This window comes from Lysinibacillus sp. A1 (assembly GCF_000801965.1).
Lineage (GTDB): Bacteria > Bacillota > Bacilli > Bacillales_A > Planococcaceae > Lysinibacillus > Lysinibacillus fusiformis.
The window spans coordinates 112,421-170,091 of sequence record NZ_JSZM01000011.1; the positions used below are offsets into that span (position 1 = coordinate 112,421).

General features: G+C 38.3%; 54 protein-coding genes (2 of these 54 running past the window's edge). 14 read left to right on the forward strand and 40 right to left on the reverse strand.

Annotation, left to right across the window (positions count from 1 at the left end; genetic code table 11):
- The 8 genes from PI85_RS08330 to PI85_RS08365 all read right to left on the reverse strand — a co-directional run.
- Positions 1 to 113, reverse strand: partial view of an MFS transporter gene (locus tag PI85_RS08330; protein ID WP_036126670.1) — the 5' portion only. It extends 1,156 nt beyond the left edge of the window; only the first 113 of its 1,269 coding nucleotides appear in the window; its start codon is at positions 111 to 113; its stop codon lies beyond the left edge, outside the window.
- A gap of 59 nt (positions 114 to 172) precedes the next feature.
- Positions 173 to 823 (reverse strand): metalloregulator ArsR/SmtB family transcription factor, encoded by a 651-nt coding sequence (locus PI85_RS08335; RefSeq protein WP_036126672.1) that lies wholly within the window; start codon positions 821 to 823, stop codon positions 173 to 175.
- 154 nt (positions 824 to 977) lie between these two features.
- Positions 978 to 2,165 carry an MFS transporter gene (locus PI85_RS08340; RefSeq protein ID WP_036126674.1) on the reverse strand — a complete coding sequence of 396 codons (1,188 nt, stop codon included), beginning with the start codon at positions 2,163 to 2,165 and terminating at the stop codon, positions 978 to 980.
- Between the two features lie 226 nt (positions 2,166 to 2,391).
- A complete protein-coding gene (locus PI85_RS08345) occupies positions 2,392 to 3,261 on the reverse strand; it encodes a metal ABC transporter permease (protein WP_036126677.1) in 870 nt (289 codons plus the stop codon).
- Entirely contained in the window at positions 3,258 to 4,133 is an 876-nt protein-coding gene (locus PI85_RS08350) for a metal ABC transporter permease (RefSeq protein WP_225316146.1), read from the reverse strand. Before PI85_RS08350 ends, PI85_RS08345 begins: the two co-directional genes overlap by 4 nt.
- Before the next feature lie 9 nt (positions 4,134 to 4,142).
- Complete coding sequence (locus tag PI85_RS08355; RefSeq protein ID WP_025116239.1) at positions 4,143 to 4,871, reverse strand: metal ABC transporter ATP-binding protein; 729 nt, start codon at positions 4,869 to 4,871, stop codon at positions 4,143 to 4,145.
- A gap of 9 nt (positions 4,872 to 4,880) precedes the next feature.
- A complete protein-coding gene (locus PI85_RS08360) occupies positions 4,881 to 5,795 on the reverse strand; it encodes a metal ABC transporter solute-binding protein, Zn/Mn family (protein WP_039391594.1) in 915 nt (304 codons plus the stop codon).
- A gap of 518 nt (positions 5,796 to 6,313) precedes the next feature.
- Positions 6,314 to 6,946 carry a TetR/AcrR family transcriptional regulator gene (locus PI85_RS08365; RefSeq protein WP_042737450.1) on the reverse strand — a complete coding sequence of 211 codons (633 nt, stop codon included), beginning with the start codon at positions 6,944 to 6,946 and terminating at the stop codon, positions 6,314 to 6,316.
- A 136-nt stretch (positions 6,947 to 7,082) separates the two neighbouring features.
- Here PI85_RS08365 and PI85_RS08370 point away from each other — a divergent pair, with 136 nt between their 5' ends.
- Positions 7,083 to 7,820 carry an SDR family NAD(P)-dependent oxidoreductase gene (locus PI85_RS08370; protein WP_036126683.1) on the forward strand — a complete coding sequence of 246 codons (738 nt, stop codon included), beginning with the start codon at positions 7,083 to 7,085 and terminating at the stop codon, positions 7,818 to 7,820.
- Positions 7,821 to 7,946: 126 nt separating this feature from the next.
- On the forward strand, positions 7,947 to 8,975 hold the full coding sequence (locus tag PI85_RS08375; RefSeq protein WP_036126684.1) for an S-layer homology domain-containing protein: 1,029 nt from the start codon (positions 7,947 to 7,949) through the stop codon (positions 8,973 to 8,975).
- Positions 8,976 to 8,997: 22 nt separating this feature from the next.
- Here PI85_RS08375 and PI85_RS08380 read toward each other — a convergent pair whose 3' ends face one another.
- The 7 genes from PI85_RS08380 to PI85_RS08410 all read right to left on the reverse strand — a co-directional run bounded on the left by PI85_RS08380 (position 8,998) and on the right by PI85_RS08410 (position 16,580).
- Entirely contained in the window at positions 8,998 to 9,897 is a 900-nt protein-coding gene (locus PI85_RS08380; protein WP_036126685.1) for a LysR family transcriptional regulator, read from the reverse strand.
- 178 nt (positions 9,898 to 10,075) lie between these two features.
- A complete protein-coding gene (locus PI85_RS08385; protein ID WP_036126686.1) occupies positions 10,076 to 10,615 on the reverse strand; it encodes a flavodoxin family protein in 540 nt (179 codons plus the stop codon).
- 221 nt (positions 10,616 to 10,836) lie between these two features.
- A complete protein-coding gene (locus tag PI85_RS08390; protein WP_235318470.1) occupies positions 10,837 to 11,940 on the reverse strand; it encodes an alpha/beta hydrolase in 1,104 nt (367 codons plus the stop codon).
- Positions 11,941 to 12,048: 108 nt separating this feature from the next.
- A complete protein-coding gene (locus PI85_RS08395) occupies positions 12,049 to 13,446 on the reverse strand; it encodes a right-handed parallel beta-helix repeat-containing protein (RefSeq protein ID WP_036126687.1) in 1,398 nt (465 codons plus the stop codon).
- A gap of 48 nt (positions 13,447 to 13,494) precedes the next feature.
- A complete protein-coding gene (locus PI85_RS08400) occupies positions 13,495 to 14,112 on the reverse strand; it encodes a DUF2306 domain-containing protein (protein WP_036126688.1) in 618 nt (205 codons plus the stop codon).
- Positions 14,113 to 14,316: 204 nt separating this feature from the next.
- Complete coding sequence (ade, locus tag PI85_RS08405; RefSeq protein WP_036126689.1) at positions 14,317 to 16,062, reverse strand: adenine deaminase; 1,746 nt, start codon at positions 16,060 to 16,062, stop codon at positions 14,317 to 14,319.
- Positions 16,063 to 16,157: 95 nt separating this feature from the next.
- Positions 16,158 to 16,580, reverse strand: a complete 423-nt coding sequence (locus PI85_RS08410) for a pyridoxamine 5'-phosphate oxidase family protein (RefSeq protein ID WP_036126690.1) — start codon at positions 16,578 to 16,580, stop codon at positions 16,158 to 16,160.
- A 162-nt stretch (positions 16,581 to 16,742) separates the two neighbouring features.
- Between PI85_RS08410 and PI85_RS08415 the strand changes: the two genes are divergently transcribed.
- A complete protein-coding gene (locus PI85_RS08415) occupies positions 16,743 to 17,369 on the forward strand; it encodes a YitT family protein (protein ID WP_025116225.1) in 627 nt (208 codons plus the stop codon).
- 84 nt (positions 17,370 to 17,453) lie between these two features.
- Here PI85_RS08415 and PI85_RS08420 read toward each other — a convergent pair whose 3' ends face one another.
- Together PI85_RS08420 and PI85_RS08425 are read right to left on the reverse strand one after the other, a co-directional pair.
- Positions 17,454 to 18,089 (reverse strand): 50S ribosomal protein L25/general stress protein Ctc, encoded by a 636-nt coding sequence (locus PI85_RS08420; RefSeq protein ID WP_036126691.1) that lies wholly within the window; start codon positions 18,087 to 18,089, stop codon positions 17,454 to 17,456.
- Between the two features lie 145 nt (positions 18,090 to 18,234).
- Entirely contained in the window at positions 18,235 to 18,936 is a 702-nt protein-coding gene (locus PI85_RS08425) for a YjjG family noncanonical pyrimidine nucleotidase (RefSeq protein WP_036126693.1), read from the reverse strand.
- 274 nt (positions 18,937 to 19,210) lie between these two features.
- Here PI85_RS08425 and yfkAB point away from each other — a divergent pair, with 274 nt between their 5' ends.
- Positions 19,211 to 20,323, forward strand: coding sequence for a radical SAM/CxCxxxxC motif protein YfkAB (gene yfkAB, locus PI85_RS08430; RefSeq protein ID WP_036126695.1), 1,113 nt, complete (start codon positions 19,211 to 19,213; stop codon positions 20,321 to 20,323).
- Between the two features lie 393 nt (positions 20,324 to 20,716).
- Here the strand turns inward: yfkAB and PI85_RS08435 are convergent, their stop codons facing one another.
- Complete coding sequence (locus PI85_RS08435) at positions 20,717 to 21,709, reverse strand: LLM class flavin-dependent oxidoreductase (protein ID WP_036126696.1); 993 nt, start codon at positions 21,707 to 21,709, stop codon at positions 20,717 to 20,719.
- Between the two features lie 76 nt (positions 21,710 to 21,785).
- A complete protein-coding gene (locus PI85_RS08440) occupies positions 21,786 to 22,211 on the reverse strand; it encodes a hypothetical protein (RefSeq protein WP_036126697.1) in 426 nt (141 codons plus the stop codon).
- A gap of 204 nt (positions 22,212 to 22,415) precedes the next feature.
- Here PI85_RS08440 and PI85_RS08445 point away from each other — a divergent pair, with 204 nt between their 5' ends.
- The 5 genes from PI85_RS08445 to PI85_RS08465 all read left to right on the forward strand — a co-directional run bounded on the left by PI85_RS08445 (position 22,416) and on the right by PI85_RS08465 (position 27,494).
- Entirely contained in the window at positions 22,416 to 23,183 is a 768-nt protein-coding gene (locus tag PI85_RS08445) for a TSUP family transporter (RefSeq protein WP_036126699.1), read from the forward strand.
- Positions 23,184 to 23,339: 156 nt separating this feature from the next.
- Positions 23,340 to 23,858, forward strand: coding sequence for a sigma-70 family RNA polymerase sigma factor (locus PI85_RS08450; RefSeq protein WP_036126701.1), 519 nt, complete (start codon positions 23,340 to 23,342; stop codon positions 23,856 to 23,858).
- Positions 23,851 to 24,744 (forward strand): RsiV family protein, encoded by an 894-nt coding sequence (locus PI85_RS08455; protein WP_036126703.1) that lies wholly within the window; start codon positions 23,851 to 23,853, stop codon positions 24,742 to 24,744. Before PI85_RS08450 ends, PI85_RS08455 begins: the two co-directional genes overlap by 8 nt.
- 144 nt (positions 24,745 to 24,888) lie before the next feature.
- Entirely contained in the window at positions 24,889 to 26,013 is a 1,125-nt protein-coding gene (locus PI85_RS08460; protein ID WP_036126704.1) for an endospore germination permease, read from the forward strand.
- Positions 26,013 to 27,494, forward strand: a complete 1,482-nt coding sequence (locus tag PI85_RS08465) for a spore germination protein (protein ID WP_042737449.1) — start codon at positions 26,013 to 26,015, stop codon at positions 27,492 to 27,494. The genes PI85_RS08460 and PI85_RS08465 overlap by 1 nt, the downstream gene beginning before the upstream one ends.
- Before the next feature lie 39 nt (positions 27,495 to 27,533).
- On the opposite strand, the gene PI85_RS08470 is transcribed toward PI85_RS08465, so the two are convergent.
- Both PI85_RS08470 and PI85_RS08475 read right to left on the reverse strand, forming a co-directional pair.
- Positions 27,534 to 27,953, reverse strand: a complete 420-nt coding sequence (locus PI85_RS08470) for an SRPBCC domain-containing protein (RefSeq protein WP_036126706.1) — start codon at positions 27,951 to 27,953, stop codon at positions 27,534 to 27,536.
- Positions 27,954 to 28,113: 160 nt separating this feature from the next.
- A complete protein-coding gene (locus PI85_RS08475) occupies positions 28,114 to 29,874 on the reverse strand; it encodes an ABC transporter ATP-binding protein (RefSeq protein WP_036126707.1) in 1,761 nt (586 codons plus the stop codon).
- A 415-nt stretch (positions 29,875 to 30,289) separates the two neighbouring features.
- Here PI85_RS08475 and PI85_RS08480 point away from each other — a divergent pair, with 415 nt between their 5' ends.
- A complete protein-coding gene (locus PI85_RS08480) occupies positions 30,290 to 31,051 on the forward strand; it encodes a TerC family protein (protein WP_036126708.1) in 762 nt (253 codons plus the stop codon).
- A 337-nt stretch (positions 31,052 to 31,388) separates the two neighbouring features.
- Positions 31,389 to 31,898 (forward strand): ferritin, encoded by a 510-nt coding sequence (locus tag PI85_RS08485; protein WP_036126710.1) that lies wholly within the window; start codon positions 31,389 to 31,391, stop codon positions 31,896 to 31,898.
- 149 nt (positions 31,899 to 32,047) lie between these two features.
- Here PI85_RS08485 and PI85_RS08490 read toward each other — a convergent pair whose 3' ends face one another.
- The 18 genes from PI85_RS08490 to PI85_RS08570 form a co-directional block, all read right to left on the reverse strand.
- Positions 32,048 to 33,229: an iron-containing alcohol dehydrogenase gene (locus PI85_RS08490; protein ID WP_036126712.1), complete on the reverse strand. Its 1,182-nt coding sequence runs from the start codon at positions 33,227 to 33,229 to the stop codon at positions 32,048 to 32,050.
- 17 nt (positions 33,230 to 33,246) lie between these two features.
- Positions 33,247 to 34,092, reverse strand: coding sequence for an N-acyl homoserine lactonase family protein (locus PI85_RS08495; RefSeq protein WP_369794242.1), 846 nt, complete (start codon positions 34,090 to 34,092; stop codon positions 33,247 to 33,249).
- A 21-nt stretch (positions 34,093 to 34,113) separates the two neighbouring features.
- On the reverse strand, positions 34,114 to 35,535 hold the full coding sequence (locus PI85_RS08500; protein WP_036126714.1) for an aldehyde dehydrogenase family protein: 1,422 nt from the start codon (positions 35,533 to 35,535) through the stop codon (positions 34,114 to 34,116).
- A gap of 95 nt (positions 35,536 to 35,630) precedes the next feature.
- Positions 35,631 to 36,629, reverse strand: a complete 999-nt coding sequence (locus PI85_RS08505) for a LacI family DNA-binding transcriptional regulator (protein WP_036126716.1) — start codon at positions 36,627 to 36,629, stop codon at positions 35,631 to 35,633.
- A gap of 76 nt (positions 36,630 to 36,705) precedes the next feature.
- Entirely contained in the window at positions 36,706 to 37,923 is a 1,218-nt protein-coding gene (locus PI85_RS08510; RefSeq protein ID WP_036126719.1) for an RNA-splicing ligase RtcB, read from the reverse strand.
- A gap of 101 nt (positions 37,924 to 38,024) precedes the next feature.
- Positions 38,025 to 39,875, reverse strand: coding sequence for a dynamin family protein (locus PI85_RS08515; RefSeq protein ID WP_036126721.1), 1,851 nt, complete (start codon positions 39,873 to 39,875; stop codon positions 38,025 to 38,027).
- Positions 39,876 to 40,153: 278 nt separating this feature from the next.
- On the reverse strand, positions 40,154 to 41,038 hold the full coding sequence (rbsK, locus tag PI85_RS08520; protein ID WP_036126723.1) for a ribokinase: 885 nt from the start codon (positions 41,036 to 41,038) through the stop codon (positions 40,154 to 40,156).
- A gap of 75 nt (positions 41,039 to 41,113) precedes the next feature.
- A complete protein-coding gene (locus PI85_RS24660; protein ID WP_008180501.1) occupies positions 41,114 to 41,284 on the reverse strand; it encodes a hypothetical protein in 171 nt (56 codons plus the stop codon).
- Between the two features lie 196 nt (positions 41,285 to 41,480).
- Entirely contained in the window at positions 41,481 to 42,071 is a 591-nt protein-coding gene (gene leuD, locus PI85_RS08525) for a 3-isopropylmalate dehydratase small subunit (RefSeq protein ID WP_036126725.1), read from the reverse strand.
- 31 nt (positions 42,072 to 42,102) lie between these two features.
- Entirely contained in the window at positions 42,103 to 43,512 is a 1,410-nt protein-coding gene (gene leuC / locus PI85_RS08530; RefSeq protein WP_036126727.1) for a 3-isopropylmalate dehydratase large subunit, read from the reverse strand.
- Between the two features lie 17 nt (positions 43,513 to 43,529).
- Positions 43,530 to 44,630, reverse strand: coding sequence for a 3-isopropylmalate dehydrogenase (gene leuB / locus PI85_RS08535; protein ID WP_036128076.1), 1,101 nt, complete (start codon positions 44,628 to 44,630; stop codon positions 43,530 to 43,532).
- Positions 44,631 to 44,805: 175 nt separating this feature from the next.
- Entirely contained in the window at positions 44,806 to 46,341 is a 1,536-nt protein-coding gene (locus PI85_RS08540) for a 2-isopropylmalate synthase (protein ID WP_036126731.1), read from the reverse strand.
- Complete coding sequence (gene ilvC, locus PI85_RS08545) at positions 46,328 to 47,362, reverse strand: ketol-acid reductoisomerase (RefSeq protein ID WP_008180491.1); 1,035 nt, start codon at positions 47,360 to 47,362, stop codon at positions 46,328 to 46,330. The genes PI85_RS08540 and ilvC overlap by 14 nt, the downstream gene beginning before the upstream one ends.
- Before the next feature lie 96 nt (positions 47,363 to 47,458).
- A complete protein-coding gene (gene ilvN / locus PI85_RS08550; protein WP_036126735.1) occupies positions 47,459 to 47,974 on the reverse strand; it encodes an acetolactate synthase small subunit in 516 nt (171 codons plus the stop codon).
- A complete protein-coding gene (gene ilvB / locus PI85_RS08555; protein WP_036126738.1) occupies positions 47,971 to 49,737 on the reverse strand; it encodes a biosynthetic-type acetolactate synthase large subunit in 1,767 nt (588 codons plus the stop codon). The genes ilvN and ilvB overlap by 4 nt, the downstream gene beginning before the upstream one ends.
- Positions 49,738 to 50,217: 480 nt before the next feature.
- On the reverse strand, positions 50,218 to 51,888 hold the full coding sequence (gene ilvD / locus PI85_RS08560) for a dihydroxy-acid dehydratase (protein ID WP_036126739.1): 1,671 nt from the start codon (positions 51,886 to 51,888) through the stop codon (positions 50,218 to 50,220).
- 369 nt (positions 51,889 to 52,257) lie between these two features.
- Positions 52,258 to 53,580, reverse strand: coding sequence for a D-arabinono-1,4-lactone oxidase (locus tag PI85_RS08565; protein ID WP_036126741.1), 1,323 nt, complete (start codon positions 53,578 to 53,580; stop codon positions 52,258 to 52,260).
- The gene (locus PI85_RS08570) at positions 53,568 to 54,743 is read right to left on the reverse strand and encodes an amino acid deaminase/aldolase (protein ID WP_036126743.1); all 1,176 of its coding nucleotides are present in this window, start codon (positions 54,741 to 54,743) and stop codon (positions 53,568 to 53,570) included. Before PI85_RS08570 ends, PI85_RS08565 begins: the two co-directional genes overlap by 13 nt.
- A gap of 756 nt (positions 54,744 to 55,499) precedes the next feature.
- On the opposite strand from PI85_RS08570, the gene PI85_RS08575 reads away from it, so the two are divergent.
- Positions 55,500 to 55,757 (forward strand): GlsB/YeaQ/YmgE family stress response membrane protein, encoded by a 258-nt coding sequence (locus tag PI85_RS08575; RefSeq protein WP_004231402.1) that lies wholly within the window; start codon positions 55,500 to 55,502, stop codon positions 55,755 to 55,757.
- A 35-nt stretch (positions 55,758 to 55,792) separates the two neighbouring features.
- Here PI85_RS08575 and PI85_RS08580 read toward each other — a convergent pair whose 3' ends face one another.
- Entirely contained in the window at positions 55,793 to 56,491 is a 699-nt protein-coding gene (locus PI85_RS08580; RefSeq protein ID WP_036126745.1) for a lytic transglycosylase domain-containing protein, read from the reverse strand.
- 192 nt (positions 56,492 to 56,683) lie between these two features.
- Between PI85_RS08580 and mscL the strand changes: the two genes are divergently transcribed.
- Positions 56,684 to 57,073, forward strand: a complete 390-nt coding sequence (gene mscL, locus PI85_RS08585) for a large conductance mechanosensitive channel protein MscL (RefSeq protein WP_008180473.1) — start codon at positions 56,684 to 56,686, stop codon at positions 57,071 to 57,073.
- A gap of 343 nt (positions 57,074 to 57,416) precedes the next feature.
- On the forward strand, positions 57,417 to 57,671 hold the start of the coding sequence (locus tag PI85_RS08595) for a methionine biosynthesis PLP-dependent protein (protein ID WP_008180469.1). It continues 861 nt past the right edge of the window; only the first 255 of its 1,116 coding nucleotides appear in the window; its start codon is at positions 57,417 to 57,419; its stop codon lies beyond the right edge, outside the window.

Sequence of the window (57,671 nt, forward strand, 5' to 3'; positions counted from 1 at the left end):
CCCCCAAATATTTGAGAAAGGCTCACTACTAGTAGTACACGCCTATATAAGCTTTTTAGTTTTTCTGGTGACTCTATATATGATTCTATCGTAACTTCCACTTTTCCAGACATCCTTTACCCCCTCTTTCTAATTTACACACGATTTTATTTGCCACCATATTTGCTCTCCGTTATTCTCCAGCCAACCTCTGCCAATCTAAAACACCCTCTTCTAGCCGGAAAGCTTTAATCCCTTTTGCTGTTAACATTTTTACAGCTTCGGCTGACATTAAGCAATAAGGGCCTCTGCAGTAAGCTACAATGTCAACATGAGTTGGTAATGTAGCTAATTGATCCTCTAACTCTTCAATAGGCATAGAAACGGCTCCTGGAATATGTGCTTGTTCAAACTCTTCTTTTGGTCGAACATCGAGTAATAGCACTTCACCCTTCTCCATCCGTGTTACGAGATCGGCAAGCGTTACTCCCTCGATGCCAAGATGCTCATTAAAAAATTCTTCTTTTATTTGTTGAACCTGAATCAATTGCTTTTCAGATAGTGCATGTAATGTCGTTAAAAATTTAGCAATCACTTCATCTGCTAATTCGTAAATGACAAAATTACCTTCCTTTGAAAACTTTACTAATCTGGCATTAAATAGTGTCTTTAAATGCTGAGACACATTAGCAACGGACATATCTGTACTTTTGGCTAATGCATCAACAGACTTTGGACCTTGAGAGAGAATATCAAGTATTTCTAATCGTTTAGGACTTGATAAACTTTTGCCAATTCTAGCGAACTCTTGATATAACAAGTCCTTTAAATGTCGTTCATGCAATTTCGAGTACCACCTTTCAACTGTTCAATTAATTTATTGAATAGTTGAATCTTAATTCTTTATTTTACCATTGTCAATTACTTAATGTTACGAAGAAAACGATTGTTTAAGCACAAAAAAGAACATGTTTTAAAAACATGTTCTTTCAATAGGACTAGAGGGCATGCATAACGACTTTCTTCTTTTTAGAATACAATAAAAATGTCGTCGTTAAGCTTAAACTAATAATGCCGAACACAAGCCCCATCCCACTTAAGCCGATTAAATCTAGCATCATACCTGTAGATAATAGGACGACCTGAAAGACGACCGAATCGATCATATTTCGGAACGAGAAAAAACGTCCATGGAATTGTTTTGGGACCTGTTTTTGAAAGATAACCATAGTCGTTGGGAAGAAACAGCCTACTGTAAAGCCAAATACCCCAAAAGCGACTAAAGCAAAAAGTTTGATATCTGCTAGTAACAGCAAGAGCTCCATAGATCCAATAATAAATGCCAATGTAAAGAGGAGTGTGCCCATTTGCACTCGATCAGCAATTATTTTTAATCCTGCTGCACCTAGCATAAAGCCGATACCTTCCACTGTATACAACAAACCTGATATCGTTGTAGATTGATGCATTTCCGAGATTTTCATAATGACTAAATTAAAAGAGCCTAAAAATAACGTTGGAATTAACATAAGAACCAATGTCATTAGCACCATTGGATGCTCTTTCACCATCGGTAATACCTCTTTAAAGTTTCCTTTTTCTTTATTCGTTACTGTTTCATTCGTCGTTTCATCTAATTGTAATAAACTAGTAATCACAAACATGACGATATAAACGATCAATGAAATGATATATAACCACTTTAAATCAAAAAAGCTTAGCATAAATCCTGCTGCGGCTGTGCCGATGATTCTAGAAATAGTTCTAGCGTTCATTTGCCAAGCATTCAGCGTAATTAAGTCTTGCTCCTTTGCAATCATTGGAATAATCGATTGCAGTGCAGGCATATAAAAGGCAGCTGCTATTTGCAATGTAATTAAAAATAAAATCATCCATACGACCGAATTGGTATAAAGCGCGATAAACATAAATAAAACACTCACTATTCGCCCAATACTTGCCATTTGTACAACCGTTTTTTTCTTCGATTGATCAATAATACGACCAGCCATAGGCCCTACGACCAAGCCCGCTAAAATCCCACAAGAAATAATTAATGATTTGTGAAAGTCTGAAGGGACAACCTCTTGCATAAAGGCGAGATTTCCAATAATACCAGCCCACAAGCCGAGACCTACGACAAATTCACCTAATAAAATAATCCATACATTTCGATTTCGCCACATGCTGTTCTCCTCGTTGTTCTTACAATGTCATAAAACCTATCGTAACAAAATTTTAAATATTCGTACATAGCGATATAAAAAAATATTACTAGCGTCTATGCCATTCCACCCAATTCAATCTTTTTTTTAGAGTATACTATTTTTCCTATAAAGAATACTCATCCAAAAGTTTGAATTATTCAAGCAAAAAACACCGTTTGATGAAAATATCAAACGATGTTTTTTATTAGGATAGTTCTAGTTTATGCACAAGCGCTTTTCTTCTGCGCTCGATTATTTTTTGACTAATTAATGTAATAATAAATAATAAGCCTACGGTTGTGGCCATCATCCCTGCTATAGAGGTATCCCATAGCTTCGCTAAATAATAGCCAATGACAGAAGCACCAGCACCAAAGAGCATGCTGTAGGTAAACATTTGCTTAATCGTCTTACTAATTAAATAAGAAGTTGCGGCCGGTCCAATTAGCATGGCAACGACTAAAATGGCTCCTACGCTATCAAATGCTGCAACCGTTGTAAATGAAATCGAGGTCATAAATCCATAGTGGAGAAAGACAACGGGTATACCAATTGTTGCGGCATAGACAGGGTCAAAGGTTGCAAGCTTCATTTCCTTAAAGAATAGTAGCAAAAATACAATATTGATCACTAATACGAGTAAAAGCATCCATACAGCCTTAGGCATGGCTAAACCTAAAACCGTCCATCGATCCCATGGAACGAAAGCAATTTCTCCCATCAAGACATGCTCTACATCCAAATGGACATTACTTGCAAATAATGTAATGAGCAGGACACCCGCCGCGAATAAGGATGTAAATACCACCCCTATCGCTGCATCCTCTTGAATACCAGAAGAATGTAATAATTGAACGAGATAAGCAGTTAAAATACCCGCAACTGCTGCACCTATTAGCATCCAAAAGCCATTCAATGATTGGGTAATAATATAGGCCATCACAATACCGAAGAGTACAGTATGGCTAATGGCATCGGCTATCATAGACATTTTACGCAAAATAAGAAAAACGCCTGCAATCCCACATGTTACACCCACTAATAAGCCAGTTAATACAACCCAAAACTCTATCATCCTATATCACCCTGCTTTCGAAATTGCATTTTTCTACGATATTTATTAATTTGACCAGCAGGACTTATAAAATAGGAGATAAAGAATATACCTGCCGCCACTAGAACGATAATTGGACCGGTTGATAATCCTGTTCGAATCGCGCTAATAAAAGTACCTGTAACACCTGAGATACCTCCAATCGCTGCACTCAACAGGAGCATCGTACTCAGTTTTTTCGTCCATAGTTTGGCGCTTGCCGCAGGAATAATTAATAAAGCTGACATTAATATTACACCTACAGCTTGGATACCTGTAACAATCGTCATGACAATTAATACGGTTAGCGTAGCCTTTAAGGCCTCAATCGGTAAGCCAATTCCTTTTGCATAAACAGGATCAAAGATGAGTAATTTCCATTCCTTATAAAAGAACAGACTAACTAAAATAATTATGGCTGCACTGATGAACAGCCACATTAAATCAGCCTTTGTCATCGTTGCGGCTTTCCCAAAAATAAAGTTATTAAGACCACTTTGGTTTCCAATGGGACTTCTGTTAACAATAGTTAAAAACACAACACCGATGCCAAAAAATACGGTCAGTACTAACCCAATAGCTGCATCCGCCTTCAACTTTGAAAAAGATACAATCCATTGTATACAATACACAGATAAAGCAGATGTAATACCCGCTCCGAGCATTAAAATTGGTAATTCCTTTTGTCCTGTCAGGAGGAATGCAAGCGCGATGCCTGGTAATGCTGCATGTGCCGCAGCATCGCCCACTAAGCTTTGTTTTTGCAAGAAGGAGAAGGTACCTGTTATGCCTGCAGCTATACCGAGTAACATAGTGCCACTAAGTACCCACAATAAGTTACCACTTATCATCATGAACCCTCCTTACGCATGCTGCATCATGAAAAGTTTACCACCATATGTTTTTTGCAATTGTTCTGGTGTAAAAACATCTTCTGTTGCACCTGATGCTAGTATCGTTTTGTTTAATAGAATTGTATAATCAAAATATTCTTTGACCGTTTGAAGGTCGTGATGCACAACAAAAATACTTTTTCCCTGAGCCTTTAATTCTTTTAAAATATCAATGATCGTTTTTTCTGTTGCAGCATCGACCCCAGCAAATGGTTCATCTAAGAAATATATATCTGCATTTTGTGCTAAAGCTCTTGCTAGGAATACACGCTGTTGCTGTCCACCCGAAAGCTGACCTATAGAACGCTCTGCAAAGTCCAGCATCCCTACACTTGCTAATGCTTGCCGAGCAACTAGTTTATCCTGTTTCGTCGGTCTTTTAAATAAACCTGTATGGCCATATCTCCCCATTAACACAACATCGAGAGCATTTGTCGGGAAATCCCAATCAACGGCATTTCGCTGTGGTACATACCCAACTACTAAACTTTTTGGCTCAAAGATTTTGCCTAAAATTTCTACTTTTCCAACTTTATTAGGAAGTTGGTTTAATATAGCCTTTAAAAACGTTGATTTCCCGGCACCATTGGGCCCTATAATTGCAGCTAGATGACCTTTAGGAACCGTCACACAGGCATTTTCCAATACTGTTTTCTTATCATAAGCTACTGAAAGATTTTCCACTGTTAATGCATCCATTTTATCCACCTACTTTAATGCATCGACAATTGTGTCGATGTTATATTGATACATCCCTATATACGTACCTTCTGTTGTGCCTTCCGCACCCATTGCATCCGAAAATAGTTCTCCGCCGATCACAATGTCATGTCCCTTTTCTTTAGCCCCTTCTATAACCGCCTTCATCGCTTTATCAGATACACTAGACTCGATAAAAATGGCCTTGATTTTATGAGCGACTAAGAAATCAACCATTTCCTGAACGTCTTTGACTCCATACTCTGAATCTGTACTTAAGCCTTGTAAGCCACGCACTTCAAAGCCTTGACTTCGACCGAAATAATTAAAAGCATCATGGGCAGTTACTAAAATCCTTTGCGGCTCTGGAATTTCTTCGACACGTTTTTTTGCATAGCTTTGTAATTCATCTAGCTTTTTTAAGTAAGACATTTCATTCTGTTGAAAATCCTCTTTGAATTCTGGGTATTCTTCTTGGAGTTGCAAACTGATTGCTTGGACAACTCCCTTCCAAAGCTCAATATCGAACCATATATGAGGATCATGTAGCATGGCATCACTATCACTAGCAAGTAATTGCTTAGTATCTAATGTTTCCCCAACAGCTAGCACGGTTTTATCTTTTGCCATTTGTTCAAAAATGTCGAGCATCTGTCCTTCCAAATGTAAACCATTGTAAAAAATAACTTCGGCCTTATCCAATTTCGATAAATCGCTTTGGGTAGCCTTGTATAAATGGGGGTCAACCCCTGGTCCCATTAATGCCGATACTTGTAAATGATCACCACTAATTTCTTTTATAGCATCTGCAATTTGTCCTGTTGTGGCGACAACAATTCCTTTTTTTTCTCCATCTGCTTCAGTTGAACAACCGAATAACAGAAGTGAGAGTGATAGTACGAATACACCTAACCATTGTTTCATTAACTTACCTCTACTTTCATTTTATTAGCCATTGCTTGAAAAAAAGCAGTCATGCTGCACCTATAAAGGGGGTGGCGGACATGCCTTATTAAATCTTTTGGCTACGCCCGCCTTGTCAGACTAGCATCATTACATGCATCGCTCTTTCTCATACAGCCACTTTATTTATATAATTTTCCGAATAAACTGGCGCCAGCTCATCCAGAAAAGGATTAATATTATGCCTGCTCCTACAGACTCTGTAAGTTTCCAAAGAATCGTAAGAAGTAATAAAACAACCATTGGAAGAATCGTCAGCTTGAATTCACCTAACTCTTTCATTCACGCACTCTTCTTTCTTTAGAGATATTTTGTTTCCCTTAGGAAAAATATATGCTTAAAACAAAAATAATTCAACTACTTTATGAAAATTTCTTTAAAAAAATTTTTTTCTAGAGGAAAATTTACTTTCGCCCAAACAAAAAATCTCTAATGCTATGATTAGAGATTTTTTATAAAATAGTGCTATTAAATACGGGTCAATCGTTGATTCCTAGCGGTTTTCCTATATATTCAAATGCATAAATATGGGTTCTAGTCAATTCAATGACGTCTGTTATTAAAGCTTCTTCTGATTTTTCATAGCCGCTTGCAATCCATTGCATCATTAATCCGTAGAAGCCATAAGAGGTATAATGTTTGAACATATCCATATTCACCGGTTGATGGTTTATGGTCTCAAAGTTAAATTGCTCTTGATAAATTTTCGTAATTGTCAAAGGCATGCGCGTATGCAATCCAGGAATCGTATCTTCAAAATTTAATAGCTCAAAAAATGTACGATTCTGATAAATGTAATGAATAATATTAAATGAAGGAGCTTTGAGCTTCGTTGTGTACACTTTTTCCCCAAATAGATAGGGTTCCCCCACTGCTTGTTCTAGTCCATTCAACATCTGCTCTAGCAAATTTTCTGCTAGCTCAAATTTATCCTGAAAATGCACATAAAAAGTACTACGATTATAGCCTGCTTGTTCTACAATATCCTTTACTGTAATTGCCTGAAATCCTTGTTTTTTAATTAAATCAACTAAAGTGCTATAAAAATGACGACGGGTTCTTTCCTGTCTTTGTGTCCATTTTGTCACTATTTCTTCCTCCCTTTTAGACATTTTATATAGATATGTCTACTAGTTAGACACTTGCCATCACATTAATGATTGTTTCTGTTTTATAGAGTTTTACAATAAAAGTACACCGTGATTGACACAGTGTGCAAGAAAATTTACTTTTATGGGAGTGTCATATATGGGGAAATTACAAGATAAAGTCGCAATTATTACAGGTGGTGCTTCAGGAATTGGAGCAGCAACTGCTGAATTATTTGTAGCAGAAGGTGCTAAAGTAGTACTTGTAGATCTTAATGAAGAAAAAGGCCAAGCGTTTGCAGCCCAACTGCAAGCAGGCGGAGCAGAGGCTCTCTTTATGAAAGCGAATGTAACAGATGAAAATGAAGTGGCCGCTATTTATCAAACAACACTAGAGACATTTGGCAAAGTCGATGTTCTATTTAATAATGCAGGAATTGGACGAGTAACGCCAACTGAGGAATTACCTTATGCAGAATGGCGTCAAACAGTGAACGTGGATTTAGATGGTGTATTTTTAATGGCACAGGCTGCCATTAAGGAAATGCTAAAAGCCCAAGGCGGGACAATTGTCAATACTGCCTCCATGTATGGATGGGTTGGTTCACCAGGTTCTGCAGCCTACAATGCAGCGAAAGGTGGCGTTATCAACTTAACACGTTCACTAGCACTAGAGTTTGCTACGCGCGGCATTCGTGTCAATGCCCTTTGCCCTGGTTTTATTGATACACCGATTATTCCTGAAGAAAGCAAAGAGCCATTACGTCAAGTAACACCTATGCAACGTTTAGGTCAACCAGAGGAAATGGCAAAAGCCGTTTTATTCATGGCCTGCGATGATTCAACATTTATGACAGGCAACACATTAACGGTGGATGGTGGCTATACTGCCCAATAAATAACACTAAATAATCGCTTCCCCTGTAGTGGGTAGCGATTATTTTTTTATTAAGAAAAATTTGCAGTTTTTATCCATTTCCTGCAAACTATTAACATATCGAGCAGGAAAGGATGAAGATGACAAATGAAAAAATTAATAGGTATATTATTATTTTCCATTCTTATCGTAGGCAGTGCGAGCAATGTACAAGCTGCTGGTTTTAAAGATGTGTCAGAGGATCATTATGCCTATGAAGCTATCTTATGGGCAGAAGAATATGATATTGTGAATGGTTTTGCAGATGGTACATTTAAACCGAATGCTACTATTACCGAGCAGCAATTAGCTAAACTTTTAGCTATTTTTTACGAGCTTGAATCTCCCATTGATGAATTAAAAAAACAGACCCCTTCTGCCATCTGGTCCGATGAATTTTATAACCAGCTTGCTAGCTATGGTGTCCCCTTAAACGGCTATTTCGATAATCGACTACGAGCTGCTACCGTGAAACGTGGTGTCGTGGCACAGGCTATTACTCATTTAGCTAGTGGCAAAAAAGGATTAGATTCATCTATCCAATTTTTACTTGATTACTATATTTCTTCTGGACAAAATCCACAGTATGAAGACCGTAATTTACAAAAGTTTTATGGTGTGACCAACAATATGACACGAGCACAGGTTGTGACAATGCTGTATCGCATGGATGAACGAAATTTTTATGAAATTTCTGGGGATGCACAAGCCATTCATGACAATGCCAACAAATTATCGTTAAACACTCGTGCAAAAAATGCCCAAAATCAGCTGGATAAATCAATGCAACAAACTACACCTAGCAAGAGTGCTTGGGAAGGCGTTTATACGTATTATTATAAATGGGGTAAAGGAACAAATGACTTTAACCGTCGAGATGCAATCATTTCAAACGCCACAAGCAATAGCTTTTCCATTGCTTTAACTGCGAATGATGGGACAGCTACAGGGAAAGTCAACGGTACTGCCACGATAACAAGTTCGAATAAGGCATTAATGAATAAGTCCTCAAACGGCAATCGTTGTGTCGTTGAGCTAGAGCGATTAACGAATAATGCGCTGAAAGTTACAGAAGTGGATTGTCGTGCAGAACGTAGTGAAGGCACCAATTATTCTGGTACGCTAAAACAACAATAGTACACAAGAGAGTCTGATTCGTTCAGGCTCTTTTTTGAACACCAAAAATTTTATATTGCTCCTTGGCTATGGTAATAAAATCTACAAGGCACGGCTGCATATGTTTATCTTTATGCCAAGCAATGTCTGTAAAGATTGGTGCTAAGTTGATTGTCGAGTGAATCTCCTCTAATTGTCCATTTGCTAATTCCTTTTCTACGACCATTCTCGGTAAAAATGTAATACCTAAACCAGCCATCACACATTGCTTAATCGCTTCTATACTCGCAAACTCTATCATTTGTAGAGGCAAAATATTTTCCTGCTGTAGCTGTGCTTCTAAATGATTGCGATAGGAGCACCCCGTTTCCGTTAGTAGCATGGTTTCTGTTGAAAGATGAGAAGCGACGAGAGGCTCCCTGCTAGCTTTCGAGGCACTCACAAAAATAAGCTGTTCTTCGAGTAAACGTTCTCGATGTAGCATCGCTGTTTCCTGATATGTATCTGTAATAAAGGCCACATCTAACTTACCTGATTGCAATAACTCCTTGGCAATGTCAGTCGTATGCACAGGCTTAAATATAATTTTCACATGGGGTTGCGCCTGTTGAAATTGCTGCAAAATGCTTGGTAGTCGATAAACACATTGACTTTCCTGTGCCCCTACTTTTAACACTACTTGTTCTTGTTCATTGGACATCGCCTTTTTCATTTCACGATCTAGCTCTAGCATTTTTTCAGCATACTGTTGGAAACGCTTGCCTTCCTCTGTTAAAATGATCCGCTTCCCAAGCCTCTCAAAAAGTATAACCCCTAACTCTTGTTCCAATGTTTTAATTTGCGCAGTAATACTTGATTGAGCGTAGTCTAGTCGCTGTGCCGTTTGTGTAAAGCTTAATGTGTCTGCTGCTGTTAAAAATGTTTGAAGCTGCTTTATATCCATTTCCGCACCCCTCTTAATCATTTTTTTCGATATATCTTTATAAATCATTCACTTTTATCGATAGTAAATCCAGTTTACACTAGCTCAGCAAAAGTGAACAACTTTTCAACCAAAGGAGGTTCAATAAACAGAAAAGGATTTGGAAACGTTATCGTCCAAATCCCTTTTTCATCTCACGCTATTGTAGTTCTTTTCTAAGACATTCAGCAGCTGACATCGCTTTTAAATCTCGGACTATATCTCCTGGTTTATTTCCTTCTCCTAAAATATATCCTTCAAATGATGTCCCCATAAAGTCAAAGATGTGTTGAAACTGCTGGATCATTGGTAACCCTTTTATATAGGGCATATCACCACCAACTGCAATGACATACGCTTTTTTAGAAGACATGTTTTCCTTGAAATGCGGGTAATTTGAATCTCTTAAAGTTTGTGACCATCGATCAATAAAGTTTTTCATCGGCCCTGTCATGCTATACCAATAAATAGGTGTAGAAAATAGTAGAATATCATGCGGAAGTATACGTTCAATGATGGAATTATAATCATCATTGACTGTAGAAAAACCTTCCTCTGTATGGCGTTTATCTATTATAGGTTGAATTGAATAATCCTTAAGATAAATTTCTTCAACTTTTAAATCTTGAGTGACTAATTTTGTTAACGTTTCTGTATTGCCATTCGGACGATTTCCACCATAAATAACGGCTATTGACATGTTGGTGATCCCTTCTTCCTTAAAGTTTTTTAGTATTGTTCCCGAATAGTTATATCTTATTATGATTTCACAAATCGATAAAGATGATTATTTCGATAAAATGAATCGAAAAAACCGATTATAGAGAAGTGACTAGCATGGGAATTACATCATGGAAACCTTCAGAAAAAGGATTTTTTAAATGGGTTAAGAACTACCTTCCTAATGAACAAACCATCACATTATAATGAATCAAAAATTTTCTTTACCCATTCAAGATACTCACGCATATAGTATTGCTGCTTAAAGCCATGATTCTGACCTTCTGCTACAATTACAGTGACATCCGCATCTGCAGTTCGTGCGGACTGAATATATTCCTGAGGTCCTTTTACCCCTACAGCTGAATCCTTCGTTCCATAAGCAATAAATTGGGGGATATGAGCCGTTCTGAAATGCTTGGATAGATCAGTCTTATGCAAAAGCTCTTCTCGTTCTTCTGGATCTCTAACCACTTGATCATCAAAAGATGCAAAGAGCATCGGGACATTATAGCGGTACGTCAATGCTGGGTAAATCATAGCTGCAGTTGTTACTTGGTCATCAACTGCATCGATAGCATCAAGCTGATAATTTTTTGGAAGCCGTTTTTCTCCCTGAATGAGATTGATAAAACTTCCTGTTTGAAAACCACCTGCACTAAAGCCTATCAACCCAATTTTATTAGGGTGTATACCATAATCATTTGCATGGTAGCGTAGATAACGGACAGCACGCTGCACATCTAATTGGGGAATGGGCCATTCATAGGGATTAGAACGATAGTGTAGAACGAACGCGTTGATACCTGCCTTATTTAATGAATCAGCGATATCTTTTCCTTCAGTAGTGCCGCCATCCATTTCCTTAAAGCCATAGCCACCACCTGGAATCACAATGACCGCACTATCACTGTTTGACACCGTATATGGAATCAAATAGGGCTCATCCTCATAGGTAGACTTTTCATAGCCTCCCTCTATTTCATGGACATATGTAAACGTATCAATGGCAGCCTCATTATCTTGATAGTCTTCTCCTACAATATGACGGATAAATTTAAATGTAGCTAGCAGTCTATTAGGATTGCCTTTAATATTCATATCGTCTAGCTTGCTTCCAGAATGATTACCTGCAACTTCTTCTCCCCAAATTTCGACCTTTCGTTCAATATCGGCAACTGGCTTACCTGGTTTATTGCCAAATGGATTGATCTCAAGAAAAGCATAACCAAACCCTATGATCAAAACCAATATAGCTAGCAATATTCCCACAAACTTGGCTGTTTTCTTCATTATTTTCATCATCATTAACCTCCGTAAGTAGAGAAAAAAGTTAGACGAGCTTCTACGAATTACCTAAAGATGATTTTCTTGACAACTCAAGCATCTTTTTAGCCTTAGCCTTCGTATTTTTTACTTCACTATATGTTCCGCAGGTGAATCTTTTTCAAGTCTAAAATCAAATTTGTCCATGTTTTTATATTGAGGATCTAGATAACTAGTTGTCGCATCACTATTGGAAGCGATTTTAAACTTTTTAAACGAATCATACTCGGTATCCTTCCATATCCAAATACCATCCTGCCCTTTTTCTTGATGAAACACATTCCTCGCCAATTTATTATTTTTATTACTAGTAAAATAGTTGGCTATAAATATTCGAGAAGATCCAGCTGTTAGTATATTTTTTTCGATAACATTATTCTGAGTATCATGCTGTAATAAAAGCTGACCTCCATTTAATTCCATCGTATCATTACGGTAAATAATATTGTGAGAGATAATTGAATTTTTCGTCCCTCCTCTCTCTTTATCATACCCACCAATCGATATTCCAGTGAAAAAATTATTATATACTGTATTATTTAGTACTTTTATATTATCTGCATACTTATTTGCATGTTCGGATGTTACTTCAATTCCGATATCATTCTTATAAAGAGTATTGTTCTCAATCGTTATATTCTTTCCACCATCGACATATATTCCCCCAGCAGAATAATTCTCGCCATATGCTGGATTACCATAGGAGGAAATTTCATAAACTTGATTATTTTTTACAACACCGTTTCGTACATAGTCCAATTTTTTATCATTTGAAATTCCTTCAAACCCAATCAGATCAATTCCGATATTATTGCTTCGACGAACTACATTATTTTCTATTGTAAATCCATCAATGTTCCCATTCATGACCATCGATTCACTTGCACCTACTATTAAATCTTCCACTGTATTACCTACAATATTTATATCTCTCATTGAACCTGTTCCATAGACAGCGATACCATGGCCATTTCCATCCTCGGCAAAGGTTTTTATCCTTTTCACATGATTATTCGCTACGGTAATATGGCTACTGGAGCCTGTTACATAGATTCCCATCACTGTTTCATCTAGTTGTTCCGTCGTTAAATCCTGGATCGTGAATCCACTAATGGTAATGTAATTTTTATTCTTTATCGTTACAAGAGTTGCATCATCGTCAGTATTTTCCATCGACTCTCCACTAAGAATAACTTCTTCATTTTCATACGCCTTGAAAATAACGGGGTTTAATTTTGTACCACTATGTATAACAGCAAGCTTTTCCTTATAAATGCCTTTCCGTATCAATACGGTTGTCCCTGCTTCCGCTTCTAATGCCGCCTTTTTTAGTGTTCGGTATGGGCTTAATTTTGTACCATTATTGGTATCATCTCCATTGCTGTCTACAAATATTGTCCTATCCTGTTTTGTTTCTGTATCAATCGTCGTTAAAATGATCATCACAGCAGCTATAATCAAAAAAAATAAAATCCATTTTTTCATATCTTCTCCCTTTTCACGATAATTTCTAAAATTTTTTTTGAAACGACGTTAAATGGTCGATTTTCTAATCACAATCTCTGCTAATACTAAATTAATGATAAAGGCTAACCACACTCCTAATGAATACGAAAATCCATATGGAAGACCCGCTACATAATGCAATATCGTCACAAGTATGTAAATAGTTAGATTAGCAAACGTTAAGAAAAAGCTTCTTAGCATCCAGCTCCGATGACGATGAACTTGTCCTTTTCTTATAAAGCGATAACCGTTTATCGTCGTATGCAACCAGAGTGTATTTAAAATGAAGAAACCAATCGTACTCCATATACCCCCATTTGCGTAGAGCGCTACATAATAGCCTGGAAGTATATTAAATACAATCACCATTACGTAGATTCGACCATTCCAGCGGTGTAGGTGAGGGTTTTTCATTCTCAACGCTCTCGAAAGACCTAATGGCCCAGTCATTAAAGCAATAATGGCTAAAGCAATATGTAGTTGGATCATGACAATCCATAATTTTGCATTCGGAAGTTCTATTTCCTTGTTCGAAAGAAATGTCGAAAATGTCGGATCGACCATAAAATTTTTAGACGTTGTATGTAAAATCCACATTACAGCTATCACCGATAAACTAATGACTAAGCCTTTTCTACTTCTCATGTCCTGCTTCCTCTCTGTTTGTAAAGTGCCCTTCGATAGATGCACTAGTGTCTGATCAAAATGGTACAGCTGTCTATCTCAAAGTATCTATAAACAGTCTATCATTAAGGACTCTTCTTCCGATACTAATCATTAACCTTTGTTACTAGACAATTTTAAGCGAAAAAAAAAGACCTAATCGCTCTGCAACTAGGTCGTTTTTTTCTATGCTTCCACTGCTATATGCTGGAAGGTTGTTACATCAAATAACCCTGTATCTGTTAATTTTAAAGCAGGAATTACTGGTAATGCTACAAAAGAGAATGTCAGTAGAAAATGAAAATCTAAAGTTGGGTTGAGCTTCTTTAAAGCACCGTGTAAGCCAGCTAGCTGTTCCTTCGCCTGCTGTGCTGGTACATCTGTCATTAAGCCCCCAATTGTTAAAGGCATCTCCGCGAGAATTTCACCGTCGGCTACAATAACGAAGCCACCTTGGATTTCCTGAATGCGGGAAAGTGCCAGAACCATATCCTCATCATTTGTGCCTACGACAAGAGCATTATGTGAATCATGGGCTACTGTAGTAGCTACTGCGCCTTTTTGTAACCCAAATCCTTTCACAATGCCTAAGCCTGTCGTATGCAATTGATGATGGCGTTCGATAACCGCTAATTTCAATAAATCCTCCTCTACCGATGGGACAAATACGCCGTCTTTCACAGGTACATCTATGACTAAATGATTGGTAATTAGCTGATTCGGCACAATTTCCATCACATTCGCCTTCGTTCCCTTGGTGAATGATAGTTGTAGTCTATCCTTTGTGATGCTAGGTAAATGAACAGAGTGATGAATATGGGCAGGAACTATTGTCTCCTGACGATTTGTCAGCATGTTGCCATTTTCAGCAACTTTATGACCATTCTTCCAAACTGCTTTTGCCTGCATCGTCGATAAATCATCTATACGCACAAAATCAGCTTTATAGCCTGGTGCCAGTACCCCTCGATCAAATAAACGATAGCATTCTGCTGTGTTCACGGTTGCTAGCTGGATTGCCTGCAATGGTGTCATCCCTTCCTCTATTGCCATCGCAACATCGTAATTGATGCTACCTTCATCAATCAGCTCATCCACATATTTATCATCCGTACAAAAACCAAAGCGACGTGCAGTGTGTGGCTGAACAGCCGGTAATAAATCACGTAAATTCTTCGCTGCTGATCCCTCTCGAATCAGGACATACATCCCCTGCTCTACACGGTCAATGGCTTCTTCAGCTGTCACACATTCATGATCCGTCTGAATACCTGCAGCCCGATAGCCTGTAATTTGCTCACTTTGTAAGCCCGCACAATGCCCATCAATAACTAGATTTGCTTCCTTTGATAATAAAATTTTTTGAAGCATTCCCTCTTTTCCATTTAACACGGCTGGGAAATCCATAACCTCCGCTAAGCCACGAACTTGTTCATGGTGCAGAAATGGCTCCAAATCTTGGGCTGTTAATGTTGCGCCAGCGTTTTCAAACTGTGTCCCTGGTACACTTGAAGGAAGCATCACAAAAATATCCATATCAGCTTTTTGAGCATCATCCAGCATAAATTGGATTCCTTCTGCTCCTGCTACGTTTGCGATCTCATGTGGATCTGTAATCACGGTTGTAATACCATGAGGAATTAAGACACGACTGAACTCCCCCGGTGTTAGCATGGAAGATTCAATATGTATATGGCCATCTATTAATCCAGGAATGACGTAGCTCCCCGCTGCATCCTCTACCACTTTTGCATGAAATCTGTTGTTAGTATCAAGTGCCACAATCATGCCATTCTTCACAACAATGTCCGCTTTCTTCCACGTTAATGTAAAGACATCGGCAACTTGTGCATTTTTAAGAATAAAATCTGCCTCTAATTTACCTTGAGATGATAAAATATTTTGCGTTAATTGTTGTAATTTTGTCGTCATAGCCTATACTCCTTTTTCTTTTAAGAACTATCATGCCTGAAAGTTGTCTATCATTGCAACTATTAATCGTCAAGTCAGTAAAAAACGACCATTGTTTAATGGTCGCTCGAAAATTCTAGCTCTTTTGGTGGTTGTCCTTTTTTATTCATCAAACGCATACGAATAGGTTCAATTTTTAAGGTCACCATTTCATCCTGATTGCCAATAAAAATACTCGTAAAAATTTCTGCAATTTTATTTTTAATTCCTTCTTCGTGTACTTCAGTGAGCTTGCCCTCTATCTCCACATAGGAATCACCAAAGCCCCCATTTTCATAGCCATATAAAATATGGGTATATGGATTTTTACGGAGCTCCTCCATTTTCTCAGAATGCTTATTTGTCACAGTATATAAAACAAAATCCTCATGTTGGAACGTCATATAGCGCGAATAAGGTTTCCCGTTTTCTACAGTAGCCATCGTTCCAATTTTTTCACGGTTCAAAACTTCTAAAATTTCTTCGCGTACAGAAGTCATTCATCTCATCCTTTCTTCTATACCTATATTTTGCCCTTTCCACCTAAAGCTAAACTGTTTTTTTTGAAAAATGTGAAATGACAAACTTCGGGCAAATTACAAATCTCTTGTTATAATAATGGGATGGACAACAGGAATTTACGGATGAATGAGGGTTAAAAAATGAAACAAGCTTTTTTTACGCGCTGTTTATTTTTCATAACAGGCATTATCGTGCTATCTTTTGGCATCACATTAACCATTAAAGGGCAGCTTTTTGGCGTAGGCTCTTGGGATGTTTTACATATTGGCTTAACTAACACACTCGGGCTAACAATCGGTTCATGGTCCATCATTTTAGGACTGGCTATTTTAGCGTTTGATATGCTAATAACAAAAAAATTCCCATTGCCAGGAACTTTTATCGATATGTTTTTAGCTGGCATCTTCATTGATATTTTTAATTATTGGCTACCTGATATCGATGGCTTTTGGATGCAACTGGTTTCTTACCTAACAGGGTTAGTATTACTAGGCTGGGGCTGTGGTATGTATATGGTGGCTAATTTAGGAATTGGTCCTCGCGATACCTTAATGCTAATGATGGTTCATAAACTTGGCTGGAGCGTCACACGTTCCCGTACAACCATGGAAGTTACGGTCGCTGTACTTGGCTTCTTACTTGGTGGTCCTATCGGCATTGGTACGGTGATTATGGCCTTTGGACTTGGACCAATTGTACAATTTGCCTTAACTTATAACGAAAAATTATTTATGAGATGGACGGGCGTGAAAAGCGCCGTCATTTAAGCTTTCTGACAATGCAAAGAATGCATTGTCTTTTTTTAGAGAAATAACAAGGAGCCATGTTTGGAAATGGCTCCTTGTTTCACGCTATGCTTCTGGCTCAGACGTATTTTGACCTGTCGCTTCAATCACTTCAGGCGTATCGTCCACTGTGTCATCTTCTTGAACATTTTCAGCAGATGGTGGTGTAATCGTCACCAGTGTATAGTCATCTTCTTGTAAAATTTCAAATGAAAATTGTTGACGTATATCTCCCACGTATAGGGACGTCCCAATTGCTACATTCGTGACATCGATTTCGATTGTTTCGGGAATTTCTGTTGGCTTCACTTTAATACGAACCTCACGATTAGGCTGTAAGAGGAAGCCTCCATCTGCTACTCCGATGGCATCACCGATTACGGTTACTGGAATTTCTACTTCCAGCTCTTCTGACATATTGATCGATTTAAAATCAACATGTTTAATATTCCCCTTTAAAGCACAACGCTGAACTTCTGATAAAACAGCATTAATACGCTTTCCATCAACATCTAATTGAAAAACACTTTTTGTACCATGCACTGCAAGCAATTTCGCAAATACTCTTGCGTCTAATGTAATGGCTGTTGATTCCATTTGAAAGCCATAGACAACACCTGGAATGGCACCGTTTTGTCGAAGCTGTGTTAATGAGGATTGACGCCCTTTTTGGCGTTTATTGGCTGTTAAAACCGTATTCATCGAATATTTCCCCTTTCATGGAAACTAGTCTCATAAATGGTTTTGCCCTTTCCTCGGTTTTTTATACCTGCATGACCTGTTCAAAAAAATGAGCAAAAAAAAGCACCTCTCTGTCTAAAAAACGATGAAGGTGCATGATGATTACTTATAGTGCTACTTTTTGATTCAGTAAGTCATGTAAATCCTGCAATTTCTTAATTTCATAATGCGGTTCAATGCCACTTGTGTTTTCAACGTTGCGGATATTAAACCAACAAGTATCGATACCGGACTGTATACCACCCTTTATATCGGATGTCAAAGAATCACCAATAATTAACGCTTTTTCTTTATCAAAATTATCAATTCGTTCAAACACATAATCGAAAAAGTCCGGCATAGGCTTTTGATAGCCCGTTTGCTCCGAAATAAAAATGCCTTTAAAATATTGCGCTAAATTCGCATCCACAAGACGTTTATTTTGTGTAACGGTTACCCCATTCGATACTACATATAAATGATAATGATTGGCTAGCTGAGCGATTACCTCATAAGCACCATCAACATAATGGTGGGCCTCACGCAAATATTTTTGGAAAAGTGATTCAAAATAGGTGCCATCAACTTCTATGCCAAATTCCTTTAAAGCAATCGAAAAACGGGTATTATGTAATGTATTTTTCGTTACCTCTCCACGCTCAAAAGCTCGCCACATCGACTCATTAATTTCTTTGTAACGTGCAATCATCTCGGAAGTAACTACTATGTTTTCTTCTTTAAACATGCGATCAAGTGCAGCATTTTCAGCCAAATCAAAATCTAGTAACGTATCATCCACATCAAATAATAATATTTCATATTTCGTCATGTCCGTACCTACTTTCTATGATGCATTGTGCTATTTTCTCTATCCATGATAACGTTTTTTTAGAAAAATAACAGTAAAACGACCTTTTTCAGAATAGTAGGACTTGTAGGCGCTTTATCTTCATCCACTTCAGTGTTAATGGATTAGAGAGCATTTTCCTTTATTGGATAAAAAATGTTCGTCTAATCCTAAAATAGCCCTTTCAGTAATTTCATATTTGAAATTATCGATGAATATGAGACAATAGAATGCTAGAAAGGAAGATGTACGAAAGATGACGACCTTACAAAAAATAACGCCTGTCTTTGATCCATGGGAAGCGTATTTAGATGTTGAACAACATGGACAAATGACTCTATCTAATATTGAATTTACAACAACTAACCTTTGTAATATGCGTTGTGCACACTGTGCTGTCGGCTATACATTACAAAATAAAGACCCTGAGGCATTGCCAATAGATTTAATTTTACGTCGCTTAGACGAAATACCTCATTTAAAAACACTTAGTATTACAGGTGGCGAACCGATGATGAGTAAAAAGTCGGTACAAAATTATGTGTTGCCACTTTTGAAATATGCTCATGAACGAGGGGTACGCACACAAATTAACTCTAATTTAACATTGGAGCCAGCACGATACTTATTAATCGCCCCTTTTTTAGATGTACTGCATATTTCACATAACTGGGGTACTATCGATGAATTCGTTGAAACAGGCTTTGCCATGATGGAGCGCAAGCCTACTTATGACCAACGTGCAGCTCTGTTCCAACGCATGATTGATAACTCAAAGATGCTTGCGGAACACGGTGTCATGGTTTCAGCAGAAACCATGCTAAACAAAAAAACTTTACCATACTTAGATCATATTCATAACCAAATCATCCATGAAATGAAATGTGCACGTCATGAGGTACATCCAATGTACCCATCAGATTTTGCTAGTGCCCTCACATCCCTCTCACTAGAGGAAACACGTGAAGCGATCCATCATCTACTAGATATACGTGATGACAATACATGGATGTTATTCGGAACACTTCCATTTTACCCTTGTAGTGCGAATGAAGAAGATCAACGATTACTTCAACGTCTTCGTACAGCGAAAAACGTCACAATGCGTAACGATCCAGATGGCCGTTCACGTTTGAATATCAATATTTTTACGGGCGATGTCATCGTTACTGATTTCGGTGATACACCAGCTCTAGGTAATATTGTACATGACGAGCTTCCAGCAGTATTTGATAAATGGATGGCAACCGATTTAGCTAAATCACTCAATTGCCATTGTCCAGCTGTTAAATGCCTTGGTCCTAACGTTTTAGTAAAAAATATGTATTATCAAGATCAAGCATTTGTTAGTGGCTCTGGCCGCGTTTAAGCGACTCATCACTAAAGAAAGTCCCTCTTGAAGAATCTGTCTCAAAAAGGAGTTTCTTTTTATTGTTTTTAAAAAATTTCTCAACTATGTATAAAAAATATGTCGTGGTCTATACTATTAAAGATTTCACTTCAAATCCTATGACTAGGAGGGTTAACCCGATGAGTGCGATTGATCGATAACTCAAAAGGACCATCAAAGCTGAGTAAAGTACAGTTCTTAGGAATATCTTAAGATTCTATGCGGAAGCGAGGCAGTGTGTCATGGAGTATTTAATGTAAGTGGTAATCGAACCCGGAAATTTATTTCCGGGTTTTTCTATTTTAGGTATGGTTAAAAGCAGTCAAGTCCAATAAAAATCACCTCGAAGCGTAGCAACGAGGTGATTTTGTTCTATAATAATTCCTTCGCTAGGAATTTATAGGTATTTAAACGACTTGCTAATTCATATTGATTACAGTTCAGCATGACTTCATCAAAGCCATAGTGTTCTTTTTCTTTCACTAAAAATGCAGCAATATCCTTTGGTGTGCCGACAAGATTTGCTTTGCGATTATTGGCGATTGTCATTTTATCCATTTCTGTTAATGGATAATCCTTTGCTTCTTCAGGTGATATAGTTTGAATAATTTGCCCCTTCATCAGCTGAAGACGAGAAATATCGATTGGTTTTGCCAAGTATTCCGCTTCCTCTAAAGTAGGTGCCACCGTCGCCGCATAGGTCACAATAATTTGTGGTTTTTCCATATAATAAGAAGGCGTAAAATAGGCTTTATAGGCATCAAAAATATCCTTCGACATATTGCCTGTGAAAAATTGGGCATAGGAATAACCTACACCTAGCTGTCCTGCCTGCATCGCACTTTGACCACTTGAACCTAGTAGCCACGCCTCAGGTAATGAAATATGAACGGGTGCCGCAACGACTTGATCATAGACATGTTCACCCGTTTTTTGGTTATTCATCAGCTTTAAAATAATTTCAAGCTTATCATATTGCTCGGTGAAACGTTGTCTTCTTCCTTCTGCAAGCGCATAAATCGAGGCATGATCACCACCTGGTGCTCTCCCTACTCCGAAATCGATTCGATGAGGTGCTAATCCTGCCAATGTTTTAAAAACCTCTGCAATCTTATATGGTGAATAATGCATCATCATGACGCCACCTGTCCCAATACGAAGTCGCTGTGTTTTTGCAGCTAAAAAAGCAGCGGTTACTTCGGGAGCTGAACTTGCCAGCGACTGACTATTATGGTGTTCAGCTAGCCACATACGATGATAACCGAGTTCTTCCCCTAATAAAGCTAGTTGTTCTGTACGTTGGAAGGCTTCCTCTGCCGAATGACCTTTTGGTATAGGCATTTGATCTAAAATACTTAACTTCATTCAAAACATCCTCTCTGTCTGTAAGCTCCCCCTTTTAACTGTAATATAGTTCTGCTTATTTACAAAGCAAAAAACCTTACTCATAAGCTAGTTGTTTCATTTCCCACGTTTGATAGACCATGCCGACGAGTTTTTGTTTTTGTTCAGCATTTAAAACATTTTCATTAAATTTCATCGCACGAAGGGAAAATTGCGTTGTTTGTTCGTCAACGACGAATTGTAAAATAGCATGTCCTTTTTCATCTTGAAACGTAATATCCCCTGATAATTCTACAACTTGCTCCCCTGTTTTCGCTTGATAATACCGCCAATATGGTTCAAAGAATGCGTAGTTAAATGCATTACGAACCGTGACATCAGAAAAATTCTCCAAATAACCTTCTTTGACGATATCAATATACTCATGATCTGTTATATCTTTTTTTGCATTGAAGACATATCCAACAAGCATCCCCATAAACACGACACAGAGAAATACACGTATATGATTTCCTAAACTCATGTCATCACGTCCCCTTTACGTAAAAACACTATCATTTACATAATACATCAAATTTCCAACTCCAAGTAGAAAATATTTGATTATTGTAGAATTTTTACGAAAACTCTCATTGTTCAAGCTCCGCAAAATTATAGAAAGAGTATTTACAGCCCAACCTCAGTTCGCTACTATCAGATTATTATGATAGAAAAGAGATGACCTGTTGTGCCATTTGATTTAGATGTAAATATTTTAGTCATTCTTATCGTTTTTGGTTTTTTAGCCGCATTCATTGATTCAGTTGTTGGCGGTGGTGGACTTATTTCTTTACCTGCCCTTATGTTTGTAGGTCTCCCACCTTCAAGTGCTGTAGCAACCAATAAATTAGCAGGTACAATGGGATCACTTACAAGTACTTTGACATTTTATCGCTCTGGCAAGCTTGATATTAAAGCAGTCTATAAGCTATTTCCATTTGTCTTTTTCGGATCTATGCTTGGAGCATGGATTGTCCACTTAATGGATCCTAGTGTCCTAAAGCCGCTCATGCTGATTATGCTGGCTGCCGTAGCGATCTATACGATCTTTAAAAAAGATTGGGGAAGCATCACTACCTATAAAAAGCTAACACCAAAACGTTATTTTTTTTTTGTAGTAGTAATTACTGTCATTGGTTTTTATGATGGTTTTTTAGGTCCGGGTACAGGTTCATTCTTATTATTTGCTTTTCTCATGGTAGGTTTTGATTTTTTACAATCAGCAGGTAATGCGAAATTTTTAAATTTCGGTAGTAATGTTGCAGCCCTTCTTATGTTTATATACTTAGGGCAAATCAATTATGCCTATGGTTTACCAATGGGACTTGCGCAAATTGCTGGGGCCATTGTGGGCTCCAAATTTGCAATTAAACGTGGCAGCGGGTATGTACGTAAGCTATTTATTGTTGTGACCATTCTATTACTATTAAAAAATACATATGACTATTTCTCATAATCATCTGTTATGCTGACGTATGCCAACAGTATAGAAGGCTAAAACTTATCTCATATTGGGGTAAGTTTTTTTTATGGCTTTCAACTTTTTCCCTCATTTCGTACGTCTAGTACATGTATACAATTTGACAATGTTAAAAAAGGAGCTTCTTTGGACATGAAAACAAGAAATGCATTTCAACATGAAGAGGTGTTTGTCCAATTCATTCGTGAACAAAAAGAGCGTTTTTATTTGCTCGCGTATAGCTATACAAAAAATGAACAGGACGCACTAGATGTTGTACAGGACAGTGTTCAAAAAGCCATGCTGTCATTAGATCGACTTGAAAATGTTGATTATATGAAAAGCTGGTTTTATAAAATAGTCGTTCGTACAGCCATTGATTTTTTACGAAAGCATAAACGCTTACAAGTAACTGATGATGATACTTTGCAATATTTAACCCCCGCTCAAGAGGATGTCTATGAAAACGTCGATTTAGAGCATGCGTTAGAGGAGCTACCGCAAATGTATCGAGAGGTTGTGATTCTCCATTATTTCGAGGATTTAAAGCTCGCAGACGTTGCGAACATCCTCGATATTAAGTTAAGTACAGCCAAATCGCGTCTTTATAAAGCATTAAAACTATTGAAAATACAATTGGAAGATGTGAAGGGAGAAACTGCACATGGATAAAAAATTAAAAAATTTAGAAAAACAATATACAGATGTTTCTATTCCTAAGGAATTAGATTTGGTGGTTGAACGAGCATTAAAGCAAGGACGAAAAAAGAAAAAGAACCGTACTCCTCAATGGTTGCTTGGCTCGGCAGCGGCAGCTATGCTATTTACTGCTAGTTTAAATGTAAGTCCAGCAATGGCTCGAACACTTTCAGACATACCTGTTGTAGGAAGTGTTGTTAAAGTATTAACTTGGACAGAATATGAGGTGGCAGAAGATAATTTTGATGCCAATATTAAAGTACCTGCTATTGAAAATTTAGACAATCAAGATCTTGCCAATACATTAAATGAAAAGTATCGTGCAGAAGGAAAAGCTCTTTACGATGAATTTATCACTGAAGTGGGTGATTTAAAAGCCAGTGGTAGTGGTGGTCATTTAGGCGTTGATAGTGGCTTTGAAATTAAAACTGATAATGACCAAATTTTATCGATTGGTCGCTATGTGGTAAATACTGTCGGCTCTTCTTCCACTGTGATGGAATACGATACGATCGACAAAGAAAACGAAATTTTAATTACTTTACCTATGCTTTTTAAAGATAAAAATTATATTGAAGCTATTAGTGAAAATATTAAGGAACAAATGCGTACACAATTCGCTGAATCCAATCAGGATAAAGTTTATTGGGTGAAGGGTGCTGGCATGGCCGATGAAGATTTGATGGAGGAATTTACAGCCATTCAACCTGATCAGCAATTCTATATTTCAGATAAAGGTAAGCTTGTGATTTCCTTTGATAAATATGAAGTGGCACCAGGCTTTATGGGCGTAGTGGAATTTGAAATCCCAACAGACGTCTTAAGGGATGATCTTGTGAGCGCAACATACATCCATTAATTATATAGGACTTAACGAGGTATTTGACGATTACATCATCAAATACCTCGTTTTTTTCATGGAGAAGAACCCATTTTCTGCTTATAAAGCTACTGCTTTTTGTCTAAGCTAATATGTATCAATCAATGTTAGAGGGTTTTCATCATGAAAAGTGTAGGATCCATCAGTATTTTACATGTAATCTTCCTATCAATGACCGTTATTGGCTTAAAAAATCATGTAACTATTATTCCTCCACTGCTAGATGCCGCCAAAAGAGATGGCTGGCTATCTGTACTATTTGCGGGGGGTGTTATTTTCTTTTGGTTATTTTTATTAGTTTACATCCAAAAAAAATCGAAACAGGAACCCATTCGAGACTGGCTCAGCGAAAAAATTGGAAAAGTCGCTTCTACTACCATCATCTATATTGTCGCCATTTTTCTATTGATTATCGCAGCTTTTACAATGGTGGAAACATTACAGTGGGTAAATAGCACATTTTTACCTCAAACACCTGTCCTTATATTATTGTTTGTTTATACTATCCTTTGCATTTTACTAGTGACAACTAGCTTACAAACGATTGTTATTGTCAATGTCTTTGTATTATTTGGAGTTGTAATCCTAGGTTTCTTTGTCGCCTTTACCAATATACAAGTAAAAGATTATAGTTTGTTGCGTCCCTTTTTCGAGCATGGTTTTCAGCCTATCATACACGGTATGATTTTTCCTGCTTCAGGGTTTATAGAGCTATTATTACTATTATTTTTGCAGCACCAATTCAAAGAACGTCTTCGTTGGTACCATTTCACTATTATACTGGCTATCTTAATTGGCCTTACATTAGGTCCGCTAATTGGAGCTATTACTGAATTCGGACCAAGTGAAGCATCGAAACAACGTTATCCTGCTTATGAAGAATGGGGATTAGTGACCATCGGACGCTATATTGAGCATCTAGACTTTTTCTCTATTTACCAATGGTTAACAGGGACTTTCATTCGTGTTAGCTTTCTTCTTTATATTGTCGCAGACTTATTAAAAATGACGGGTGATCCGAAGCGAATTTGGCAAATGCTCGCACCCCCCTTTTTCATCATTTGTTTACCGTTAATTATGTTAAATGAAAGCTTATTTTTAAAAGTAAAGGGACATTATATTTTAAGTGCTACATTTATTTTCTTATTTGCATTATCTATTTTTTTCATTGTCGTGGCTTTCTTATCGGATAAATCTTCTAAAAAGGGGAAAACTGAAGAACAAGACATGAAAAGTGGTGAATCATAATGTCTCAACAGGAGCATGAGTTTGATTTAAATACAATAAAAAAACTATTTCAAAAATCTGCAGATATACAATTTCAGGAATATAGCTTTAATGAACAAAAGGTACAATTTATCACTTGTGATGCCATGATTGATCAGCAAATGCTAAACGGTGTCATTATTCAGCGGATCCAGTATTTATATGATCAATTGGATGACGTATCTTTTGAGGAAAATATAGCGAGGCATCTCCATGTTCCAAGCCTTCAGAAAATCCAAGATAAGGAACAGCTTATTTCATCCGTTTATAGCGGCTTCCTGTTGATGTATTTTGAGCAGGATAATCTTTTATACGCAAGTAATATCGCTAAAAAGCCTAATCGTAAGCCGGAAGAAACGCGTATGGAGGTTCTTATTAAAGGGCCTAGGGATAACTTTATTGAAGATATCCGCATCAATATCGCTTTAATTCGCAAACGATTACCGACCAATTCATTTTGTGTCGAAAAAGTGGAACTCGGAAAACGCTCAAAAACAACAGTGGCGATCCTGTATTTTGAAGATATAGTGGATATGGACATTCTGCATGGTATTAAGAAACAGCTAGCAGCAGTCGATACAGATATTGTTTTTAGTGGCGATTTATTAATGGAACGCGTTAATAAAAATTCGAAATTATTTCCAAAGTTTGATTATACAGGTCGACCCGACTATGCCGTCCAAGCATTAGCAAGGGGACGCTTTGTTATTTTCGTAGATGGGGTCGCTTATGGCATTGTCACACCTGTAAATCTTTTCTTATTATTGAAATCTGCCGAGGATAATGAATATCCGATCATTTTCAGTTCAATAGAACGTGTACTACGGATAATCGGCATTCTTATAGGATTGCTACTGCCTGCCTTTTGGCTCGCTTTAACAACCTACCATCAAAATCAATTGCCATTACAGTTACTGGCAACTGTTGTACAAGCCAAGGCCGGATTACCCCTTCCTTCTTCACTTGAGATGCTCCTCATGCTTCTAATGTTTGAACTGTTCCGTGAAGCAGGGCTACGGCTTCCTTCAGTAATTGGGGGAACCATCAGTGTTGTAGGTGGAATTATTATCGGAGATGCTGCAATTCGAGCAGGTGTTACAAGCCCAGAAATGATTGTTGTTATCGCCATTTCTACTATCGCTTCATTTACGTTGGTCAATCAATCACTTGTGACCTCAGTCAGTATATTACGAATTGCCTTCATCCTAGCTAGCGCCTTTTTAGGATTATTTGGCTTTTTTGTTTCTTTATATTTGACACTTCTTTACTTAAGCAATATTCGCATTTACGGTTACTCTTACATGAACCTTGCAACAGATTTAAACTGGTCCACCATCAAAAAATCTATTTTTCGTCTATCACCAAAAGGTTACACGGAGCGCAATAAAGCACTTGCTCCTCAGGATGCAACCCGTTCAGCTAATGCTCATATAGAAGACAAAAAAGACCAAGAAAATAACTAGCATCCCCTCACATATTGAGGAGATGCTAGTTATTTTTGGCTACATCTTTTGTATGCTCTCTTCGATGGATGCTAACCTCGATTCCCAATATCGCTTCATTTCTTCTCTTATTTGCTGATTAGCAAGATGTTCCTGATGAAAACTAATGGTCGTTTTATTATTTTCTTTGGATAGGATACGAATTTGTATGGTAGAAGGTCGATGCCATCCCTCCTTTTGCCAAGTAAGACGGAGTTGCAAAAGTGGTTTGACAATCCGAATTTCTCCGGTTCCCACTATTGTACGATACTGATGACCAGGTTTAAGAATTATATTTCCCCCTCCTCCTAACCATGCATTCAAACCTTCCTCCCCTGTAATAAAAGACCATGCTTGCTGTTGCGAGATTGGAAACGTTTTTCTAACCCCTACTTGATAACCAACTGTTTTGGTTAGTCCAATATTCTTGTGGCTGTCCATGTCTTAACCTCCATCTATTAATCTGTCATTTTCTATTCACTACTAATAATTCCTCACCTCTTCTAAAATACCTTGTCCTATTAGTCCTTATCCTTTGAATAGGAAAAGACAGAAATGCTCTCACACATTTCTGCCTTTTAATCATCGGGCCGACATGATATTACGTCAGCTCTACATAATCATTTTGTATGCTTTGTTCGTTTTGTCCCTTACGGAATTGAATGTGATGGAGCTTCGCAAAGATACCATTGTGAGCCACTAACTCATCATAAGTACCATCTTCCTCAATACCTTTTGACGTCACGACCATTACCCGATCTGCATTTCTAATAGTTGCCAGGCGATGAGCAATAACTAACGTAGTACGGTTTTCAGCTAGCTCTGATAAAGATTGCTGAATAATCATCTCTGTTTCGGTATCTAATGCAGAGGTCGCTTCATCTAAAATTAAAATTGGTGGGTTTTTCAAGAACATACGCGCAATGGCTAATCGTTGTTTTTGTCCACCGGATAATTTCAATCCTCGTTCCCCAATTTGCGTATCATAACCATCAGGTAGCTCAGCGATGAATGCCTCTAAATGGGCCTTTTTCGCTGCTTCACGAATTTCTTCTTCACTGGCGTTTAGCTTTCCATAGGCAATGTTTTCACGAATTGTCCCTGTAAACAAGAAGACATCCTGCTGTACGATACCAATTTGAGATCGTAAGGAAGCCTGGGTCATATTGCGAATATCGATACCGTCAATCGAAATAGCACCTTTTGAAACCTCATAGAAGCGAGGAATTAACGAGCAAATAGTCGTTTTACCGGCACCCGAAGGGCCAACAAAAGCAATAGTTTGTCCAGCCTTTACGTCGAATGAAATATCTTTTAAAACCTGTTTTGAAGTATCGTAATTAAAGTGAACATTATGGAAGGAAATATTACCATCTAAATGGTTAATGACCTTCGCATTCTCACGATCTTGAATTTCTGGTTCCTGCTCAATTAATTCACGGAATCGCTTAAAACCAGCCATTCCCTTCGGATAAAGCTCTAATAACGCACTAATCTTATCAATTGGTTTAATGAGGACATTTGTATATAAAACAAAGCTCACTAGCTCCCCATAAGTTAATTTTCCATTAAAGCTTAGCCAAGCGCCGACTACTAACACCATTAATGTAAGGAGGCGTGTCATCATATAAATGCTCGAGTGAGTACCTGCCATTATCTTATAGGCATATAATTTAGCCGTACGGAAAAATCCATTCTGCTCCTTAAAGCGTTTAATTTCAAAATCTTCATTTGTAAAAGATTTAACAACACGGACCCCGGACACACTATCCTCTACTCGTCCGTTCACATCAGCAATTTTGCCATACATCGTTTTCCAAGCATTATTCATTTTTATATTACTAAATGTCACAAGCCATGTTAAAAATGGCACCATGATCGCTGCAATTAAAGCGAGTGTTGGGTTCACATTAAACATAATGGCAAAGGCACCAACAAAGGTCATAATGGCAATGAATAAATCCTCAGGTCCATGATGGGCAAATTCCCCAATATCAAATAAATCATTGGTAATACGGCTCATGATATGACCTGTTTTCGTATTATCAAAGAATCGGAATGATTGCCTTTGTACATGCGTAAATAATTCCTGACGCATATCTGTCTCAATATTAATCCCCAATTTATGCCCTAAATAGTTCACGATAAAGTTTAAAAACGTACTTATTGCGTACACTAGCAGCAATAATACACTTATTTTTACAATCATTCCCCAATCGCCTGTTGGTAATAGCTCATCAATAAACCACTGAACGGCTAATGGAAAGGCGAGCTCTAAAATGGCTACAATGATTGCACTTGAAAAATCGATGACAAACAATCGTTTATGCGGCTTATAATAGGAAAAAAATTTTCTATACATGTTTGTCTCCTTTCTAAGTTGTAAAAATTTCGCCTATCTTTTAATAGTACCATTTGTGCAAACGTAACGGAAAAGTATTTTTTCTCCATAGCAGTATATTTTTATTTACTTTCAGTTTTTCGCATGCTATGATTGGTGTAAGAATTGAATAGCTTTTGACTTAATTGTCAAAGGGGAGTAGCTAGCGGATGCGATCGAAGCATCTGATTCACATTCGTCATTACATGGTTCCTACCATCGGGTGTGATGGCATAAATTGTCTCACAGAATAATTTCTGTGCAACGAACAGTAAATTGCTTAGCAAGACCTTTGCCTATTTTTTAGGCAGGGGTCTTTTTCTTTTGCTTAAAATTGGGAAGAATATGTTAGAAGCAACCATTCATTTCTGTTCAATAATTAAAGGAGGAAACAAATTTGGAGGCAATTATTTTAGAATACGCATGGGTACTCGTCGTATTAATTGTATTAGAAGGATTGTTGGCAGCTGACAACGCAGTGGTAATGGCAGTTATGGTTAAGCATTTACCAAAAGCACAACAACAAAAAGCTTTATTATATGGATTGGTGGGGGCGTTTGTTTTCCGCTTCGCCGCATTATTCCTGATTACAACACTCGTTAATTTCTGGCAAATTCAAGCAATAGGTGCAGCTTATCTATTGTTTATGTCTATTAAGCATATTTATGATTCACGGAAAGCATCGCAAAGCTCCGAGGAGATCCAAGAGCCGAAAAAGCAATCCGGCTTCTGGATGACGGTTGTAAAAGTAGAACTTGCTGATATCGCGTTCGCGGTAGATTCTATTCTAGCTGCGGTTGCTATTGCTGTAACATTACCACATATCGGTGATTTTGATATTGGTGGTATTAATGCAGGACAGTTCGCCGTTATGTTCTTAGGTGGTCTTATCGGGGTTATCATGATGCGATTCGCGGCTCGTTGGTTCGTGAAAGTTCTTGATAAATTCCCTTCACTAGAAACGGCTGCCTTCCTAATCGTTGGTTGGGTTGGTGTGAAATTAGCTGTTTTAACATTAGCACATGAAAAATTAGGTATTATTCCACATGAGTTCCCACATTCTACAATTTGGAAAGCTATTTTCTGGATTGTCCTAGTAGCAATTGCCCTAGGTGGTTACTTAATTGGGGTCAAAAACCAAAAAACTCAAGCACAATAATGATTAAAAAAAATCGCCACGACCTATGTCGAGGCGATTTTCTATTTTAGTATGTAATATTTTTAAACAGCGCCATGCTAAATAAATTTTCATGTCATTGTAACCTTTCTAAGTCACCCTATCCAACTCCCCCGACTAATACTTGACTTTACAAACGACACAATAGCCTTTCCCTGGCGTTGTATCGAAAAATAAAGAAGTGTAAATTTTCTAATTGAGAACTAATATCAATTAAGTTTTGCACATATTTCCATGAAATTTAAAATTTTTGTATGAAGAACCGCTAACATTGTATACTAGTGAAGAAGGCATTTACTGCAAAAGGAGGAAAACTTTTATGTTATCTGAAAAACTACACACAGCACTTAACGAACAAATGAATTTTGAATTTTACTCGGCCCATGCTTACATGGCAATGGCGGCTTATTGCACAGACCAGGATTACGATGGTTTCGCTAACTTCTTTTTAGTACAAGCCGAAGAAGAACGCTTCCATGCGATGAAATTTTACAATTTCTTAAGTGATATGGGCTACCGTGCAACCATTCAAGGCTTTGAAAGCCCAGGCAATCATTTCGAATCGATTTTAGATGCCTTTAAAACAGCTCTTTCTCACGAAAAAGAAGTGACGCGCCGTATTTATCATTTATCAGATATCGCTTTAGATGAACGTGAGCATGCGACAATGGCCTTTTTAAAATGGTTCATCGATGAGCAAGTAGAGGAAGAATCTACATTTGATACATTAATTCGTAAAATCGAACGTATCGAAAACGATTCCAACGCTATCTTTATGCTAGATGCAGAATTAGCTACGCGTACATTTACGCCTGATGCAGAAGCATAACATACTTATTAAATTAGCTAACCCATGACAAAGGCTACGAAGTTTCATCAAAGAAGCTTCGTAGCCTGATTTTTAGGCTTTATATATTATAAAACTATAGCTATTTTTTTATAAAAAAACGTCAACAATCAACGTTTCTCTTTTCTTCTTTATGATTCAGCTGGCTCTCGAACTTCTCCATCAAATGCAGCGCGATAAATAGCATAAATATCTTCTCGTTCTAATGGCATCGGACTTCGAGCTAAAATTCTTGTTTGCTTTGTTGCATCGTCCGTTAATTGTTCTAGGGATTCTTCTGGTATATTAAATCCTTTTAATGTGGAAGGAATTTTTACATCTTGAACGAGCTGTTGTAAGGCATCCACACAATTATAGGAAGCCTCTTCTTGCGATAAGTAGGCAGATGATAAACCCATGGCATCTAAAATATCTTTCATTCGTTTTTCACAGCTTTGACGAATATACCCCATGACATATGGTAATAGTACGGCGTTGGAATCACCATGGGCTATATGAAATTGACCTCCCAAAGGATAAGCTAAAGCATGAACACCAGCTACTCCTGCATTGAAAAATGCCAAGCCAGCTAAATAACTACCATAGCTCATATCTGAACGTGCCTGTTTATTTTCCCCTTCCAGCACAGCTGTACGAATAGAGCCACTAATTAGGCGAATAGCTTGTAGTGCAAGTGCATCCGTTACTTCATTGGCATTGACTGAAACATATGCCTCAATGGCATGTGTTAAAGCATCAACCCCCGTTGCAGCGGTTACCTTTGGTGGTAGTGAAATCGTTAGCTCTGGGTCTACAATCGCACTGTCTGCCAATAAGTAGTCATGTGTCACAACGTCTTTTGTTGTGTCGAGGGACAGGACTGAAATATTTGTCACTTCTGAGCCTGTTCCAGATGTAGTTGGTATTAAAATTTTAGGTAATCCTTTATGTTCAAGTGCTTTTGTGCCTGTTAAATTTAAATAATCCGCTACTTTCCCATCATGCACGGCTAAAACAGCAGCAAGCTTAGCTAAATCAAGAGCACTTCCACCCCCTAAACCGATGACCAAATCAAATTGATGTTTTCTAGTAAAATCAACTAGTTTTTCTCCAATAGCAAGTGGGGGCTCTGGGGCAATATCTGTATAAATGGTCGTTGCATATCCTTTTGTACGCAAGGGCTGCTGGACTTTATCTGCTAGCCCTAATTCCTTTAAAAATGGGTCTGTGACAATTAAAATATTTGTAGCTTTAAATCTTTCTACTTCGGGCAGAAGCTGATTTAAACATCCCCAACCTGTATAGCTTACAGGCGTAAAGGTTAATTTATGCATGGCTTCTCTACTCCTATCTATTCATAATATCCTTCTGTCGATTTTCTAAATGATTTAAATTGGACAGGGTCATGACCAAACCAAACCTGAGAATTCGTTTCATTGGCAAGTCGACGAATGCGTTCAACTGTAGAATTATAGCCAACCGAATCATAAATAATGCCCGGTGGCTTAACAGGTGGGCCAAAGCTTTCCGCCGTATAGATGGCATCTGACGCTAATATAATTCCACCTGTGTCTGGCATATTAATGTGCAGACCGAGCATACCCCACGCATGGCCACTACCAAAATTCAACACTTGAATACCTTCTGCAAGCTTCACATTATCTTCACCACGTTTAATAAGGCGCCATTGTAAATTATTTTTAATCCACATATCAATGTCGCCCCAAATGTAGGCACCGTCTTTAACATTTCTTGCATACGTTTGTAACGTGCCGTTAAACTCATCTTCTTGTACAATGATCGTTGCATTCGTAAATAATTCTAAGCAGCCTGCATGGTCGAGATGCAAGTGGGATGCTACAACAAATTTGATATCCTCAGGACGAACATTCAATTCTTCTAATCGATGATGTAAATAGCATTCTTCTGGCATATTAATAGGGAACGCTTTTTGTGTAAATTCTCCCCAACGTCCATCGGGTCCCATAGCATTTGGATTACACGCCGTATCAAATAAAATTTTGCCCTCTGGATGATCAATAAGTACTGTATAAACGGGGAATTCTACAAATTCATTTGGTTGATTTGGATGATCGATTGTTGCTGGATTGTGCATGGCAATCATATAATTCTTATCCATTCGCATCGTACCGTTGTCCATTACATACAATTTTGGGTGTTGTTTGATCATTTTCATGTTTCCCATCTCCATTCGTGATTATTGGTTATTCCAAATAATGAGCTTCATTTCTGTCATTTCTTCCATTGCATACTTAATACCTTCACGGCCTGTACCACTTTCCTTCACGCCACCATATGGCATATGATCTACACGATAAGTTGGCACGTCATTAATAAGGACGCCCCCTACCTGTAATGCTTTGGAAGCTTTAAAAGCCGTCTCAATTGATGGTGTAAAAATACCTGCCTGTAGTCCGTAATGAGAATCGTTAATAGCCTCTATTGCCTCCTCTATAGAAGATACTGAATTCACAATAACAACTGGCGCAAAAATTTCTTCACAGGATACCTTACTTTGTGAAGATACGTTCGATAACACAGTTGGCAATAAAACCTGATTGTCAATATAACCACCAGCAATGATGTTAGCCCCTTCAGCAACTGCTTCTTCAACCCACTCATGGGCTCGTTGTTGTTCTGCTGCTGAAATCATCATAGCTAAATCCGTTGTTTCATCAAGAGGATCACCAATGACTAGCTGTGCCACTTTAGCGCTGAGCTTGTCTAAAAACTCATTTACGATACTTTCCATTACATATATTCGCTGCAATGAAATGCATACCTGACCTTGATTTGAAAATGCCCCCATAATCACTCGGTCCATAATCTGATCAAGTTGAACGCCTTCGTCAACAATCACTCCTGCATTCGACCCTAATTCTAACGTTACCTTTTTTAAACCTGCACGATTTCGTAGTGAAATACCTACAGCAGGACTTCCCGTAAACGTTATCATTTTCACATGAGGATGTGCTAAAAATACATCTCCTACTAATTTTCCCTGCCCCGTCACTAGATTAAAAGCTCCTGCCGGTAAATTGGTTTGTGCCAATAGTTTTGCTAGAAAATGAGCGGATAGAGCCGTTTGAGTAGCTGGTTTTAACACAATCGTATTCCCTGCTGCTAAAGCAGGACCTACTTTATGCGCAACTAAATTTTGCGGGAAATTAAACGGTGTAATTGCTGCAATTACGCCGATTGGCTCTCGAATGGTATAGGCAAAGCGCCCTTCCCCATTTTTAGAAGCATCCATCGGAATCATTTCACCAGATAATCGTTTAGCCTCCTCTGCGGCAAATTTATAGGTTTCAATGGTGCGATCAATTTCAGCATAGGCATACTTGAGCGGTTTTGCTGATTCTAGTGAAATGATACTAGCTGCCTCTTCTCTATTTTCCAAAAAGAGTGTCGATAAATGCTCCAAAATTTCTGCTCGTTGAAAAGCCGTTAACGCAGCCATGCTCTTCGTAGCTGCTTGTGCACTTGCAATGGCCTCATGCACATCTTGTTCAGTGGCCATTGCAAAATCGGCAATCACCTCTTGTGAATGCGGGGCTTGTACCTCCATATACTCTGCAGTCGTCTTCCATTCTCCATGAATCCATAAGCCCCTTTTCAAGACTTATCTCACTCCTTTCGCTTATGGTTACGTATTCATTTCTGAAAATAAAGAAATGAATACGTAACCATTTTGGTGTAAAAAATAAACTGACGTTAAATCAGTTCATTTTTACACGTTGTATTTCTTGGGAAAAGTTTAACAGACTCTGTTTGCTGGATGCAAGTACTTTTTTTCTCCATAACCTCAAATAATTTTTCAATCGCTAAAAATCCTAAGTTTTCTTCTGATGTTATCCCTACTGTTGTCAAAGCAATGGAATGATGTTTACTAAGCTCCACATTATCAATGCCGATCACATTGAAATCCCTAGGAACGTGAAAGCCTCTTTCTAAACAAAGGTTCAAAATTTCTATAGCGATGGCATCTGTCGCTGCACAAATTGCTGTAGGTCTTCTGTCCAGTTTTAATAGTTCCTCAAAAGCCTTTTCGATATCTTCCTTATTCGTATTGGTAAAAAATGCAGGTACAGATTTAGCTTCTATTTCATGATCCTTTAGTGCCTTTTCAAACCCTTGGTAGCGACCAAAAAATGTACTCATTTGATGTGGACCACCAATCCAGCATAGTGATTGATGCCCTAATGATAAAATATGATTAGCTGCTAGATATCCTGCTTGCACATTATCTATTTCTACAAAATGTCTATTTTCTTGATGCTTACGATTAAACATAATAAATGGAATTCCTAGTTTTTCTAATTTAAAAAATAAATCATCTTGATAGAGCATCGAAGATAATATAATGGCATCTGCCTTCGTTTCTAAAACTGCATTGTAAATCGAGTGTAAATTATCTTCTGTACCAAAATAAACGTTAACTTTATAGCCACGGGCATTGACATAATTGACGATAGCGGTCGTCGTATCAACAAAAAAAGGATTGTGTAAAGGGCCTGATATTAATGTGATAATGCCTGTCTTTTTCTGAACAAGCGATCTAGCTATATCATTTGGAACATAGTTTAAGTCCTCAATCGCTTTCATCACTTTTTCAACTGTTTTTGGCTTTACTAGCTCTGGTGTATTCAACACTCTTGACACGGTTGTTTGAGATACACCAGCATGCTTTGCCACATCTTTTGAAGAAACCAAAAAACCACCCATTTCATTGTTGTAAAGCTATATTATACCATACATACCGCCCTATTGATGATAGGTAGTTAGGGGGTCACTTTCTCTCATAAGGCTTAGCGGCTTCACTCGCTTTGAAATTGTAGACAGGCTTAATCATCTTAATAATATCCACTGTTTCTCCAATCGCAGATGTAATTTCTGCCATAGGCTTATAGGCCATTGGTGCCTCGTCTAATGTTTCTTCATTGACTGATGTTGTCCAGATTCCCTCCATCGTCTCTTTAAAATCTTCCATATTCAATGCTTTTTTAGCGGCACGGCGTGAGTACATACGACCTGCACCATGTGGGGCTGAATTATTCCAATCAGCATTGCCTTTCCCTATACAAATAAGTGATCCATCACGCATATTCATAGGAATAACAAGCTTCTCTCCTTTATTGGCACGGACGGCTCCCTTACGTAGCGTCATTGTCTCCGTCTCAATATAGTTATGAATCGTATCAAATGTATCTATCAACTGCCAATTCATATGTTTTGCAATGGTTTCAGCAATAGTCCAACGATTCATCTGCGCAAATTGCTGCGCGATTTTCATATCATGAATATAGTCATGGAAATGTTCGCCCTCCAGATAGGCTAACTCTTTCGGAACCACAGGATGTTTCTCTTTATAGGCTTGAATCATCGCTTGGATTTCCTTTTCTCGCCCTTGTTGTTTAAAGTCCTCTATTTTTTTAGTCAACTCTTGCTGACGTAGATTGTCATAGGCTTTTTTTTGATGCCAGTTTGCTACTTTTGCCCCCACATAACGTGAACCAGTATGAATTAGTAAATAGTACTGATTTTCCTCATCTTTAGCCAATTCAATAAAATGATTGCCTCCACCAAGTGTCCCTAACGATAGATTCGTATACTCATCCTTAAAGCCACTTGCTTTGAACTGTTTACCTTCGAACGCTAAAAATTGTCGGTCAGGCGATAGTTCCTTATGAACCTCTTGACCGCTCGGTACATACGTTCGAATGATAGTATCGAGTTTCTCATAATCAACCGTCGTTACATCTAATTGCGCTACAAATACACCACAGCCCACATCCACACCGACTAGATTTGGCACAACCCGCTCCTGTAGGTGAATGGTCGTGCCGATAACACAGCCTTTCCCTGCATGATAATCAGGCATAATACGTACCTTTGTACCTGACATAAACGCCTGATTCGTCAATTCTTGAATTTGATCGATCGCTGATGGCAATGCTGTTTCAGCATAAATTTTAGCCTCCGTATAACGTCCTTTAATTTCAATCATTTTTATCCCTCCTTACCATTTATACGTATAAATGGTATGATATGTTTCATTCCATAAAAAACGCCCTAAAAGATTGATTCTTTTAGAACGTTTTGTAAAGTTTATTCTTCATATTGTATGGCTAGTTTATTTGGTATCTCTGGAATATCGTTCGATTTCACATCTTCTTCTTGTAAGGTTAAGCATTGCTGTGGATACATTTCCTCCACATCAAAAGGTATAGCAATACTCTCCATTTTATTATTCATTTGACTACGTGCCAATAAACCATTCCTTGAAAGATCGATGCTCAAAATAGCCTGCACCGTTTCTTCAAGCATTTCTAGATCCTTTGCTTTTAGTGGCATTTGTTCCTGCATTAAAAAAGGTTGAAGATGGTCCTTAATATAGCCCTGTGCTTCAATTAAACATGAAAATTCATTTAGTTTTTCAGCATAACGCTTTAATTGTCGCTTCTCTTTCGCACGTTGTTGATTTAATTCCTGCACTTTTTGTTCAATACGACTCATACGTTCCTTTACTAAATTGACTAAATAAGGTTGAATGTCTCGAACTGCTTGCAACATGGACGTTTCTGCTTGCAGTACATTGTCGTATTGAGCTACACAAACCACTTGTTGCTCATTTAATTTTTGCACACGCTCTTTGAAAAACTCATTTTGGGTATGTTGACCGAAGATAGCCTTCATAAGCCCTTTACCATGTATCTTTTTATGCTGTGCATCTAAGCGTTCATATTCTCGTGAATACTCACTGTGCATAGTACGATACTCCCGTAACATTTGTTGATAATATACAGCGATTTCAGTAAATTTTTCTACCTTCTCATCTTGTAAATAATCATGTTGCGAGATAGTTTGTAAGAGCTGATAAAGGGTTTGAACATGTGTAAATGTATTGGCCACTTGCTCATATTCTTGCTCATATTCCTTAACTATCGCTAAGTCACGCTGATAGCGAGAAAACTCAAATTGGGTATCGCCTGCGTACTTTTCAATATTCTCAACAGCAGACTGAAATGGGTCACGTCGTGGAATTACAGTTAATTCGAAGCGGAACCGTTCAAGCCATTGTAAGAAGCGAATTAAAATGGCATAGGTTTTTTTTTCACTATTTTCAGCCACACGATGTATGTGAGCTATTAAATGGTCATATTGACTTTTCTGCCAAAGCTCAAGGTTGTCCGTTTGCTTGGCTGCCAGTGCATTCGTTGCAGAAATAGCTATAAAATCACTCATCAAATGGCCAATACGTTGTTGTTCAGCAGTAATAAATGCGTCTGCATGCTCATCAGCATCAATACCATTGATGACACATAAAGGCTCCACTCCTTTATGCTTTAACGTATCCATTAATAAAAGCTCAGCATCAATCGCCCTAGAGCCGGCACGTAAAACCCAAAAAATTTCATCTACACGGTTCATTAGTGCTTCAGAGAAATAGGCCATTTCACCTCCCCCAGCTTCTAAGGAAACCGAGTCAATGATTGTCACAGATTTTAATAAATCATTTTTTAAATATACTTCTAAGTAATCTAAATGTTCACGTAAAATCTGCGAAGCAAATGTATCACCTGTTGTCAGTAGTTCTAATTTACTAAGATCAAATATGGCTACAACGCCATCTAAAAAATAGGCTTTAATCTCTTCTTGTTCGCCATATCGAATAAATGTATTGACACCTGTCGGATGTTGATCATTTACAGATAAAACCTCACGTCCGAGGAGTCCGTTGACTAGTGTCGTTTTGCCTACTCGTTGTTTACCGACAATTAAAATCATCGTTTGGTTATTAGCATCTTGAATAATACGATTTAAATGTTTAGCTGTATCTTTCACATATGTATTTTGGACAATAATACTGTACAATTGTCGAAGCTGATCAACAAATTGTGGCAATATATTATTCGCTGAGGTTGTATATTCGATTGGCGTATGGTCAATGTTCGTCATCCTCAAAACCTCTTTTCGTATGTATCTATAAGATCATTATAAATGATACTGATGCTTTACTAATATATAGATCAACGAAAAGAGGACAATATACTTATGCATTTATACATCAAATAGGAATTCATCCTTATACTGATACAATGTCATTTCACATTTCATTCACATTTCATTCACAATTCAGACTAAAAGAAATAGCCAATTTTATGAATTTTACTAAAATTGCCAGCGTAAATAACCTTTATTATAGCTATTTAGATCTATCTGTTCCTTTTGGAATACTATTCCCCGGTGCCCGCCATACGCGCGTAAACTTCACCAAGTGTAGGCATGCCTCCCTGTGCACTAAATTTTTCAACAGACAATGAAGCAGCAAGGTTGGCAAAGTACACTGCCTCATCTAATGATTGACCCTCTACTAAGGCATGCGCTAGTGCACCGTTAAAGGTATCACCTGCACCAGTTGTATCCACAGCAGTCGTCATATAGCCTGGAATATGAACGGGAAATATACCATCAAAATAACGCGCACCATCACTTCCTAGCGTTATAATGAGCTTATTAGGATACTTTTCTAGCAGTTGATCGATGGGCTCGTTAAAAATTTCTGCACATTCTGTTTCGTTTGGCGTTAAATAGGCGATATCCTTCATCCACTGTTTATCAAAATTTGCCGCTGGTGCAGGATTTAATAATACTGGCACTCCCGCCTCTTTACATAGTTGAATGGCATATGCTGTTGTCTCTTTTGGAATTTCCAGTTGAATGATCACCATTTGGCTTTTTTGTATCAACTCTTTGGATGCCTCAATATGTGTAGGTGCTAATTCATAGTTTGCACCAGACACCACTACAATTCGATTATCTTGATTGTAAATAAGAATGTTAGCAATACCTGTTGGAGCTGTAGCACTATGAACAATTGCATCTGTCTTTACTTGCTCTTGCAGTAAACCTGCACATAATGTTTCACCAAAGCTATCCTGACCGACACAGCCAATCATCGCCACATCACTTCCAAGTCGAGCAGCCGCAACTGCCTGATTTGCCCCTTTTCCTCCTGGAACTGTTCGAAATGCATGGCCAAGAATGGTTTCTCCCTGCTTTGGAAAAACATTCATTTGTACAACTAAATCCATATTTAAACTTCCTATAACTGTAATCATTAATGTCCCTACCTTTCTTCTAAGCTCTATTTTAATGGAGAAAAAAGGTCAAGGACAGGGTGTTTTAAAAGCTTTTTAAAGTTTTCCTAATAATCCTTTTCTAGCCTCACGTTCAATTTTACTATCACAATCTTCGCAGGAGAATTTTCCTTTCATATTTCTTTTATACAAGGTATATTTTCTTGTCCCTTCCACAACCTCAAACGTCTTTTTACAAAAAATACAGGAAACTGAATAAGTAATCATAATCAATTCTCCTTTCAAATAACTTGCTACTTCTACATTATCAAAATATACCATTTATTCACATTTTTTTATTCAGAATATTCTTGTTAAATTTACTTCTATTCACATTCTATCCATATTTATTTGCATGGATATTTGCAAACGCATAAAAAAACTGAAGACAACTCTTAGTTTGTCTTCAGTCTCCAAAAATAGGTTAATAAGCTACTCGCTTCTCTTCATAAGCAGCGATATGGTCCTCGTATTTAAAAGTTAAGGCAATCTCATCCCAACCATTTAGCAATGTTTCCTTGTAGTATGGATCAATTGTGAAATGATAAACTGTTCCATCCTCATCTGATAGCGTTTGTGCTGCAAGATTCACTTCCACTGAATATGGATTTTCTTTGCCCTTCGCTAGAATTTCATCACATTCCGCTTCTGTTAGCTTAATAGGAAGAATCCCATTTTTAAAGCAGTTATTATGGAAAATATCTGCAAAGGAAGGCGCAATGACGACATTAAATCCATAATCCAATATGGCCCATGGTGCGTGTTCTCGAGAAGAACCACAGCCGAAATTATCCTGTGCTACTAGAATTTTTGACTCTTTAAATGCTGGTTTATTTAATACAAAGTCTTTTATTTCATTGCCGTCTGCATCAAACCGCCAGTGATAAAATAAATACTGTCCAAAGCCTGTGCGCTCAATACGCTTTAAAAACTCTTTTGAAATAATTTGGTCTGTATCCACATTTTTACGATCAAGTGGTGTAATAACACTATTTACGATATTAATTGGTTCCATTTTCAACATCCCTTCCGTGTAAAAACAAGCTTTACACAGTTTCCTTTACAAATTCACGTACATCTACAAAATGACCTGCAATTGCGGCTGCAGCTGCCATTGGTGGAGATACTAAATGTGTACGAGAACCAGCTCCCTGACGTCCTTCAAAATTGCGGTTGGATGTGGAGGCACAGCGTTCACCAGCTGGGACCACATCATCATTCATCGCTAAACACATGGAGCAACCTGACTCTCGCCATTCGAAGCCGGCGTCTATAAAGACTTTATCTAAGCCTTCTGCCTCTGCTTGTTTTTTTGTAGTATGAGAGCCTGGAACAACGATTGCTGTAACATCGCCATGTACTTTTCTTCCTTTAATAACATCCGCAGCTGCACGTAAATCACTAATACGCGAGTTTGTACAGGAGCCAATAAAGACATGCTGGATATCAATGGACGTTAATGGTTGCCCTTCCTCTAAGCCCATATAATCAAGAGCTTTTTGAAGTGCTGCCTTATCGGATTCATCTTTATAATCTGCTCGTGTTGGGACGTGGCCAGAAACTCCTGTACCCATCGATGGATTGGTTCCCCATGTAATGATAGGCTCGATTTCTTCCGCTTGAATAATACGAACTGTATCGTAAGTAGCATTCTCATCAGAAGCTAGGCTTAACCAATAGTTAGCTGCTTCCTCAAATTGCTCACCTTGTGGCGCATATTTACGACCACGAATATAGTCTACTGTTGTTTGGTCAGGGGAAATAAGCCCTGCCTTGGCACCAGCCTCAATCGACATATTACATATCGTCATCCGTTCTTCCATGGACAGTTTGTGAATAGCCTCTCCAGTAAATTCCACAATATATCCTGTGCCGACTCCAATTCCGAACTTTGCAATAATGGCTAAAATAATATCTTTAGCGGCTACCCCGACTGATAGCTCCCCTTCCACACGAATCTCCATTGTCTTTGGCTTATTTTGCCATAATGTTTGCGTCGATAATACATGCTCTACCTCAGAAGTTCCAATACCAAAGGCAATCGCTCCAAATGCACCATGTGTGGATGTATGTGAGTCTCCACAGACAATCGTTTTGCCAGGCTGTGTAAGCCCTAACTCTGGTCCAATCACATGGACAATTCCTTGATCAGGATGGCCCATACCTGCAAGTTCAACACCAAACTCTTCAGCATTTTTGGCTAAAGTTTCAATTTGGTTACGTGCAATCGGATCATGGATGGTTGGTAAATTTTTTGTTGGAACATTATGATCCATTGTTGCAAAGCTTAAATCTGGACGACGTACTTGACGTCCATTCATCCGAAGTCCTTCAAAAGCTTGCGGAGAAGTTACTTCATGAATTAAATGAAGATCAATATATAACAGGTCCGGTTTGCCCTCTTCCTGATAAACAACATGTTTACCCCAAATCTTTTCAATTATATTTTTACCCATTGTCTTCACCTATTTCTTTAAATATATGTTGTCATAATGCTTTGTGAAACAAAACTAGTATCAATTTCATTAATAACCTTGTCTGTCCATTCATTTGTTGATAAAACGCGACTGCCATCACGGGCAAGATCTGCTGTAAAATAACCATCATCAAATACCGCACTTACGGCACGTTCAATTTCTGCTGCTTCTTCCTTTAAGCCAAACGAGTATTGAAGCATCATCGCTACAGAAAGAATAGTTGCTGCAGGATTTGCCACTCCTTGCCCTGCAATCTCAGGTGCTGACCCGTGTACTGGCTCATATAGGCCAAAATTATCTCCACGAATAGATGCCGACGGTAATACACCTAAAGAACCCGTAATAACAGATGCTTCATCACTTAAAATATCCCCGAACATGTTTTCTGTAACTACTACATCATAGTGTCCAGGATTTGTAATCAGTTTCATCGCTACAGAATCTACTAGGTTATGTTCCACCATAACATCTGGGTATTCTTTTTTCTTTGCTTCTACGACTTCTCGCCATAAACGACTTGTTTCAAGAACATTCGCCTTGTCAACAGAGCATAACTTGCCTCCACGTAAACGTGCTAGCTCAAAGGCATTTTCAACGATACGCTCTACTTCTGCTTTCGAGTAAACAGTTGTATCAATTGCGCCATTTTCAGTACGCATACGTGGTTCCCCGAAGTATACGCCACCTGTTAGTTCACGAACAATCATTAAATCAACGTTTTCAGCTACTTCACGCTTTAATGGTGAAGCATCTAGTAAACTCGGGAACGCCTTTACAGGACGTAGATTAGCAAATAAATCAAAGTGTTTGCGAATTCGCAATAATCCCTTTTCAGGGCGTAATTCAGGTGGATTCTGATCCCACTTTGGCCCTCCAACTGCTCCTAGTAGAACCGCATCACTATTCTCACACATCTCAATTGTTTCATCTGGTAGTGGATTATTGTGTTGGTCGATGGCAGCGCCCCCGATTGTTCCATACCCTAAATGGAAAGTATGATTAAACCGTTTACCAATCACTTGTAATACACGCACAGCAGAAGCAACAACCTCTGGCCCAATTCCGTCACCAGGAAGTACTGTAATTTTTTTCTCCATCATCAAAACACCCTTCTTTATATAGCGCATTCGCTAATTTAGTAAAGACGCTCACCAAATTTATGAGTGATGAGCGTATTCAATTTTCTTGATTAACCTTATACGCCATGATTATTGCATCCGACTTGTGAATGGTACCTCACACATTTCACTACTTGTAAAACTGGACGATTAATTAAACTGGATGTGCACGAAGACTATCTTTTATTAAATGACGGTTAATAGCATTTAAATAAGCTTTCGCCGATGCTTCCAAAACATCCTGAGAGGAGTTGCGGCCAGTCGTCGATACATGATCATAACGAATATTTATAACAGCTTCACCAAGTGCATCACGGCCTTTACCCACTGATGTCACACGGTAATCAATCACATGAACAGCACTTGGTACTAGCTGCTCTAGCGTGTTAAAAATGGCTTCTACTGACCCAGAACCAGTGGCAACTACTGTTTTCTCTAATCCCTCTGGTGTTAGCACAATGGCTGTGGCCGTCGGAATATTTTCTGTACCATATTGCACTTGAACCATTTTCAATTCAAATAGTGGCACATCCTCTAACTGAATTTGCTGTTCCGTAAGAAGAGTCAGTAAATCTTCCTCTGTAATTTCCTTTTTACGATCCGCCAGTTTTTTGAATTCTATAAACGCCCTATTCAACTTTTCATCTGATAGATCAAAGCCCATTGTTTCAGCTCGATCACGGAAGGCTGCTCGACCAGAATGTTTTCCAAGAACTAAAGGTATTTCTCCTTCACCAATCAGTGCTGGTGAAATAATTTCATAAGTTTCTGGATTTTTTAACACACCATCCTGATGAATACCCGATTCGTGTGCAAATGCATTTTTCCCAACAATCGCTTTGTTTGGCTGAATCACAACGTTTGTCAATTTACTGACTAATTGGGACGTACGTTTAATCTCTTGCAGTTGTATTCCTGTTTCTACCTGATAAAAATCCTTACGTATATGAAGGGCTACGGCAATTTCTTCTAACGCTACATTGCCTGCTCGCTCTCCAATGCCATTAATTGTTCCCTCCACTTGTGCAGCACCATTTTCAATTGCCGCCAATGTGTTGGCTGTTGCCATTCCTAAGTCGTCATGACAATGGGCAGAAAATTTGACTTTATCAGCGCCTTTTACGTTTTCCAGCAAATACTTAAATAATGCACCATATTCGTAAGGGGAGGCATAGCCGACTGTATCAGGGACGTTAATCGTTGTGGCCCCAGCGGCAACCACTTCATTCATAATTCGTACTAAAAATTCACGATCTGAACGGAATGCATCCTCAGCAGACCATTGTACAAGGGGAAAGTATTTTTTCGCATATTTAACCGCTTCAACCGCTTGCTCGATCACTTGTTCTGGTGATTTTTTCAGCTTGTATTCCATATGGATGGGCGAAGTAGCTAGAAAAATATGAATATGTGGTTGTTGAGCTACTTTAATAGCTTCCCAAGTCGTATCAATATCCTTTTGGATACAACGAGCAAGGCCCGTTACAACTGAATTTTTAACTGTTTCAGCAATGCGATGGACTGCATCAAAGTCACCAGGTGACGAAGCAGGAAACCCTGCTTCAATAATTGTCACACCAAAGCGCTCTAGCTGTTTAGCTATTTCTATTTTCTCTGCTGTATTTAAATTGATACCAGCAGATTGTTCACCATCGCGAAGCGTAGTATCGAAAATATCAATTTTTCGCACTTGTCGCCACTTCTCTTACCACTTTTTCTTTACCTTCGTTGATGAATGGCATCATCTCACGTAGTTTTGCGCCTACTTCTTCGATTTGATGGTTCGCACCAGCCTCTTTGAACTTTGTATATTCAGGACGACCATTTTCATTTTCTTGAATCCAACGGCGAGCAAACGTACCATCTTGGATATCCGTTAACACATCTTTCATACGAGCCTTTACAGACTCATCGATGATGCGTGGTCCTGCCACATAATCTCCCCACTCAGCTGTATCTGATACGGAGTAACGCATTGTTGCCATTCCACCTTCAAACATTAGATCAACAATTAGCTTTAACTCATGTAGTGTTTCGAAGTATGCTAATTCTGGTTGGTAGCCTGCTTCCACTAACGTTTCAAATCCTGCTTTTACTAGCTGTGTTGCGCCACCACAAAGTACTGCTTGTTCGCCAAATAAATCTGTCTCTGTTTCTTCTTTAAATGTTGTTTCAAGAAGGCCACCACGTGCGGCACCAATGCCTTTACCGTAAGCAAGTGCTAAATCTTTTGCTTGGCCCGTTGCATCTTGATGGATAGCGAATAAACCTGGTACACCAGCACCTTCTTGGAATTGACGACGAACTAAATGCCCTGGCCCTTTTGGCGCTACTAAAAATACGTCTACATCTGCTGGGGGTGTAATTTGCCCAAAGTGAATATTGAAGCCGTGTGCAAACATTAGCGCTTTCCCTGCTTGTAAATGTGGAGCAATTTCTGCCTCATACACAGCTTTTTGTCGCTCATCTGGTAGTAAAATTTGGATTACATCTGCTTCTTGTGCTGCTTCAGCCACTGTTTTTACGTCAACACCATCTGCTTTAGCAGCATCGAAAGATCCTCCTGGGCGAACCCCTACTACTACGTCAAAGCCTGATTCTTTTAGGTTTAATGCATGTGCATGACCTTGTGAGCCGTATCCGATAATAGCGATTTTCTTTCCTTTTAATACTTCCTCATTAATATTTTGTTCATAGTACATTGTAGCCATTGTTGTTTCCTCCTAGAATTTGGTTTATTTTCACAGCTCTAGATGCATGTCATTTTGGTAGTGCTCACATCTAAAGCTATCAATTTTATAGGCAAACTATTTTAAAATAGAGAGCTGCGGATTCGAGATCTTTTGTGTTTCACGAACTGAGGCAGTTGCTCCTGTACGTGTAAGTTCTTTAATGCCATATGGTCGAATGAGTTCAATAAAGGCATCTATTTTGTCTGGGTGTCCTACGACTTGATACGTCACTACATTTTTAGCTGTGTCAATTATTTGAGCACGGAACGGTTCGACAATCGAATTCATTTCCAAGCGTAAATTTGGTGGTGAAATGACCTTTACTAGTGCTAGTTCTCGCAGGACAATTGATTTTTCAGTAATATCATTGACCTTTAATACATCAATTTGTTTAGATAATTGCTTCACCAGTTGTTCAATTTTGCCTTCATCCTCTACATTGACAACAAATGTCATTTTTGAAAAATTCGGTTGCTCTGTATGACCAACTGTAATGGATTCAATATTAAACTGACGTTTCATAAGTAAACCTGTTAATCGATTTAACACACCACTTTGGTTAATCACAGTTACGGTAATTACTCGTTTCAATTCTTTTTCACCCCAATCATTTCATGTAGGCCTTTGCCTGGTGCTACCATTGGGTATACACATTCAAGCTGTTTCACACGACAATCGATTAACACAGGCTCATCAGAAAGTAATGCCTCTTTGAAAATAGCTTCCGCTTCATTAATTGTGTTAATGCGATAGCCTTTAATGCTATATGCATCCGCCAATTTAACAAAATCCGGTTGGATTGGCATTAGTGAGGATGAATAGCGCTCTTCATAGAATGTTTCTTGCCATTGGCGAACCATTCCTAAACAGCTATTATTCAAAATCACTATTTTTACTGGTAAGTTAAATTCCTGTAGAATGGACAGCTCCTGTGCAGTCATTTGAAACCCTGCATCTCCTACAATCGAAATAACTTTTTTGTCTGGCTTCGCAAATTGGGCACCAATTGCGGCTGGGAAGCCGAAGCCCATCGTACCAAGTCCACCAGACGTTACCCATGCATGATCATTATTTAAATGATAGTATTGCGCTGTCCACATTTGATGCTGACCAACATCTGTTGTCACAATGGCATCACCCTCTGTAATTTTATGAACTAATCGCAATGCCTCTTGTGGTAAAATTTCCTGATCATGATCATTCTTGCAATACCATAATGGATACTCATTGGCGTGATTTCTTAAATAGGCTAGCCAATCCGTTGTATCAGGACCATCAAAATCCTTTTTCAGTATCGCTTTCAATGCTTCTTTTGCGTCTGCCACAATCGGAATATCTGTCGGTACGTTTTTACCAATTTCAGCAGGATCAATATCGATATGAACAATTGTCGCATTTGGTGCAAATGTAGCTAAATTACCTGTTAAGCGATCGTCAAATCGAGCACCAATATTAAGTAATAAGTCTGCCTTTGTTATTGCTGTGTTCGCTGTTGCCGTACCGTGCATGCCGGCCATCCCTAGGAATAATTCATGTTCACCGTGGATGGAGCCTAAGCCTAGTAAAGTATTCGTTACAGGGATACGGTATTTTTCAGCGAATGCTGTTAATTCTTCACGTGCGTCTGCAAAAAGAACACCTGCACCAGCTAAGATGACTGGATTTTTTGCTAAAGAAATTGCTTGTATCGCCTTTTGGATTTGTAAGTAGTTAGGCTTATAGGTTGGTTGATAGCCTGGTAAATAAATTTCATCTGGTGCTTGAGGCGGATTTTCTACATCAAACAGCATTTGTGAAACGTCCTTTGGGAAGTCAACGACAACTGGCCCCTTACGACCTGTGCTGGCAATATGGAAAGCTTCTTTGACAATACGTGGGATGTCATTTACATCTTGTACTTGATAATTATGCTTAGTAATTGGTGTAGTAATACCCATAATATCCGCTTCTTGGAAAGCATCTGTGCCAATAACAGAAGTAGCAACCTGACCAGTAAATACCACTAAAGGTATGGAATCAATCATGGCATCAGCTATCCCTGTAACAAGATTTGTTGCGCCTGGGCCACTTGTAGCAATGACAACACCCGTTTTCCCTGAAACACGCGCATAGCCTTCCGCCGCATGGATGGCACCCTGCTCATGTCTTGTTAAAATATGACGGATTGGATTTTTATACATCGCATCATAAATTGGTAATACAGCACCACCTGGATAGCCAAAGATGATTTCAACACCCTGATCGTGCAATGCCTGCACTAGTACATCGGCCCCGTCCTTTGCTTGATAGGTTTGCTCAACTGTTGCAGTTGTTGCTAATTGTTCTTTTTCATTGATTGAAACATTCGCACTCATCAATATGCCTCCTTTATTTCTTTCAAACTCACACATCAGTGTTGTAGATTAATGAAGTGTCACTAGCTGGTTAGTCTATGCTCTCCTCCTGAAGAAGGAGAGTTAGCTCATTCCATTATGAAAATAATAAAAAGCCTTTTTCTCCACACGCAAAGAACTACCTTACGTAGGGATGAAAAAGACTTTCCATGGTACCACCCTTTTTTATAGCAAATAATTGCTACCTCGCGAATAAATGACAGCATTTATGCACCAATGCGGAATATATCGCATCCAATAGGGTGTCATAAAACATTTATTCATTAATAACGAGCACTTTCGACTATGCCCGAAGCTATCTAATGGTGTAAACACGTTTAATAGCTCACTCCGAGGGGATGTCGGATCTAGTTGTATCGCCGGCTTCCAGCACGACCGGCTCTCTGGTAGATACAAGGCTCTAGAACCTTTAACCTCATCAACGTTTTCATTTATCTAGTTTTAAATCTTCATAACGCCACCAGTGGAAGCGTTCGTCACTAATTTTGAATATCTTGCGAGCCAACCTCGTTTGATTTTAGGCTCAAAGACTGGTAATTTTGCACGACGTTCAGCTAAAACTTCCTCTGAAACTTGTAAATTAATCGTACGATTTGGTAGATCAATTTCAATCATATCTCCGTCTTCTACTAAAGCAATTGGACCACCTTCAGCAGCTTCTGGTGAAATATGTCCGATTGAAATACCGCGTGATGCCCCTGAGAAACGACCATCTGTGATCAATGCCACCTTTGTACCAAGGCCACGACCTTGAATTGCAGATGTTGGTGCCAGCATTTCCGGCATTCCTGGGCCACCTTTAGGACCTTCATAGCGAATGACGACTACATGGCCCTCTTTCACTATTCCATTATCAATATTTTCTTGTGCTGCCTCCTGTGAATCAAAAACGATGGCTTGACCTTTGAATACTTGGATGGAAGGATCTACTGCGCCGACTTTAATCACGGAGCCTTCTGGTGCAATGTTACCGAATAACACCGATAAACCACCTACAGCACTATATGGATTTTCTTTCGTTCGAATGACTTGATTATTTGTAATGTGATGATCTTTAACTAACTCACCCATTGTCATTCCTGCCACTGTTGGACGATTAGGATGTATAGCACCTGGAATAGACACCAATTCATTAATAATGGCACTAACGCCACCAGCTTTATTAATATCATCCATTGAAATATCGGAAGCAGGCATGATTTTTGCTAAATAAGGTACTCGTTCTGCAACTTTATTAATATCCTCAATGTTGTAATCTATTTCTGCTTCATTGGCAATGGCTAATGTATGTAGAACGGTGTTAGTAGATCCACCCATAGCCATATCTAATGCAAAAGCATCGTCAATTGCCTCTTTTGTAATAATATCGCGTGGCTTAATATCTTCCTTTACCATACGAATTAATTGTTTTGCCGCTTCTTTAATGAGTTTGTGACGCTCTTCAGAAGTAGCTACAATTGTTCCATTACCTGGTAAAGCAACCCCTAGCATTTCCATTAAACAGTTCATAGAGTTTGCGGTAAACATCCCTGAGCAGGAACCACAAGTCGGACAAGCATTATTTTCAATATCTAATAGCTCTTCGGCAGACATATTTCCTGATTTATGAGCACCGACACCTTCAAAAACAGACGTTAATGAAAGCTGTTTGCCTGATGCAGATGTACCAGCCTCCATTGGACCACCAGACACAAAAATCGATGGTACATTGGTACGAACAGCTGCCATAAGCATACCAGGTGTAATTTTGTCACAGTTTGGAATATAAAATACGCCATCAAACCAGTGTGCATTAATAACCGTCTCAGCTGAGTCTGCTATAATTTCACGACTTGGTAATGAATAGCGCATACCAATATGCCCCATTGCAATACCATCATCGACACCAATTGTATTAAATTCGAATGGAATACCACCCGCTTCAATAATGGCTTCTTTTACAACATCAGCGAACGTACGTAAATGAACGTGACCTGGTATTATGTCGATATAAGAGTTACAAACCCCAATAAATGGCTTGCCTAAATCTTTTGCTTTTACTTTGCCTGTTGCATATAAAAGACTTCGATGTGGCGCTCGATCTACGCCTACTTTTATCATGTCACTTCTCATTTTAAACGCCCCTCATTTATTGCTTTCCATACTATGTTCGTTGCTATATACAAAATCAAAATATTCTGTCTATTTATTTTTTGTTTATAGATAACAGCTTTCTAGAGTACTACTGCTGTAACGAACGTGTTAAATTGTTGTTATCATAGTACGAAAAAAAGGTCTCGTCAACACTATTTTTTGAATTGTTTAAACAATTCAAAAAATCTGTCAAAATTGAAATCGTTTACATGCTGATTAAGCATCAGTTTTATCTCGTTTTGATAAAAATTTTGACATTTCGTTCAAATTTTAATTTTTTAAAAATATAGAACAATAATTTTCTAAATATGAACAAAGAGTTGGAAAGGGCGGAAAAGGAGATAGCGCTTACAATAGAAATAATTTTTTTAAATATCCTGTAAAAAACACATGATCAGGATCATATTGGTGTCGAATGTTTAAAAATTTTTCAATTTCAGGATATAATTCATAAACCTTTTGAGCGGTTAAATGATGTTGTTTGCCCCAATGTGGACGACCTTCATATTTCTGCATTAACGTATGCACCCATTTAAAATAGGGCTCCTCCGACATTCCTTTATACATATGGAAGGCGATAAAGGCAGATTCACGCCCCTGTGTTGGGCTTAAAAAACCAGCTTCCCCTGCAGTTGTTCGACATTCTAATGGAAAATGAACATTAAAAATACGCTTTTTAAAGGTTGCATGAATTTCCTCTAGACAAGCTTCAAATTGAGATAATGGGATGGCATATTCACTTTCCTGGAACTTCACACTACGAGGTGAAGGATAAATTTCATAGCTTATACCTATTTTTTCACTTTCCACCACATTAGCCGCTGCTATTTTACTCATGGCACCACTTAAAGCTGGTTTCCACTTACAAAGCTCAGACATCGCAAAAAAAGCACCATTTTCTACAATTTGTAACTTAAGGTTTTCTATTTTCTTATTCCATTCACTTTGATAGACAGGAGCCACAACATTCATTCGCTTTACTTGAATCGTCTCACTACCAGGGAAATAAAACCATTCCACATGACGATGTTGTTGGATATCCTCCGCAAACCCGATGAGTCCATTCGCTAACGTATCTCTTGCCCCCACATAATGCAGACCATATAATGGCATGACTTTAATCGTTACTTTAACAAGAATACCGAGCATTCCTAGCGATACATGAAGTGCTTCAGACAAATCATCTAATCCTCGTCGATGCTCCTGATAAGTTCCCGTCCCATCCACAAACCCCCACGACATCACGGCTGAGGATAAGGAACCAAGTGTAACACCTGTGCCATGAGTCCCCGTTGAAACGGCACCTGCAATAGTTTGCTCCTGAATATCTCCCATATTAATTAATGCAAATCCATGCTTTGCTAGCATTGGTCCAATTTCATATAAATAGGTTCCAGCCCATAATGTAGCCTCCTGCTTTTCCTCATTCACAGCGATCAATCCGCGCATATTATGTAAGGAAATAGCTATATGCTCCGGCATTGCCACAGCGCTAAACGAGTGTGCTGCACCTGTAACACGAATTGTCTTAGCAGATTCGCGTGCATGTCTAACAATCATTGAAACTTCTTCAATAGAATGCGGTAAATACATTTCACTTGGATAGGAAATAACATTCCCAGCCCAATTAGTCCATTTTTCTCCATTCTTCCATTTTTCTATAGAAAACATTGTCCATCCCCCCTGTATGTTGTATAAGATCCTACATACTTGTCCCCTCGAACACCATGTAATAATTGGAATCGTTCACAAAGCTCCCCAGCCTTGGCATGTCGAAAATAAATGGTATCGCCAATTTCAATGTTTTTCCCTTTGACCTTAATCGGTGTTTGCACCTCTCCTGCCCCTTCTAAGCTAAGATATGCAAAATTGGTAGGTTCATAGAATACAGGTAACCGATCAATACTGATCGCACCAGAAGCTGTATATCCCCCACCATGACAAACAACGATATTTTTTTCAGGCTGTCTCGTGACACGCAAGGCAAATCCGGCTGCTTTTTCAAGCTGCAAATGGGTAAATTGATCGAACAGAGCAGGGGCATAAAAGGCAGAACCAACCGTAATTTCAGTCACTTCTTTCTGCTGAGCTGTGTAAGACATACTACCTGAACCTCCTCCATTAACAAAACGTAAATTTGGAAAATAGGCTTTAATATGAGCGATAGCTAATCGACGAAATTGAGTGACCTGCTTTTTCGCCTGTGCTTGCATGGCTTCTATTACTCTACCCTTTACTACATTCGATGGACGATTACCAACACCAGCGATTTGCGCCTCATAGCCCATAGCCCCTACTACTTCAATAGAAGGATTATTTTTTATGGCTTGCAAAAATGGAGTTAACGTTTCAAGGGAATATAATGATGAACGTTTCGTACCAAAGTACAATAATTTGAAATCATTGGATACATTAATATCGATGCAAATTGGGACACGCACACCCATTTCATTCCCTAACTTCGCTAATAGTTGGATATGTTCCTGTCGATCAACCATAAATGTAACGGTTTTCCCCTCTTGAACAAAGTGTAATAATTGACGTATAGCCGTCTCTTCCATCACTGGGTAGCCCAGTAATACATCATCGAACTGTTGCTGTAGTAAAAAAATTGTCTCTGCTGCTGTAAAAGTCATAAACCCAACTACATTCACAAGTTGATGTTGAATATAGCGAAGCACCTCAACTGAACGAATCGATTTTGTTGCTAGACGAATTGGTTTTCCCCCACATGCACCCTGTACAATTTGAATATTTTTATCAAGTGCATCAAAATCCAACCACGCAAATGGCCGTTCCAAATGACCAAACGGTTGATCCCATCTTGTTGTCATTTAATCCCTCCCTTTTAAGTACTAAGTATTAGACATGTAATAGAATAATTCCTTTAATCAAAATAAAAACAACCGTGAGCAGTTAACTAACAATGCCTACACGGTTGTTTTTAAAATGGGACAAACATTTCATTCACCTTTCTATTAAATTGGTTACGATGCGTAGAGGAAATCCGCTGCTAGATTTAATAAAACTAACAAATGCAAGCCCGCAATTAGTAAACCTTGACGATTTAATCGTTTCATTACAGCCATATTCATATATAACACGCTCCTTTTTCACATTATATTCTTTTTTAGTTCATTTTTCAAACTATTCAAATAATGGAAAATTACCCATTTAAAAAGACTACCTATTAGCAATGTGCTAAATAAATTTATGCATGGGCGATTGAGGTGATGAATCAAAAAAATTTTTCGAATGAATAGGCTGTTTTTGCAAATAATTTTAGAAAAGGCTCATTCATTTCTTTCGAAAGTAGGTGAATGTATTTTAGGTACGATTTGAAGGCGCAAACATACTATAGAAGTAAGCGATAATCGGTGTATGTATCATATAAAAGCTGTTATATGTAATGTAGGCATATTCACAACAAATTATGCAGATGATTTGGCTGTCACTCCAGCTAAAAGGTTAACGACAGCCGGATAAAATCATGTAATTATTACTAAAAAAGATGGCAACGTTTAATCTGCTTCATTCAGGGTATAACTAAGTAATCGCCATTATATCTTAACTTTAAGGAGATGAGAAATATGATTAGTTTCATTTGGTATTTAATCATCGGAGGGATTCTTGGATGGTTAGCAGGCGTAATTTTAGGTAAGGATGTACCTGGTGGTATCATTGGTAATATTATTGCGGGGATTGTCGGTTCTTGGATCGGTAGTATGGTTTTAGGGAACTGGGGATGGAGAGTTAGTGATTTCTACGTATTCCCTGCGTTAATCGGTGCTATCGTGCTGATATTTATCGTAAGCCTTATTCTCAAAGGTATGCGTAAAGCAACTTAAATATGCGATGAAGAGCCATCCAATGTGATGGCTCTTTATTTTTCCTGATGTAAAAGAACTGCCGTTTTTAACTCATCGTGATAAGCGTTGTACAATTGATAGTAAGACAACACATCTTCCACATATTCCTCACTGTGATTATATTGAAAAACCGCCTTTTTAATTTCACCTTGTGCGGCACCATATTTCGACAAGTAATTAGCTGCACTAAAAACTGCATCCTCTATGTCATATGGATCAGCAACCCCATCACCATTTGCATCAACTCCATATCCCCCGTATTTCGCAATGGTCTGCGGGCTCATTAGTTCAGTCTTGGATATATCGCCCTTCCCTAAACCTGAGCAAGTGGGATGCTTCCAGCCAACAAATGTGCAAGGCATAAATTGCATATGCCCTTCTGCACCTGCTGACGATACCATCGTTTTCACTGTCGAAAAACGAGTCTCAATGCGATGATGTGCAGCAAGTAAGGTCCAAGGTACGCCATACTTCTCCTCCGCCGCTATGTATACAGGAATAAATTTTTCAGGAATGCTTATATCAAAATGCTCCTGAATTTCTTCTATCGCCTTTTCCTGAGCAAGCTTTTCAAAAATCGGTAAGGTTTGAAGCTCCTTCCAAGCAAAAAAGGTAAGGACGTATACGGTTATTGCAATTGGAATCAATAATGCTATCATACCCAATTTTGTCGCGGGTGATAACATCGGTTTGTTATTCTTTTTTTTAGCCATAAGTCACACCTAATCTAGTAGTCTACTTCCATATTACCAAATTTTCGAAATAAGTAGTGAAATTTTTTAAGTCATACAACCTAGCAGCATAGGACATCATTTCCACTACGAAAGCAGTTGAAAGACTTGGGAAAAATATAGTAAAATACAAATTGATTAATTTTAAGGATCATAATAGGGAGGAATTTTATTTTGTGGAAAGACTTTAAAGAATTTGCGATGAAAGGCAATATTATCGATTTAGCAGTAGCGGTTGTCATTGGTGGTGCTTTCGGTAAAATTGTAACCTCCTTAGTTGAAAATATCATTATGCCATTAGTTGGTGTGTTAACAGGTGGTATTGATTTAACAGCAAGCTTTGTCTATGGCTCGGGTGACGCTCAAATCAAATTAGGCGTATTTTTACAATCAATTATTGATTTTTTAATTATTGCGTTTGCAATTTTTATGGCTTTACGAATTATGACGAAGCTTACCAATAAAAAGGAAGAAGCAGTCGTGGAAGAACCAACTCCTGAGCTGGATGCCAAGGAAGAGCTTCTAAAGGAAATCCGCGATTTATTAAAAAAGGAACAAGCCTAATATCTATCGCTACTTCGAATCTGTCTCATTCCAATGAGGCAGATTCTTTTTCATTAGCAGAAAAATACCTCCAATGGCTTTTCTTCAAATCTACATTGCTCCCTCAACGATTAATGAACTTACTTCCAGTGAAGCCGCATTGTCAGACATAGAAATAATCCATTCCCCACTATAACCTACTATTCCTACGTGATTAACATAAAATAATCTAGCTAATTTTCTGAAATCACCCTTGTTCTTCTTGAATATCCATGTTAAATTGGTAACAATTATTGAGATTACTACTATTAAATGAAAAGCGAATAGTCCCGCTTTACATAATATTGGAGAAAAGAGTGACGTCATGACATTAAACAGAAGCATTGAAACAAAACTAGTACAACTAGGTAATTTAAGTGACCCAACAACGGGAGCGGTTAGTCCACCTATTCATTTATCAACGGCTTATAAACATGCTGGTATTGGGGAATCTACAGGCTTTGACTACACACGGACAAAAAATCCAACCCGTGCTCTTTTAGAAGCAGGCTTTGCTGATTTAGAGGGTGGCGATATGGGCTTTGCCTGTAGCTCTGGGATGGCTGCCATCCAATTAGTA

Excerpts from the sequence above, each read along its gene's own strand:
- rbsK (WP_036126723.1), bottom strand. The coding sequence starts at position 41,038 with ATGATTACAGTTATAGGAAGTTTAAATATGGATTTAGTTGTACAAATG.
- PI85_RS08580 (WP_036126745.1), bottom strand. The coding sequence starts at position 56,491 with ATGGCTAAAAAAAAGAATAACAAACCGATGTTATCACCCGCGACAAAA.
- PI85_RS08490 (WP_036126712.1), bottom strand. The coding sequence starts at position 33,229 with ATGCATAAATTAACCTTTACGCCTGTAAGCTATACAGGTTGGGGATGT.
- PI85_RS08440 (WP_036126697.1), bottom strand. The coding sequence starts at position 22,211 with ATGAGTTTAGGAAATCATATACGTGTATTTCTCTGTGTCGTGTTTATG.
- PI85_RS08510 (WP_036126719.1), bottom strand. The coding sequence starts at position 37,923 with ATGATTGAAATTAAAGGACGTTATACGGAGGCTAAAATTTATGCTGAA.
- leuC (WP_036126727.1), bottom strand. The coding sequence starts at position 43,512 with ATGGGTAAAAATATAATTGAAAAGATTTGGGGTAAACATGTTGTTTAT.
- PI85_RS08565 (WP_036126741.1), bottom strand. The coding sequence starts at position 53,580 with ATGTTTTCTATAGAAAAATGGAAGAATGGAGAAAAATGGACTAATTGG.
- PI85_RS08350 (WP_225316146.1), bottom strand. The coding sequence starts at position 4,133 with ATGATGATAAGTGGTAACTTATTGTGGGTACTTAGTGGCACTATGTTA.
- PI85_RS24660 (WP_008180501.1), bottom strand. The coding sequence starts at position 41,284 with ATGATTACTTATTCAGTTTCCTGTATTTTTTGTAAAAAGACGTTTGAG.
- ilvD (WP_036126739.1), bottom strand. The coding sequence starts at position 51,888 with ATGAGAAGTGACATGATAAAAGTAGGCGTAGATCGAGCGCCACATCGA.
- PI85_RS08415 (WP_025116225.1), top strand. The coding sequence starts at position 16,743 with ATGAAACAAGCTTTTTTTACGCGCTGTTTATTTTTCATAACAGGCATT.
- PI85_RS08390 (WP_235318470.1), bottom strand. The coding sequence starts at position 11,940 with ATGATGAAAATAATGAAGAAAACAGCCAAGTTTGTGGGAATATTGCTA.
- PI85_RS08345 (WP_036126677.1), bottom strand. The coding sequence starts at position 3,261 with ATGATAGAGTTTTGGGTTGTATTAACTGGCTTATTAGTGGGTGTAACA.
- PI85_RS08515 (WP_036126721.1), bottom strand. The coding sequence starts at position 39,875 with ATGACGAACATTGACCATACGCCAATCGAATATACAACCTCAGCGAAT.
- PI85_RS08470 (WP_036126706.1), bottom strand. The coding sequence starts at position 27,953 with ATGGACAGCCACAAGAATATTGGACTAACCAAAACAGTTGGTTATCAA.
- PI85_RS08375 (WP_036126684.1), top strand. The coding sequence starts at position 7,947 with ATGAAAAAATTAATAGGTATATTATTATTTTCCATTCTTATCGTAGGC.
- PI85_RS08385 (WP_036126686.1), bottom strand. The coding sequence starts at position 10,615 with ATGTCAATAGCCGTTATTTATGGTGGAAATCGTCCGAATGGCAATACA.
- ilvB (WP_036126738.1), bottom strand. The coding sequence starts at position 49,737 with ATGAGTGCGAATGTTTCAATCAATGAAAAAGAACAATTAGCAACAACT.
- leuB (WP_036128076.1), bottom strand. The coding sequence starts at position 44,630 with ATGGAGAAAAAAATTACAGTACTTCCTGGTGACGGAATTGGGCCAGAG.
- PI85_RS08485 (WP_036126710.1), top strand. The coding sequence starts at position 31,389 with ATGTTATCTGAAAAACTACACACAGCACTTAACGAACAAATGAATTTT.
- PI85_RS08420 (WP_036126691.1), bottom strand. The coding sequence starts at position 18,089 with ATGAATACGGTTTTAACAGCCAATAAACGCCAAAAAGGGCGTCAATCC.
- PI85_RS08400 (WP_036126688.1), bottom strand. The coding sequence starts at position 14,112 with ATGAGAAGTAGAAAAGGCTTAGTCATTAGTTTATCGGTGATAGCTGTA.
- PI85_RS08370 (WP_036126683.1), top strand. The coding sequence starts at position 7,083 with ATGGGGAAATTACAAGATAAAGTCGCAATTATTACAGGTGGTGCTTCA.
- PI85_RS08365 (WP_042737450.1), bottom strand. The coding sequence starts at position 6,946 with ATGTCTAAAAGGGAGGAAGAAATAGTGACAAAATGGACACAAAGACAG.
- PI85_RS08495 (WP_369794242.1), bottom strand. The coding sequence starts at position 34,092 with ATGAAAATGATCAAACAACACCCAAAATTGTATGTAATGGACAACGGT.
- PI85_RS08340 (WP_036126674.1), bottom strand. The coding sequence starts at position 2,165 with ATGTGGCGAAATCGAAATGTATGGATTATTTTATTAGGTGAATTTGTC.
- PI85_RS08355 (WP_025116239.1), bottom strand. The coding sequence starts at position 4,871 with ATGGATGCATTAACAGTGGAAAATCTTTCAGTAGCTTATGATAAGAAA.
- ilvC (WP_008180491.1), bottom strand. The coding sequence starts at position 47,362 with ATGGCTACAATGTACTATGAACAAAATATTAATGAGGAAGTATTAAAA.
- PI85_RS08455 (WP_036126703.1), top strand. The coding sequence starts at position 23,851 with ATGGATAAAAAATTAAAAAATTTAGAAAAACAATATACAGATGTTTCT.
- yfkAB (WP_036126695.1), top strand. The coding sequence starts at position 19,211 with ATGACGACCTTACAAAAAATAACGCCTGTCTTTGATCCATGGGAAGCG.
- PI85_RS08410 (WP_036126690.1), bottom strand. The coding sequence starts at position 16,580 with ATGACTTCTGTACGCGAAGAAATTTTAGAAGTTTTGAACCGTGAAAAA.
- PI85_RS08380 (WP_036126685.1), bottom strand. The coding sequence starts at position 9,897 with ATGGATATAAAGCAGCTTCAAACATTTTTAACAGCAGCAGACACATTA.
- PI85_RS08465 (WP_042737449.1), top strand. The coding sequence starts at position 26,013 with ATGTCTCAACAGGAGCATGAGTTTGATTTAAATACAATAAAAAAACTA.
- PI85_RS08425 (WP_036126693.1), bottom strand. The coding sequence starts at position 18,936 with ATGACGAAATATGAAATATTATTATTTGATGTGGATGATACGTTACTA.
- PI85_RS08395 (WP_036126687.1), bottom strand. The coding sequence starts at position 13,446 with ATGAAAAAATGGATTTTATTTTTTTTGATTATAGCTGCTGTGATGATC.
- PI85_RS08575 (WP_004231402.1), top strand. The coding sequence starts at position 55,500 with ATGATTAGTTTCATTTGGTATTTAATCATCGGAGGGATTCTTGGATGG.
- PI85_RS08450 (WP_036126701.1), top strand. The coding sequence starts at position 23,340 with ATGAAAACAAGAAATGCATTTCAACATGAAGAGGTGTTTGTCCAATTC.
- PI85_RS08475 (WP_036126707.1), bottom strand. The coding sequence starts at position 29,874 with ATGTATAGAAAATTTTTTTCCTATTATAAGCCGCATAAACGATTGTTT.
- PI85_RS08360 (WP_039391594.1), bottom strand. The coding sequence starts at position 5,795 with ATGAAACAATGGTTAGGTGTATTCGTACTATCACTCTCACTTCTGTTA.
- PI85_RS08570 (WP_036126743.1), bottom strand. The coding sequence starts at position 54,743 with ATGACAACAAGATGGGATCAACCGTTTGGTCATTTGGAACGGCCATTT.
- PI85_RS08435 (WP_036126696.1), bottom strand. The coding sequence starts at position 21,709 with ATGAAGTTAAGTATTTTAGATCAAATGCCTATACCAAAAGGTCATTCG.
- PI85_RS08460 (WP_036126704.1), top strand. The coding sequence starts at position 24,889 with ATGAAAAGTGTAGGATCCATCAGTATTTTACATGTAATCTTCCTATCA.
- ade (WP_036126689.1), bottom strand. The coding sequence starts at position 16,062 with ATGACGACAAAATTACAACAATTAACGCAAAATATTTTATCATCTCAA.
- leuD (WP_036126725.1), bottom strand. The coding sequence starts at position 42,071 with ATGGAACCAATTAATATCGTAAATAGTGTTATTACACCACTTGATCGT.